Genomic DNA, 55,131 nt, shown 5'->3' with positions numbered 1-55,131 from the left:
CGCGTGTGCGCTCGGCGGGCATACGCCGCATATCCTGCGTGATGCCCTGAGCTGGCACATAAACCTGGAAGAAACCGGGCGGATGCTGTCGGTGTAATTGGTACAGATAGCAGCTGACGCAAACACAGTTTCGTCAGCTTGCTGTTGCCAGACCAAATCCTGAATAAAACTGTACTGCTGTACCGGTCTTTTCCTACCGTAATTGCCTACCTTTCCGAGTCAATCAACCAATAACGCACGATATTAGTGCAGACAAGTACAGTTGCCTCAATTTCGACCAGTACACCATCCTTTAACAGTTAACTGGTCCCTCACAATACAGGTGAACTGTATCTAGAGAGACTGGCCAAACGAGAGGATCATTGGCATCAGTTAAACCACTACCTAATCCCGCCATAAGCGGAAGGATGTCAACCATGGAACGTACACTCAGTTCCGAGCTGTTTTTCGAAGACAACGCTGTAAAAACCCAGGCTTCCACGCCCCTTCGCGTTCTCGCCAACCTGATGCTGTGGCAGCGCCGCATCTCCAGCCGCCATCAACTGGCTCGTCTGGATTCGCGTCTGCTGGCTGACGCAGGGATTAGCGAAGCACAACGCTACGAAGAGCTGAGCAAGCCGTTCTGGCGCTAAGTTAGCGTCGCTGGCTCTGACCCACCGGGTCCACCGCCAGCACTCCAAATTGAAAAAACAAAGCCCGTCGTGGGAAACCACGACGGGCTTTGTCGTTTTGGACCCTCAACATGGGTCATACAGTAGAGACCCAGTCTAACAATTACAGTTTGGATAATTTAACAACTGAACCAGTACAATTTAAGTTCAGTGTGTCTGTTGCGAAAGTGGGGGCGGGATCACCATGAAATCCCGAACTGCCCGCAAAAGGACCGCGCCATGAATCACTTACTGGATGTTTCCGTTTCCACGCCTCAATCAACGCCTCGCTCCCACTGGGTTAGGAGATTGCTGAGAGGCCTCGCCAACAGCCTTGAAAGGGCTCGAACCCGGCGTTTGTTGGGCCAACTCAATGACCGGCAACTCTCAGACCTGAACATCAGCCACGCGGATCGTCTCAACGAATTGGATAAACCGTTCTGGCGCTAAATTCCTGCTTGATCTGACGAGACTGTGCGAACCGATACTCATAGGCCTATATTCAGATGGAACGTGGCGAACGCTGCACGACTGGCGTCTGAATCAACAGACACTGCGCCACCTCTCAATCAGTTTTCCCAAAGGAGTTTCACCATGTCCCGTCTTCGTCTGCTCAGCGCTGCAGCCCTGCTTGCCGTGGCTGCCAATTCCCACGCCACCAGCTTTATCGTGACCACCGATGCCGTCGTCGGCGCGCTCAAGGCCACGTCCGATGCGACCTCCGATGTCACTTCTTCCTTTCGCGATGACAAAATCGTACGCGCCGCCCGTGACGACGCCGCCAGCTTCGTTGCCAGCGAAGGCGCCATTCGTGGCGTGAAACTGGAAAGTGCACTCGACCATATTCGCCACCAGGCACCTCAGCTGAACGCGACTGACGCACAACTGGCGCAAGCCATACTGACTATCTAAGCGACATGACTGACGTGGGACACGCCCGCCGTGTCCCAATGTTTCGGCGCTGGCTCTAGACCGGGCGTTGCGCTAGCCTTGCGACTCGCCTTCAGCTATCGAGTCTCATGCGTTTTCTTTCAAATCTGTTGATCTCTCCGCTTTTCATGGCTGCCTGCTGGGTGGGCTCCGTCCATGCCTACGACGCCTTCAATCTGTCTACACAAGGCATCGTGGCTACCGGCTACGCCACAAGCATGGTGACCTCCGCCCCCTTCGACCGTAAGCTGCTAATCGCGGCACACGATGACGCTGCGGCGTTCATCGCCAGTGACGGCCAAGTGCGAGGAGCACAACTGGAGTCCGCCCTGATTTATCTGCGCAGGGCCCAGCCAAAACTTCATGCCAGTGACCTTGAACTGGCGCGGACAATTCTCGTCCAATAGTTATCCTTGTTCTTGCGGAGTCGTTCCATGCGTAGCCCTCTGATTGTTGCCGCCCTTGGCCTTCTGTTATTGGCCGATGTGGCCCAGGCGCACACTCTGGTCGCCACCAGTAACATCATCATCAATGCCACCCAACGCACGCTTGATTTCACTTCCGATACAACGACGTCCATCCGTGACTCGAAGATCGTTCGTGAAGCCCACGACGATGCGGCCAGCTTCGTCGCCAGCGATGGCGAGATTCGTGGCGCGCACCTGGAAGCGGCCTTCACCACGTTGCGCACCCGCGTGCCGGAAGCCCGCGACGCCAGTGATCAGGTGCTCGCCGAAGCCATCCTCGCACTGTGAGGTCGCCAGGCGCCTGGCTGTTGGCCGGGGTCATGTTGCTGCTCGGCAACACGGCCCAGGCTGACTTGCAATTAAGGCTCAAGACCGACGGCCTCAGCCCCGCTCAACAACAGGCCAGTCAGGCGTTGCTCGATGAAGCCATGCAGGCGCTGCCGCCGCGGTTCATCGAGCAGCTCGACCGACGCATCGACGTCGGTTGGACCGATGACATGCCGAGCAACGCTTACGGCCAGGCATCGCTGGTGTCCGAGCTCGATCTGAACCGCAACCTGCTTGCCAGCCTCACTGACGGCAACGCCGCGACCAAAAAGACTTATCGTCCCCATGGCACCGTGCGCCGCGAAATGCTTGCCACGGTGTTACACGAACTCACCCACATCTATGATCGCTCGCGCCTGTGGCCAGACGCGGAGCGCACGCTGATTCAGCGCTGCACCCGGCGCAACAGCAGCACAGGGCTAATTGGCATTCCCGATCAATGCCGCGGCCAGTCCGACCGACGCTTTACGCTCAGCGACGACCCGCACCTGCTCGACCTCGCCGGCTGGCCACAGTATGTCGGCCGTCGTGGCGAGCGCGAACAGCACAACCGGCAAATTGCCCGCAGCCCCGACATTTACGAGACGAGCAGCCCCAAGGAGTTCGTCGCGGTCAACATGGAGTATTTCCTTCTCGACCCGGCCTACGCCTGTCGCCGTCCTGCGTTATACCGCTACTACAAAGAACATTTCGGCTGGGCGCCCGCCGCTAAAGACACCTGCGGCAAATCCTTTTCCTTCCTCAATGCCGGCAATGATTTCGCCAAAACGCCACTGGGCCAGGTCGATCCGGAACGGGTCTACGCCGTCGACTATCTGCTGGCTGAAGCCAACCAGAACTGGGTCAGCCGCTGGGGTCACAGCATGTTGCGGTTGGTGATCTGTGCACCCGGCCGCCCCCGTGGGCCGGATTGTCGACTGGATCTCGATCAGCATCTGGTGTTGTCCTACCGCGCCTTCGTCGGTGACGTGCAGCTGTCGAGCTGGGACGGATTGGTGGGCAAATATCCGTCACGCCTGTTTGTCCTGCCACTGGCCCAGGTGATCGACGAATACACCAAAACCGAACTGCGCAGCCTGGCTTCGGTGCCGCTGAACCTGTCGCGCAACGAGATCGAAGACGTGGTGGAACACGCCGCCGAAATGCACTGGAGTTACGACGGCAACTACTTCTTCCTGTCCAATAACTGCGCTGTAGAGGGCCTGAAGCTACTGCGTAGCAGCACCAACAATTCAAAACTGGTCGGATTGGACAGCATCATGCCCAACGGTTTGCTGGAAGTGCTCAAGGGCCGCGGACTGGCGGACACCAGCGTGCTGGACGATCCCCGCGAAGCGCTGCGCCTGGGCTACCGATTCGACTCCTTCCGCGATCGTTATCAAGCGATGTTCGAAGTGCTGAAGAAGCACTTGCCGATCAAGCAGGAAAAGGTCGAAGACTGGCTCTCCCTGAAAGCTGAAGAGCGCCGGCAATGGATCGACCAAGCCGATTTGCGCACCAGCGCAGCCTTGCTGTTATTGGAGCAGGCAGCCTTCCGCCAACAATTGGTGCTGGCCCAGGACGAAGTAAAGCAACGTTATCTGGGCGCTCGGGAATTGAAGAACGGCGGCATGGACAAGGCCAACGCAACTTTGCAGCAAATTCTTGCCAACAGCGGCTTCCTCAGCCGCCCGGCGGAGCTGCTTGGCACCGGTGGTTATGGATTGCCGCAGCCGAGTGAGTGGCAGCGTCTGGAATCGGAAAGCAGCCTGCGGCAGAAGCAGCTTCAGGCGCTGACAGGCGATCTGGACAAAGAAGTGAGAGCGCTGCTCGAACCGAGCCGTGCGGCCGAAATGGCCGCCAATGAAGCCAACCTGAAGCAGGTTGGCGAGCATCTGAGGAAGTTGCACAAGGCTGCGGGCGGGTTGGAGCTGCCGTAAACAGCAGGCTTCGCGGCTAATCCGCGAAGCCTTCAACACCTACCTGCTATTCAAAGCACCCCTTCGAGAGTTTCATAAACGATCCCGGTTCCTACGGCTGATCAGCACTCGCACTCAGCAACGGGGTGACACTGAGCATCAGCACACCCAGGCTGGCAATCAGACGTTTCGGCATTTTCATCGGGTCTTTCCTCACTGCACATACAGCAAAAAGGGCTTCAGAACGTAGTCCTGAAGCCTTCGCTCTTGCTGTTTAGTCTGTACCGCGAGGCTCTCATTCCTCTGTATCAGGAACTTTACCTTCAGCTGGCGCGGGCTTTACGCACACCGTCTGCCAGAGCCGAGCAAAGGCTCAACACACCATCAACCGCCTGATCCGGCGTCGCGGCATTGGCGATGTGATCAATCAACGCTGAACCCACCACCACGCCATCAGCCAGACGCGCGATGGACGCCGCCTGCTCTGGGGTACGAATACCGAAACCGATGCTGATCGGCAGATCAGTATGGCGACGCAGACGCGCAACGGCTTCTTCAACATGCTCCAGCGTCGCCGCACCCGCACCGGTCACACCGGCAACAGACACATAGTAAACGAAGCCTGAGCTGCCGTTCAGGACGGTCGGCAGACGTACATCATCAGTCGTCGGGGTGGTCAGACGGATGAAATCCAAACCTGCTGCCTGGGCCGGGTCGCACAGTTCGCCGTTATGCTCGGGCGGCAAGTCGACCACGATCAGACCGTCAACACCGGCCTCTTTCGCATCGGCGATGAAGCGCGGAACGCCGTACATGTGGATCGGGTTGAAGTAACCCATCAGCACCAGCGGCGTCTCGGTATTGCCTTCACGGAACTCGCGAACCATTTGCAGGGTTTTCGCCAGGTTCTGCTTGGCGCCGAGGGCGCGGATGTTGGCCAGCTGGATTGCCGGGCCATCGGCCATTGGATCGGTGAAGGGCATGCCCAACTCGATCACGTCGGCACCCGCGCCGGGCAAGCCTTTGAGGATCGCCAGCGAGGTGTCATAGCTCGGGTCGCCAGCGGTCACGAAGGTCACCAGGGCGGCACGATTCTGTTCCTTGAGTTCGGCAAAACGCGTTTGCAGGCGGCTCATCAGTGTTTCTCCTGCTTGGACTGCTCTTGCTGAGAGTGTTCCATGTGGTGCATCACGGTTTGCATGTCTTTGTCGCCACGGCCGGACAGGTTGACCACCATCAGGTGATCCTTCGGCAGGTTCGGTGCGCGCTTGAACACTTCGGCCAGGGCATGGGCGCTTTCCAGTGCAGGAATAATCCCTTCCAGACGGCAGCATTTGTGGAACGCGTCGAGGGCTTCGTCGTCGGTTACCGAGGTGTACTGGACGCGGCCGATGTCATGCAACCAGGCGTGTTCCGGGCCGATGCCTGGATAGTCGAGGCCGGCAGAGATCGAGTGAGCGTCGATGATCTGACCATCGTCGTCCTGCAGCAGGAAGGTACGGTTGCCGTGCAGTACGCCGGGTACGCCGCCGTTCAGGCTGGCTGCGTGTTTGCCGGTTTCGATGCCGTAACCTGCCGCTTCAACGCCGATGATCTCGACGCTCTTGTCGTCGAGGAACGGGTGGAACAGGCCCATGGCGTTGGAGCCGCCACCGATGCACGCCACCAGGCTGTCCGGCAGACGACCTTCCTGGGCTTGCAGTTGAGTACGGGTTTCTTTGCCGATAACGGCCTGGAAGTCGCGAACCATTGCAGGATAAGGGTGCGGACCGGCCACCGTGCCAATCAGGTAGAAGGTGCTGTCGACGTTGGTCACCCAGTCACGCAGGGCTTCGTTCATCGCATCTTTCAGGGTGCCGGTACCGGCCACGACCGGGATCACTTCGGCGCCCAGCAGCTTCATGCGAAATACGTTGGCCTGCTGACGTTCGATGTCAGTGGTGCCCATGTAGATCACGCAATCGAGGCCAAAACGTGCAGCCACGGTGGCGGTCGCCACGCCGTGCATGCCAGCGCCGGTCTCGGCGATGATGCGTTTCTTGCCCATGCGCCGCGCCAGCAGGATCTGGCCGATGCAGTTGTTGATCTTGTGCGCGCCGGTGTGGTTGAGCTCTTCGCGCTTGAGGTAAATCTTTGCGCCGCCGCAAAACTCTGTCAGACGTTCGGCAAAGTACAGTGGGCTTGGACGACCCACGTAGTCGCGCTGGAAGTAGGCCAATTCCTCTTTGAATGCAGGATCATCCTTGGCCAATTCATACTCACGGGCCAGATCGAGGATCAACGGCATCAGGGTTTCGGCGACGTAACGGCCGCCGAACGCGCCAAACAGGCCGTTGGCGTCGGGGCCGTTGCGCAGATTAGTCTGGGTCATGGGTCGCTCCAGTTGAATGCGTGGGATGACAATGGCTTTAACTCTACCCCTGACGCCTTGAGCTGAAAACCGATAAGATCGCTGCAACCTGTCAGGAAAACTCACATATCTCATGAGCCATGACCTTCCTCCGCTGAACGCCCTTCGGGCCTTCGAAGCGACTGCCCGCCTGAACAGTGTCAGCAAGGCGGCCGAACAGCTGCACGTCACCCATGGTGCGGTTAGCCGGCAACTCAAGGTGCTTGAAGAACACTTGGGCGTGAGCCTGTTCATCAAGGATGGACGCGGCCTTAAACTCACAGATGCCGGCGTTCGTTTGCGCGATGCCAGCAGCGAGGCGTTCGAGCGTTTACGGACTGTTTGTGCAGAGCTGACCCAAAGCACCGTCGATGCACCGTTCGTACTAGGTTGCTCGGGCAGCTTGTTGGCACGCTGGTTTATTCCCAGGTTGGGACGGCTGAATACCGACCTGCCGGACCTGCGCCTGCACCTGTCGGCTGGCGAGGGTGATCTCGATCCACGCCGCCCGGGACTGGACGCCTTGCTGGTGTTTGCCGAACCACCGTGGCCAGCGGACATGCAAGTCTATGAGTTGGCGAGCGAACGGATCGGCCCGGTCATGAGCCCGCGATTCGCGGGCTACGAACGACTGCAAAACGCACTGCCCACAGCGCTGCTGAACGAGCCATTGCTGCACACCACCTCACGCCCTCAGGCCTGGCCAAGCTGGGCACAGCAAAGCGACCTCGACGCCAAAGCGTTGAAGTACGGACAGGGTTTCGAGCATTTGTATTATCTGCTGGAGGCCGCAGTGGCCGGCCTGGGTGTGGCGATTGCGCCCGAGCCGCTGGTGGCCGAGGACTTGAAGGCCGGTCGCCTGGTTGCGCCATGGGGCTTCAGTGAAACCCCGGCGCAACTGGCGTTGTGGCTACCCAAGCGCGCCGCGGACGGGCGCGCTCGGCAACTGGCGCAGTGGCTCAAAAACGAGCTGCGCCAGACGGATTAGTCACCGCGTTTGCACAGCAGATAAGCCGCGAGCAGACCTAATGCACCGACGGCGACACCCGCTGTCGTCCAAGGGTGTTCCTGGGCGTAGTCCCGCGTGGCAATCCCGGTTTCACGGGTTTTGACTTTGACTTCTTCGTACGCATCGCTGAGCAGATGGCGCGAATGCTTCAGCGCGTTCTCGGCGTTGCTTTTCAAGGCCTTCAGCGTTTTACGCGACTCGTCCGAGGCGTCGTCCTTCAGGTTTTCCAAAGACTTCAGCAGACTCTCGATCTCGGCTTCCATGCTTTGCAATGAGGCTTTACGTAAAGAGGTGTTGGCCATGGTGGCTCTCCTGCATTGATTGAGTTGCGTGTGTTGGTTGGGACTTCAGGGGTTCGAGAAAGTGCAGTAAATCTGAACTTCCACTTCGGATTGGCCGACAGAAGTAATACGAAAAATCACTGCTAGGCTGTATTTCACACCCTGAGGAGAACGCCATGACTGACCATCACACCTACAAGAAAGTCGAACTCGTCGGCTCGTCCACCAGCAGCATTGAAGACGCCATCAACAACGCACTGGCCGAGGCCAGCAAAAGCCTCAAATATATGGAATGGTTTGAAGTGACCGAAACCCGCGGGCACATCAAGGACGGTAAGGCAGCGCACTTTCAGGTGACGCTCAAAGTCGGGTTCCGGATTGCCAGTAGCTGAGTTTGAGCTAATCTTCTGAGCTTGCGCGCTGGCCGAGCGCCATAGGGAATGGCAAAGCGCTACATATGTAAATCCGGCTGCTTGCTGGGTGCCCCTATTGATCCGACCAGGGAATGCGACCGATGAAGAATTTTATTTTGGCACTAGGCTTGTTGAGTCTCGCGGGAACAGCCCTGGCTCAGGGCAAGTCGTGCGAAGAGCTGAAAGCCGAAATCACAGCGAAACTTGACGCCAAGGGCATTTCTAATTATTCACTGGAGATCGTCGATAAAGGCGCTGCCGCTGACGGCAAAGTCGTCGGCACCTGTGAAAAGGGTTCCAAGCAAATCGTCTACAAGCAGGGCTGAACTCCCTCGAAATTAAAAAAACCGACGCAATGACGTCGGCTTTTTTGTGCTCGCTATTTGAGTGTCAGCCCTTCATGACCTGCGCCAGCAGCTCATAGGAGTGCACGCGATCGGCATGTTCGTACAGGTCGCAGGTAAAAATCAGCTCGTCCGCCTGGGTCTGCTCGATCAGCACTTCCAGTTTGGCGCGGATTTTCTGCGGACTGCCAACCATCGCCAGACCAAGGAAATCGCCGACGGCCTCTTTTTCATGAGGCAGCCACAGGCCGTCCATGGTTTTTACCGGCGGACGTTGCACCAGGCTCTGGCCACGCATCAGGGCGAGAATCCGCTGATAGACCGAGGTCGCGAGATAATCGGCCTGCTCGTCGGTGTCGGCAGCCACCAACGGCACACCGAGCATCACGTAGGGCTTATCCAATACGGTTGAAGGCTTGAAGTGATTGCGGTAGACGCGAATGGCCTCATGCATGAAGCGCGGTGCGAAATGTGAAGCGAAGGCGTAGGGCAAACCGCGTTCACCAGCCAGTTGTGCACTGAACAGGCTGGAGCCCAGCAGCCAGACCGGGACATTGGTGCCGGTGCCTGGCATTGCGATGATCCGCTGGTCCGGGGTGCGCGGGCCGAGGTAGCGCATCAGCTCCGTCACATCTTCCGGGAACTCGTCGGCACTGCCGGAGCGTTCACGACGCAAGGCGCGAGCGGTCATCTGATCGGAACCGGGTGCACGGCCCAGGCCCAGGTCGATCCGGCCCGGGTACAGACTTTCGAGCGTGCCGAACTGCTCGGCGATCACCAGCGGCGCGTGGTTTGGCAGCATCACACCGCCGGAGCCAACACGAATGGTCGAGGTGCCGCCAGCCAGGTAGCCAAGCAGTACCGAGGTCGCCGAACTGGCAATGCCGTCCATGTTGTGGTGTTCGGCAACCCAGAAACGGTTGTAGCCGAATTTTTCGACGTGCTGAGCCAGGTCCAGGGAATTGCGCAGCGACTGGGCCGCGCTGCCGTTCTCCCGCACGGGCACCAGATCGAGGGTCGAGAACTTGATATCGGACAGTCGTTTCATAAGCCTGCTTCTCCAATTGAGGGCGCAGGTTTTTTCTTACAAACGAAAACCTGCCGAATCTATACGCGTGATTCATGCAATGAGGGCATATACCCGAGTTTCAATGGCAGAGCCAAAATTCCTACGAAATAAGAGGACCTATCAGATCAAGTGAACTTTGCACCACGGTCTATCCTCAGAACCCTAGCAACCGAAAACCATAAAGGCGCGACGCTTCGCGCCGGATCTTGAGGAGGCATTCATGGCTATCACAAAGAAAGCATCGGCTCATTGGGAAGGTGACCTGAAAACCGGCATCGGCTCGATTTCCACGGAAACCGGTGTCCTCAGAGAAGCACCTTACGGCTTCAAGGCACGTTTCGAAGGCGGCAAGGGCACCAATCCGGAAGAGCTGATCGGCGCGGCGCACGCGGGCTGCTTCTCCATGGCGTTTTCGATGATTCTCGGCGATGCCGGTCTCAAGGCTGACAGCATCGATACCAATGCCGAAGTCACCTTGGACCAGGTGGACGGTGGTTTTGCGATCACGGCGGTGAAACTGATCCTCAAGGCGAAAATCCCCGGGGCGACTCAAGCGCAGTTCGAAGAACTGAGCAATAAAGCCAAAGAAGGCTGCCCGGTTTCCAAAGTGCTGAATGCGAAAATCAGTCTGGATGCAACGTTGGTCAGCTGATAGTGGGTTGTCGCGTTCCCCTATAAAAGATCGCTGCCTCGGCGGCTGCGATCTTTTTTGCGCTGAAACAAAACCTGGCTGGCGAGATTGTGGTCGAATAAATGACAGCAGCTAAAGCGCATTACCTTGCGCGCTGCCTCAAAGGAGCTTCAACCATGAAACGTTTTGCCTTGGCGATTATCTGTTGCGCGCTGGCCACATCGGCCCTGGCGGCAACAAAATCCTGTGAAGAACTCAAGGCCGAGATTGAAGCCAAGATCCAGGCCAATAACGTCTCGTCCTACACGCTGGAAATCGTCACCAACGACGAAGTACACGATCAGAATATGGTCGTTGGCTCGTGCGAAGGGGGCACGAAGAAAATCATCTACCAGAAGAACGACCGCTGATTCACCTCACATGAGGCAATAGGACTCTCGATCCTCCGCGACGATTTCGCGCTTGGCGTTGTACAACCGGGCGCCGGGGGTGAACGCTATAGAACGGCCTTCGAGCACATAACGCTGGCCGGCTTCGAAATGATCGTAGTTGATGGTCAGGTAGCATAAACGTTCCGAGGGGCCGTTCATCATGCCCAGGCCCCCACCACCGGGCACTTCAAAGTCGAATCGAACGATCAGCTCATGGCTACCGGGGGTGACCTGAAAAAAACGCCCGTCACGCAATCGCTGATTGTCCAGTCGTTCGGCCATCAGCAATTTATCGTTGGGGAATGGCGTAGAAAACTCGACCCAGGCCATCTGCGGATTAACCGCTGGCAACGGGCTCTGACAGCCAGCAACGATGCTTGCAGCAAGTAACAGCGTTAACCTGCGCATGATGATTTTCTCAAGGACTAGTCCTTTAGAATAACGCCGATCAGGTGCGTTGGCAGCCTGCCGGTACACCCTGGCCAATCACTTTTCGCTGCTGATCATAGAGCTTTGCCCACGGCCGAAAACCGATATTCCCCGCTTTCAGCTGATACCGCTCGCCGGCATTGAAGTCGTTGAATTTCACGTTTAGCCGGCAGTCACGCCATAGCGGCTCGGCGTCTGGTCCGATGTTGGTGGGTGCGACCGGGAATTGGTAACGAACCGTCAACTCATGGCTACCCGGCTGAACCTCGAAATAGCGCTTGTCGGTGGCGGCCTTGTCATCGACTTCCACCGCTTGCAGCGCGGTGTCTTCCTGCTTCGAATCCAGGTCGATCCACGCTTGAGCCGGATCATGGGGGGGTAATCCGAATCCAGCACAACCTGCCAGCATCAGCAGGATTCCTGTCAGCATCAACGTGCGCATAGCGGAGCTCCAGTCAGGCGGGATAGTCTTGCGGGCAGACTCTCCAAGGATGATTCATTTTGATCAGGCCGCTTCCAAGCCTTGGGTTACTTGATCGCGTTTTACGCATTTTGTTTCCGGGTGTGTTGCTTTTGTTTCTCAACGGTTGCGCCGGCGTCAGCTATTACGGCCAATTGGCCAGTGGTCAGCTGCAATTGCTGCGGGCACGCGAGCCGGTTTCCAGAGTGATTGCCGATCCCGGTCGCGATCAACTATTGCGTGCGCACCTGACTCAATCGCAAAAGGCCCGCACGTTCGCCAGCCAACAGCTGCGGCTACCGCATAACCAGAGTTACCGTTTGTACGCCGACATTGGCCGGCCGTTCGTAGTCTGGAACGTGTTTGCCACGCCGGAATTTTCCCTGACACCACAGAACCATTGCTTCCCGATCGCCGGATGCGTCGCCTACCGCGGTTATTACAGTCAGAGCGCGGCCCGCGGTGAGGCTGCGTTGCAACGATTGCAAGGTATGGACGTGTCGATCGGTGGCGTCGAGGCTTATTCGACGCTCGGCTGGTTCAACGATCCGATTATCAGTTCAATGATGGCCTGGGGTGACGAACGATTGGCCACGCTGATCTTCCATGAGCTGGCGCATCAACGTTTTTATGTGAAGGACGACACCGAGTTCAATGAGTCTTTCGCCACCTTCGTCGAACAGGAAGGCACCCGCCAATGGCGTGCATTCCGCGGCTTGGCGCCAGACAGCGGCGCGCAGGTGCAGCAACGGGACCAGTTCATTCAATTGGTTCTGGATACCCGCACGCGACTCGAACGGCTGTACACCCTGCCACTGCCCGCCGACCAGATGCGCCAGCGCAAAGCCGACGAGTTCGAGCGATTGCGGAGTGAATACCGACAGCTGCGCGACAGCCAATGGGCTGGGGACAAACGCTATGACGCGTGGATCAATGCGCCGATGAACAATGCCCGGCTGTTGCCATTTGGGCTGTACGACCAATGGGTGCCGGTGTTTGCGGCGTTGTTCAGACAGGTGGCTGGGGATTGGGTGAAGTTTTATGCGGCAGTCGAGCAGCTTGGTGCGTTGTCGGTTGTGGAGCGCAAGGCGGCGTTGAAGGACTTGGCTGGACCATAAAACTTCTTGGCTGAGCGGGCCTCTTCGCGGACAAGTCGGATCGACACATTGCTCGCTCCTACAGAAATTTACGCGCCCCCTGTAGGAGCGAGGCTTGCCCGCGAAGGCATTCTTGAACTGCTCAAAACCAAATAGCATCCCACAACGGATAATCGCCTACTTTCTCCACCAACCCCGCGCGAAATGGATTGGCGACGATGTATCGCGCAACCGCCTGCGCCTGTAGATCTTCTTCCTTACGAATGGCGCGATCGTGATAGGCATGTTGCCAAACCGAACCTTGGCGTCCTACAGAGCGATTTAGCGTTACTGCGATGCGTGATTTGGTTCGCGCCATCAACTTGGGTAACTGAGTATTCTGTAACTCGATCAGCCAATGGAAATGATCGGGCATGACGACCCAGGCTAGAGACGTCGCAAACCCTTCTCGCTCTGCCGTTATAAAGGCATCTACCACCAATCGACCATTCTTGAAGTCGCGAAACAACGGCTCTCGATTCAAAACCACGGCCGTTAATAGATAAACCTGTCCGGCCTCCGAATATCGCCCGGTACGTAATCGATGAGCATGTTTTAACTCCGACATTGATGATCTTCCTTGATCGTGGCCTCAGCCTTTGAGGCTAGGACGATTAGAAGGAATTGGGGTGATGACTTTTGCGCAGGATGTGTCCGGGCGGACGCCTTCGCGGGCAAGCCTCGCTCCTACGGGGAGCCGCGTAAATTCCGTAGGAGCGAGCGATGCGGCGATCCGACTTGCTCGCGATGGCGGTTTAATTAACGCTGCAAAAACGCCTGATGCATCTCTTCCAGCGTCTCGAAGTGCCAGGTCGGTGCTTCAGCGCTCAACTCTTCCCGGCTGCCAAAACCATAACCAACAGCCGCTGCATCCAGCCCGTTACTGCGCGCACCGATCAGGTCGTGTTTACGGTCACCGATCATCAGGGTGCTGGCCGGGTCCAGGCCTTCTTCGGCCATCAAGTGGGCGATCAGCTCGACTTTGTTGGTCCGGGTTCCATCCAGTTCGCTGCCATAGATCACTTTGAAGTGTTTGGCGAAGTCGAAGTGCCGAGCGATTTCCCGAGCGAAGATCCACGGTTTTGAGGTCGCGATATACAGCTGTCGCCCTTGCCCGCTGAGTGTTTCCAGCAGCGGCGTGACGCCATCAAATACACGATTCTCGTACAGGCCGGTGACTTTGAAGCGTTCGCGATAGAAGTTCACCGCCTCCCAGGCCTTGGGTTCGTTGAAGTCGTAGAACTGCATGAACGCCTGCAACAACGGCGGGCCGATGAAGTGTTCAAGTTTGGTCAGGTCAGGTTCATCGATGCCCAGTTTGCTCAAGGCGAACTGGATCGAACGGGTGATGCCCTCGCGCGGGTCGGTCAGGGTGCCATCGAGGTCGAACAATACGGTTTGGTAATGCATGTTGAATCCTGAATAAGGGCGCAGGGTCAGAGCTGGTCGTAGCCTTCGGCCAGATGCAAATTCTTGAGCTTCACGTAGTTCGCCGCGCTGTAGGTGAAAAAGGCTTTTTCCTTGTCAATCAGCGGCCGAATCTGCTTCACCGGGCTGCCCACATAAAGGAAGCCGCTTTCAAGGCGTTTGCCCGGCGGCACCAGACTGCCAGCGCCAATGATCACATCGTCGTCGACCACCGCACCGTCCATGACGATGCTGCCCATGCCGATCAGAATCCGATTGCCCACGGTGCAGCCGTGGAGCATGACCTTATGCGCGATGGTCACATCGTCGCCAATCAACAACGGAAAGCCATCGGGATTGAACGGCCCGGCGTGGGTGATGTGCAGCACACAGCCGTCCTGCACGCTGGTGCGCGCGCCAACACGGATGCGGTGCATGTCGCCACGAATCACCGTCAGCGGCCAGACCGAGCTGTCTTCGCCGATTTCAACGTCGCCGATCACCACCGCCGAACCGTCGACAAAGGCGCCTTTGCCCAGTAGCGGCGTGTGGTTCTGATACTTGCGAAGGGTCACGATAGGCTCTCTCTCTTTTGCTGATAGCTGCGGTGAGCGTCGATTGTAATTAAGATGGCGCAATGTTTCTTCCAGCCAAGGTGCCAACCGTGAGCGTGAACAACCCTCTTTTGCAGTCCTACGACCTGCCGCCGTTCTCGGCGATCCGTGCCGAACACGTACAACCGGCCATCGAACAGATCCTGGCTGATAACCGCGCCGCCATTATCGAGATCCTCAAAACCCAGGGCAAACAACCGACCTGGGCTGGCCTGGTGCTGGCGATGGACGAGCTGAATGATCGACTGGGCGCCGCCTGGAGCCCGGTCAGCCACCTGAATGCCGTATGCAACAGCGCCGAACTGCGCGAAGCCTACGAGTCCTGCCTGCCGGCCTTGAGCGCCTACTCCACCGAATTGGGCCAAAATCGCGAGTTGTTCGAGGCGTTCGAAGCGCTGGCTAACAGTCCCGAAGCTGCCGGTTTCGAGGTGGCGCAGAAAACTATCCTGGAACACTCCCTGCGTGACTTCCGTCTGTCGGGTATCGACCTGCCGGAAGCCGAACAAAAGCGTTACGCCGAAGTGCAGAGCAAACTCTCGGAGCTGGGCAGCCGCTTCTCCAACCAACTGCTCGATGCCACTCAGGCCTGGACCAAACACGTCACTGACGAAGCTACCCTCGCCGGCCTGACCGAATCAGCCAAGGCGCAAATGGCCGCGGCTGCACAGGCCAAAGGTCTGGAAGGCTTCCTGATCACCCTGGAATTCCCGAGCTACTACGCGGTGATGACCTACGCCCAGGACCGCGCCCTGCGTGAAGAAGTCTACGCAGCCTACTGCACCCGTGCGTCGGACCAAGGCCCGAATGCCGGTCAGAACGATAACGGCCCGGTCATGGAAGAAATCCTCGACCTGCGTCAGGAACTGGCCAGGCTGCTGGGTTTCGCCAGCTTCTCGGAGCTGAGCCTGGCCACCAAAATGGCCGAATCCAGCGATCAGGTGCTGAGTTTCCTGCGCGATCTGGCCAAGCGCAGCAAGCCGTTCGCCGCCCTGGATCTGGAACAGCTCAAGGCGTACGCCGCCGAACAAGGCTGCCCGGACCTGCAAAGCTGGGACAGCGGTTTCTACGGTGAAAAGCTTCGCGAGCAGCGCTACAGCGTCGCCCAGGAAACCCTTCGCGCTTACTTCCCGATCGACAAAGTGCTGGGCGGTCTGTTCGCTATCGTCCAGCGTCTGTACGGCATCGAAATCGCCGAACTGAAAGGTTTCGACACCTGGCACCCGGATGTTCGCCTGTTCGAAATCAAGGAAAACGGCCAGCACGTCGGCCGTTTCTTCTTCGACCTCTACGCCCGCGCCAACAAGCGTGGCGGTGCCTGGATGGACGGCGCCCGCGACCGTCGCCGCACGATCAGCGGCGTATTGCAAAGTCCAGTGGCGAACCTGGTGTGCAACTTCACCCCGGCCGACAGCGGCAAGCCAGCCCTGCTGACCCACGATGAAGTGACCACCCTGTTCCACGAATTCGGTCACGGCCTGCATCACCTGTTGACCCGCGTTGAACACGCCGGCGTATCCGGCATCAACGGCGTGGCCTGGGATGCGGTCGAGCTGCCAAGCCAGTTCATGGAGAACTGGTGCTGGGAGCCGGAAGGTCTGGCGCTGATCTCCGGTCACTACGAAACCGGCGAACCGCTGCCTCAGGACCTGCTGGAGAAAATGCTCGCCGCGAAGAACTTCCAGTCCGGTCTGATGATGGTCCGTCAGTTGGAGTTCTCGCTGTTCGACTTCGACCTGCACGCCACCCACGGTGATGGCCGTAGCGTGGCGCAGGTACTTGAAGGTGTGCGCGCCGAGGTGTCGGTCATGCGTCCACCCGCCTACAACCGTTTCCCGAACAGCTTTGCGCACATCTTCGCCGGCGGTTATGCGGCGGGCTACTACAGCTACAAATGGGCCGAAGTGCTGTCGGCGGATGCCTTCTCGAAATTCGAAGAAGAAGGCGTACTCAACGCCGAGACCGGCCGCGCCTTCCGCGAAGCGATCCTGGCGCGCGGTGGCTCCCAGGAACCGATGGTGCTGTTCGTCGACTTCCGCGGACGCCCGCCGTCGATTGACGCACTCTTGCGCCACAGCGGCCTGAGTGAGGTCGCGGCAGCATGAGCGAGGGGCCTGTGAAGACGAAAAAACGCTTTATCGCCGGGGCGGTTTGCCCGGCGTGCAGCGAGCCGGACAAGTTGATGATGTGGAACGAAGACGAAGTCCCGCACCGCGAGTGCGTGGCCTGCGGTTATTCCGACACGTTGAATGAACAAGGCCTGTCGGTACCCAAGGAATTGGGCACGCGGGTCAACACTTCGGCGCTGAAGGTGCCGGACGCCAAGGTTCAGGCCGTGCAGTTTTTCCCGAACCCTAAGCTGAAGAAAAAGCCTGACGAGCAACACTGAGTCAACACCACCTTCCACTCTTGAACGGATTGGAAGGTGGTATCTATCTACCACCTTTCCCCTGCGCTTCCTTTATAGGCTGACCACATTCAGCCTCTACTCAAGGAAGACGCCATGCCCGATACCAATCCGCTTTTGCAGGCCTGGGATCTGCCGCCCTGGTCGGAGGTCCGCACCGAACACCTCGTGCCGGCAATCACAGCCATCATTACCGACAACCGGCAGATCATTGCCGAAACCATCATCAGCCAATCCGTATTTCCCAATTGGGATGACCTGGTTCTGGCCATCGATGAAATCGATGCGCGCCTGGACGAGGCTTTGGGCATCATCCAGATCCTGTCGATGGCGAAGCACAACGATATCGCCTGGAACACGGCAACTGCCGCATGCAACGACGCTGGGGCGCAGTACCGATCCGAAAGAATGCGCAATCGTCCGTTGTTTAATGCATACCAGCGGTTGGCGAACAGTTCGATCGCCCTCAACTTCGATGTACCGCGCAAGGCCGCACTGGCCAAGATTCTGCGCAAATTTCAATTGTCGGGAATTGACTTGCCACTGGCGCAACGGGAAGAGCTGGCCCGGTTGAACCTCGACATCGATCAGCTCGAAGAGCTGTTTCTCATCCATCTGAAAAGCGCCAACGCTGCATGGACCAAGCACGTCGATGACGTTGCGGTACTGGAAGGTTTATACCCCACCGTAAAAGATCGTCTGATGCGCCTGGCCAAAGAGGCAGGACATGACGGCTGGCTGATTCCCCTGGACCACAACACCTACCAGCAAATCATGAGGTATGCCGAAAATCGGGCATTGCGAGAGGAGTATTTCGTGGCGTACTCCACGCGCGCGTCCGATCAAGGCCCGCATGCCGACGAGTTCGATAATGATCCTGTACTGACGTTGCTGCTTTCGCTGCGCCACCAGAAAGCCGAACTGCTAGGTTTCGATAATTTCGCGCAACTGCGTCTGGCCACCGCAGCGGCCGAGTCCACCGATCAAGTTCGTAGTTTCCTGCGTCGGCAAGTGACATTGAACACACCGCCCCTTGCACGGGATTCAAAGGAGCTACAAGAGTTTGCGCTCGAACGGGGCATCTCGGAAGTACACGCCTGGGACCACGAATTTCTCGCTGAACAACTGCGCCACCATCGTTTCCCTGAAGCCCTGAAGAATCTGCGCGACTATTTTCCCCTGGACGGCACCTTGCGACGACTCTGCCTGTTCTGCGAACGGCTGTTCGGGATCCGGATCCTCGAGCAGGCTGAATTCAGTCGCTGGCATAACGACGTGCGCCTGTTTGAGATCAGCGAGCATGGTCAGACCATCGGGCATATTTATCTTGATCCGTTCCACCGCAAAGAAGCTCCGGATTACGCCTGGACCGGCACGCTGCGAAACCGACGAAGAAACGCCGAAGGCCGGATAGCGCTACCGATTGCCGATCTTCACTGCAACTTCACGCCTGGGGTCGACGGCCATCCGTGCCTGCTTGAGCACAAGGACCTGCGGGTGCTTTTTCATGAATTCGGTCATTGTCTGCAACACGTGCTGACGAGTTCGCCGCATCACAACCTTTCCGGCATTTCCCAACTGGGGCGCGATACGGTGGAGTTCGCAGGGCAAGTATTCGAGCAGTGGTGCCTGTCACGGGAGTTTCTATTATGGCTGGGTGCCCACCACCAAAGCGGTGAACGCTTGACCGAGGCGCGGGTAGACGCGGCACTGGCAGCCCTCGAAACCCAGACCAGCCGACAAGCCGCACTCTTGCTGACGGGTGCAATGTTCGATTTCGACGTGCACCACAGCCAAGGCGATGGTCGTAGCACCCAGCAAGTATTCGAAGACGTTCAGCGGGAGGTTCCCCGCGTGCAACTGCCGTCTTATTGTCGGTTCGCAAACAGCTTTGACTACATGGTGACCGGTTACGCAGCCTCCGTTTACGCCTACACGTGGTCAGGCGTACTGGCCATCGAAGCCTTCAAGCGATTCCGTCAGGATTGGGTCTTCAATGCGCAAACAGGGCGAGCCTTTCGCGAGGCGTTTTTTTCTCCGGGCGATTCGCGCTCCTTGCTGACCGCCCTGGAAGCGTTTCTTGAACGGCCGATCGCCGAAGATCTGCTCGCGCTTTCGTCAGAGGCCGTTGCCGGCTGACGTAACGGTTTACTCGACATGGGCCGATTTGAACCAGCTCTTCATCGAACAACTGGCGAACGGGCTCGTACTGCAGTCGCCAATAGCCAACGCGGTGCGGAGCTTGTCGACATCGGCCTGCATCATGTAACGGATGCCGTCCTTGAAATGAGTGCTGTCACCAAAGCCGCCCTGGGTCATTTCGTTCAGGGCGTCTTCCTTGCTCCAGCCTTGCAACACGACCCGGTACATGGCCGCCATCAGGCCCGTGCGGTCCGAACCATGTTTGCAGTGCATCAGCACCGGTCCCATGGCTTCGGCAGTCTGGATCGTACGAAGGGCGTTGAGTACATCCGCGTCATCCACATGGTTGGTGCGGTAGGGCAGCTGTATTTGCGCAATTTCTGGCGTCGATAACCAGCTTGAATCCGACTCGGGCAGGAACGTGATAACCGTCCCGACCTTGAGTTTTTCCAGTAACGGCACAGCGCCTCTGTCGGGCAATGCACTGCGATAGAGCGTCGGGGACATTTTGAAAAGGTTGTATTGCACCCCGACCGATTGAGCCCACTCCGCAGGTCGGGGCAACGCACTGTCGTCGGCAAGGGCCAGCGTCAGGTTTAAAAGTGCGGCCAGCGACAGGCAAATCGCTGGGATACAACGCGGTAGAGACATGCTCGAGGTGACCGTTCAGGAAGAGTCGGGAAGATGACGCCGAGCTTCAACCCCGAGCGGTCAAAGGCCTGTGACCCCTCTGTCAAAGAATCGTGAATCAGCCGATCGCTTTCGTCGCAAAACCGAGGTTTTTTAGCTGAATCGGTTCATCTTTATGCTTAGCCTGCTACCATTTGTTTCTCCATATTACCGATGCGCCCTATTACTCCCCGCTTGCTGGCGATCTGCATCGGGGCCAAAACGAAAAGTCGTCCTTCGAGACGGCTGAAAAACCGCTATGCCTGATGAGGTGCCACCCTATGTCTGATCAAGATCGAGACAACCCGCGGCGTGAGTTTTTGCGCAAATCCCTGACCTTGATCCCGGTGGTCACCGTTGCCAGCACCGGTCTGGGCAGCACGGTCCTGATGGCCGCGCCCGAAGCCCCCCCGGCCAGTTCCGGCAAAGCGCCGGTCAGCACCAGCACCTATGAACCAAGCTACTTCACCGCAGAAGAATGGACGTTCATCCAGGCCGCTGTCGCCCAGCTGATTCCGAGCGATGCCCAAGGGCCAGGCGCTCTGGAAGCCGGTGTGCCCGAATACATCGACCGCCAGATGAATACGCCTTACGCGGCCGGCGCGCTGTGGTTCATGCAGGGACCGTTCAACGCAGACGCCGCTCCGGAAATGGGCTGGCAGAGCAAACTGGTGCCCAAAGAGATTTATCGCCTGGGCATCGCCGCCACGGATGCTTGGTCGAAAACGTTCAACGGTAAATTATTTGCTGATCAAGACAGCGCTACCCGAGACGATTTGCTCAAGCAACTCGAGACCGGAACACCTCAGTTCGACAGTGTTCCAGCGAAGATTTTCTTCAATTTGTTGCTGCAAAACACCAAAGAAGGGTTCTTCTGCGACCCGATTCATGGCGGCAATAAAGGCATGGTCGGCTGGACCATGATCGGCTTCCCCGGCGCCCGCGCCGATTTCATGGATTGGGTGGAACGCAACGAGCAATACCCCTTCCCGGCAGTTTCGATTCGCGGCGAGAGGGCGTAAGCATGGCAACGGTAATGAAGAAGGTCGACGCAGTGATCGTCGGTTTTGGCTGGACGGGCGCGATAATGGCCAAGGAGCTGACAGAAGCCGGCCTGAATGTGCTGGCGCTGGAGCGCGGGCCGATGCAGGACACTTACCCCGATGGCAACTACCCACAGGTGATCGACGAACTCACCTACAGCGTGCGTAAAAAACTCTTCCAGGACATTTCCAAGGAGACCGTGACCATTCGCCATAGCGTGAATGACATCGCGCTGCCGAATCGCCAATTGGGCGCCTTCCTGCCCGGCAATGGTGTCGGCGGCGCCGGTTTGCACTGGTCCGGCGTGCACTTTCGGGTCGACCCGATCGAGTTGCGCATGCGCAGCCACTACGAAGAACGCTACGGCAAAAGCTTCATCCCCAAGGACATGACCATCCAGGACTTCGGCGTCAGCTATGAAGAGCTGGAACCGTTTTTCGATTACGCCGAGAAGGTCTTCGGTACGTCGGGTCAAGCCTGGACGGTGAAGGGTCAGTTGGTCGGCGAAGGCAAGGGCGGCAACCCGTACGCGCCGGATCGTTCGAATCATTTCCCGCTGGAATCGCAGAAGAACACTGTTTCCGCACAGCTGTTTCAGAAAGCGGCCACCGCAGTGGGTTACAAACCCTACAACCTGCCCTCGGCCAATACGTCAGGCCCCTACACCAACCCCTACGGCGCACAGATGGGCCCGTGCAACTTCTGCGGTTTTTGCAGTGGTTACGTCTGCTACATGTATTCCAAGGCATCGCCGAACGTAAACATTCTGCCGGCGCTCAAACCGCTGCCCAATTTCGAGCTGCGGCCCAACTCCCACGTACTGCGGGTCAATCTCGACAGCACCAAGAGCAAGGCGACAGGCGTGACCTACATCGACGGCCAGGGCCGGGAGATCGAGCAGCCCGCAGACCTGGTGATCCTCGGTGCCTTCCAGTTCCACAATGTGCGGCTGATGTTGCTTTCGGGTATCGGCAAACCGTACGACCCGATCAGCGGCGAAGGCGTGGTCGGCAAAAACTTCGCCTACCAGAACATGGCCACTATCAAGGCCTACTTCGATAAAGACACCCACACCAATAACTTTATTGGTGCCGGCGGTAACGGCGTGGCGGTGGACGACTTCAACGCCGACAACTTCGATCACGGACCCCATGGCTTCGTCGGTGGTTCGCCGATGTGGGTCAACCAGGCAGGCAGCCGACCGATCGCAGGCACATCCAACCCGCCGGGCACCCCGGCCTGGGGCAGTGCCTGGAAACGTGCCACCGCCGATTACTACACCCATCAAGTGTCGATGGATGCCCACGGCGCGCATCAATCCTACCGTGGCAACTACCTCGATCTGGACCCGGTGTACCGCGATGCCTACGGCTTGCCGCTGTTGCGGATGACCTTCGACTGGCAGGAAAACGACATCAAGATGAACCGCTTCATGGTCGAGAAAATGGGCAAGATCGCCGAAGCGATGAGCCCCAAGGCCATCGCCGTACTGGGCAAGAAGGTTGGCGATCACTTCAACACCGCGTCTTACCAGACCACCCACCTCAACGGTGGCGCGATCATGGGCACCCATCCGAAAACCAGCGCCCTGAACCGTTACTTGCAGAGCTGGGACGTACACAACGTTTTCGTCCCCGGAGCGTCAGCTTTCCCACAAGGTCTGGGCTACAACCCTACCGGCCTGGTGGCAGCTTTGACCTACTGGTCGGCCCGGGCTATCCGCGAGCAGTACCTGAAAAACCCCGGCCCGCTGGTTCAGGATTAAGGAGCGATGACCATGAAAGCACTTGTTATCGCGACCCTGGCGCTGCTCGGTTGTGGCTCGATCAACGCCGCTGAAATCGATCAAAACCTGATCAAACAAGGCGAGTACCTCGCCCGAGCGGGTGACTGCGTGGCCTGCCACACCGCCAAGGATGGCAAGCCGTTCGCCGGTGGTCTGCCGATGGAAACGCCGATCGGGACGATCTACTCCACCAATATCACGCCGGATAAAACCGGCCTGGGCGACTACGGCTTCGAAGACTTCGACAAAGCCGTGCGCCATGGTGTCGCCAAAAACGGTAGTACCTTGTACCCGGCGATGCCCTATCCGTCCTACGCCAGCGTCAACGAAATCGACATGAAAGCCTTGTACGCCTACTTCATGCACGGCGTGGCGCCTGTCGCTCAGGAGAACAAGGCCAGCGATATTCCCTGGCCTTTGAGCATGCGCTGGCCGCTTGCGGGCTGGCGCTGGATGTTTGCCCCGGCTGTGGCGGACTACAAAGCAGCACCCGGCGAAGATGCGGTGGTCAGTCGTGGGGCTTATCTGGTGGAAGGACTCGGACATTGCGGCGCGTGCCATACGCCGCGTGCCCTGACCATGCAGGAAAAAGCCCTGAATGCAGGCGAAGGCAGCGCATTTCTGTCAGGCAGTGCGCCGCTTGAAGGCTGGATCGCGAAAAGTCTGCGGGGCGATCACAAAGACGGCCTCGGCAGCTGGAGCGAAGAACAACTGGTGCAGTTCCTCAAAACCGGTCGCAGTGATCGCAGCGCAGTGTTTGGTGGCATGAGTGATGTGGTGACGCACAGCATGCAGTACATGACCGACAACGATCTGACCGCGATTACCCGTTACCTCAAGTCTTTGCCGGCGAATGATCCCAATGATCAGCCGCACCAGTACGACAGACAGGTCGCACAAGCGCTGTGGAACGGGGACGACAGCAAGCCAGGCGCTTCGGTGTACATCGACAACTGCGCGGCCTGCCACCGTACCGATGGTCATGGCTACACCAAAGTGTTCCCGGCGCTGGCAGGCAACCCGGTGTTGCAGTCGCAGGATCCGACGTCGCTGATTCACATCGTGCTCAAGGGCGGTACGCTGCCCGCGACTCACACGGCGCCTTCGACCTTTACCATGCCGGGATTCGCCTGGCGCTTGTCGGATCAGGAAGTGGCGGATGTGGTGAGTTTCATTGCCACTAGTTGGGGAAATAAAGGTGCCACTGTTAAAGCCAGTGATGTAATGGCGTTAAGGGAAGACGATATGAAAACGACTGCGAATGATGACATTGGCCAAGCGACGACTCATTAAAGCAACATGAAAAAGCGGTCCGGAAACTCCGTACCGCTTTTTAAGTGTCAGTTACAACCTACCGCGCACTCAATACTTACCTACTGGCTGCGCTCAATCGCGATTACGGATTGACGATCTTCGAATAGGCACTCGCCAAGGCCAGCAGAACGGCCTTGTCTTGTGCGTCGATGTCACCATCACCGTCCACATCAGCATGGGCGGCCCCCATGGTGAAAGTCATGCCGCCGTCGTTCGATACGGCCTCGCGAGTGCTCGAGTCCAGCAGAGCGTAAGTGACCGCACGGTTTTCCGGATCGTAACCCTCTTCCTTTAGTGCAAACTGCATGGAAACCCGAACTTCTTTTGGACTAACAATAGACGCCCGCATCAGTTGCAGAAAAATACCACGACGATTGTAATTCGACATTAATTAATTCCATTTAATAGTTAAACACGACAACTTCGTGTGAGACGGATATTACTAATATCCCTCACAAACACGCTACTCGTTATATGTATCTCGTAATGACGAATATTTAACCTGACCGTAAAACACAAAGAGCGAAGTTGTTTTTCGAATGATCGAGCGCCGAACGGCACTGGCCGATTCCGCCGAGCCCCTGTACTGTACGAACATACAGCTAAAGGACCTTGTCGATGCCTACTCCCCTGCCACCTCGCGGCCGCGGCACCGCCACCAACCCGCACAACCGCTTCGCGCCGAATCGCTCGGTGGCCGAGGATGACGGCTGGTATCAGGAAGCGCCGATTACCCAAGGCACCGAGGTGCGCATCGAAACGGCGAAAACCATCATCACTCGCAACAACTCGCCGGACTTGCCCTTCGATCGTTCGATCAATCCCTATCGCGGCTGCGAGCACGGTTGCATCTATTGCTACGCGCGGCCCAGCCACGCTTATTGGGACATGTCGCCAGGGCTGGATTTCGAAACCAAACTGATCGCCAAGACCAACGCCGCCGATGTGCTGGAAGAACAACTGTCCAAGCGCGGCTATCAATGCGCGCCGATCAATCTGGGCTCCAATACGGACCCTTATCAACCGATCGAACGCGAACACAAAATCACCCGCAAAACCCTCGAAGTGCTGCTTCGCTATCGCCATCCCGTGACCATCATAACCAAGGGCTCGCTGATTCTTCGGGATCTGGACCTGCTGGTCGAACTCGCCGAGCAAAGGCTGGTGGCGGTGATGATCAGCCTCACCACCCTGGACGATGAGCTCAAACGCATCCTCGAACCGCGCGCCGCTGCACCCAAGGCTCGGTTGCGGGCGATCCGCGTGATGCGTGAAGCGGGAATTCCGGTTGGTGTTCTGTGCTCGCCGATGATTCCGATGATCAACGACAGCGAACTCGAAAGCCTGCTCACCGAGGCTCATGCCGCAGGGGCGCAAAGTGCGGCCTATATGATGCTGCGCCTGCCGCTGGAAGTTGCGCCGCTGTTCGAAGAATGGCTGGCAGCCCACTATCCTCAGCGTGCCGCTCATGTGTTGAGCCTGATTCGTCAGAGCCGTGGTGGCGAGCTCTACGACAGTCGCTTCGGTGCCAGGATGCGTGGCGAAGGGCCGTTTGCCGATCTGCTGGCGCAACGCTTTGCCAAAACCATCAAACGTCTGGGGCTCAATCGTCGGGAAGGTTTCAATCTGGACTGCGAAGCCTTCTGTCCGCCGGGTCGCCAGATGTCGTTGATTTGAGGACATTTGGCCTATGATTGAGTAGTGTGAAATGCACTTTGCCACTACACCGGTCACGTTTTTTGTGACCTGGAACACACGTTCTAGAGCGTTTTATTCAGTTTGAGTTAAGTTTCGACCGCTACCTTGTTCATCGAGTGACTGACGGGTCGATATTCTCGGCCTGGATGTTTTTTAAACAGCCACTGGCTTTACACCGGACAAAACGGGAAAATTCCCTGACTCCGCCAAAGAGGATGAATCATGAGTGACAAGGATAAACAGCCGTTGGCTGCGTCGGCTTCAGCCCAACCGGAGGCGGAAACCGCCGATGCAGCGCTGCAGCATATCGTTGACGGCTTTTTGCATTTTCATCACGAGGTTTTTCCACAGCAGGAAGAACTCTTCAAAAAACTCGCCACGGCCCAGAGCCCCAGAGCGATGTTCATCGCCTGCGCCGATTCGCGCATCGTTCCTGAGCTGATCACCCAAAGCTCCCCTGGCGACCTGTTCGTGACCCGTAACGTCGGCAACGTTGTGCCGCCATATGGGCAAATGAACGGCGGTGTTTCCACGGCAATCGAATACGCCGTTCTGGCCCTCGGCGTGCAACACATCATCATCTGCGGGCACTCTGACTGTGGCGCGATGCGCGCAGTGCTCAACCCACAAAGCCTGGAAAAAATGCCGACGGTCAAAGCCTGGTTGCGTCATGCCGAAGTGGCAAAAACCATGGTCCAGGAAAACTGCCATTGCGCTGACGAAAACGAAAGCATGCACGTCCTCACCGAGGAGAATGTGATCGCTCAGCTGCAACATTTGCGCACGCACCCGTCGGTAGCCTCGCGCATGGCCAATGGTCAGCTGTTTATCCATGGTTGGATCTACAACATCGAAACCAGCGAAATCAGAGCTTACGACGCGGACAAGGGTTGTTTCCTGCCGCTCGATGGCAGCCATCCGATTCCGGTGGCGACGCCCAAAGCGCGCTTCTAAATCCTCCTAAATCCCTGTGTGGTTTAGCCAAGGCTGCCGATCAGGCAGCCTGGCTTCGCCACGCCTGAAGAAAACTTCGGGAGAGTCACCATGCGTGCTGCTCAACTTAAAGCTGTTCTGCCACGGGAGCTGCTGGCGTCCGTGGTTGTGTTTCTCGTCGCCCTGCCCTTGTGCATGGGCATCGCTATCGCCTCGGGGCTGCCGCCGTCCAAGGGTTTGATCACCGGGATCATCGGTGGCTTGGTGGTGGGCTGGATTGCCGGTTCGCCACTGCAAGTCAGCGGCCCGGCGGCCGGTTTGGCGGTTCTGGTGTTCGAACTGGTGCGCCAGCACGGTATCGCCATGCTCGGGCCAATCCTGCTGCTGGCCGGTTTTCTGCAACTGGTGGCTGGGCGTTTAAAGCTGGGCTGCTGGTTTCGGGTCACGGCGCCTGCGGTGGTGTACGGCATGCTCGCCGGAATTGGCGTGCTGATCGTGTTGTCACAGGTGCATGTGATGCTCGACGCCGTGCCCAAGCCTTCCGGGCTGGATAACCTGGCAGCCTTCCCGGCTGCCGTCGTGCAGGCCTTGCCCTCCTTGGGTTGGCAAGCCGGTTTGCTCGGACTGTCGACGATTGCGGTGATGTGGTTGTGGGAGAAATTCCGCCCCCATTCCCTGCGCTTCATTCCCGGCGCACTGCTTGGCGTAGGCCTGGCGACTGTCGCCAGCCTGGTGCTCGCCTTGCAGGTCAAACGAGTGGAAGTCCCAGCCAACCTGGCAGAAGCCATCGACTGGTTGAAACCTGCGGATCTGCTCAATCTGGCTGACCCGACGCTGCTCATTGCCGCATTTGCCGTGGCGTTTATCGCCAGCGCCGAAACCCTGCTCTCGGCCGCCGCGGTCGACCGCATGCACAGCGGCCAGCGTTCCGACTTCGACCGGGAATTGTCGGCTCAAGGCGTCGGCAACATGCTCTGTGGTCTGCTTGGCGCGCTACCAATGACCGGCGTGATCGTGCGCAGTTCGGCCAACGTCCAGGCGGGCGCCACCACGCGTCTGTCGGCGATCTTCCATGGCCTGTGGCTGCTGGCTTTCGTGTTGCTGCTGTCCAGCGTGCTGCAAAGCATTCCGGTAGCGAGCCTGGCGGGCGTTCTGGTTTATACCGGTTTTAAACTGGTCGACCTCAAGGCCTTCCGCGGTCTGGGCCGATATGGCCGGATGCCGATGTTCACCTACGCGGCGACCGCCCTGGCAATCATCTTCACCGACCTGCTGACCGGCGTGCTGATCGGCTTCGGCCTGACCTTGGCCAAACTGGCCTGGAAGGCTTCGCGTCTGAAAATCAGCCTGATCGATCTGCCCAAGGACGGCGAAATGGAACTGCGATTGATAGGTGCAGCGACCTTTCTCAAAGTGCCGGCGCTGACCCAGGTGCTGGGGACCATTCCGGCAGGCGCGACGGTCCATGTGCCGCTCAATAACCTGAGCTACATCGATCACTCGTGTCTGGAATTGCTGGAGGAATGGGGGCGGGCCAATGCGGCCAAGGGATCAAAACTGTTGATTGAAGCGCGGGGGTTGAAGCGCAGGTTGGAAGGGCGATTGCGGACCACGACGGGCGTCGGCTCCGCAGCCGCTTAAAAAAATCGCAGCCAATAGGCTGCGATTTCTTTAGGGGCAACTTATCAAGCCGCTGGCTGATCCAGCTCAAGGCCTACGCCCAATTGGCGCGACAGGCACGGCCAGCGCTTCCATGCAGCGCCGGTGTCCGGGCTGTTGAGTTTCTCGCGGTAGGCCTCGACGGAGTCCAGCGCGAAACTGTCTTCATTGAGCATCTCGTCCACGGCGTGATGCACCGCCTCATCCAGTTGATTGGCGAACTCCTCGCCGATCAGTTGGTGGGCAATCAGGTTGGCAACAGTCATGTCCAAGGGGATCAGTGGCTGGCCAAAATACTTGATGTACAGGTCATTGACCTCTTCGACCAGGCGGTGCGCCAGATAGGCTTCGTCCAGCAGGCTGTCCAGACCGACGTGACCGGCCATGATCGCCGGCGGCTGGAGGAAGAACTGCTCGGCGATTTTCAGCACCGGTTTGATCTGTGATTCGATACCCGCTTCCCTGGCGACTTCATTGGCTGCGTCCAGCAGGTCCGGCACTTGCTCTATATACGCGGCCACAAAACGCGTCATCACGCCGTTGGCGTCGACATCCGGCAATTGGATGGCGGAGTGAAGGTGTGGCAGTTGGGTTTCCAGCTGACGAGTCAGCAGGCCGGTTTCGGCTTCGTGTTGTTGGGCTTTTTGGATCTGCTCGCGCAATGCGGCGGTGTTCATGAAAACTCCAGGAAACAAAGGCAATGAAATAGGGAGGACATAACTTAGCTGGCATACGAAAAATGCTAAGACGCATTTGTCATAATTATTTCATCCTTGAGACATCAAAGTTATATCGGTTTGCCACCACTCGTCTGCATCCTTCTCCATTCGTGCCCTGGAACGCAAGTCCCAGCTGTTTCAGATGATTTACGCCATCACGTTGCGAGGTGGCGGTCGCTGTCTATACTCGGGTGGGAATGGAGTTAGCTGATGACGCCCGACTGCACACGCAGCAAGGCTCGGCGATTCAAGTTCGTAGTCTGAAAAAGCCGCTCCCTTGCCGCAGGTGAAAGCCGGCGGGATAACAAGAACGATAAGGGGAACCCGCAATGATGCGACATCCACATGTCTGGATGGGCCTCCTGTTGTGGTCGATTTTCAGTCCGGCACACGCCGAATGGGCTGTGAATATGGCGCCGGGAGCGACTGAAATCAGTCACGCAGTATTTGACCTGCACATGACCATTTTCTGGATCTGTGTAGTGATCGGCATCATCGTCTTCGGCGCCATGTTCTGGTCGATGATTCTCCACCGCCGCTCGACCGGGCAGGTGGCTGCAAAATTTCATGAAAGCACCACCGTTGAAATCCTCTGGACCATCGTGCCCTTCCTGATTCTGGTGGCCATGGCGGTTCCCGCGACTGCAACCCTGATCAAGATGTACGACGCCAGTGAGCCGGATATCGATATCCAGGTCACCGGTTATCAATGGAAGTGGCATTACAAATACCTGGGCCAGGACGTTGATTTCTTCAGCAACCTGAACACGCCCGCCGATCAGATCAACAACAAGGAAACCAAGGGCGAGCATTACCTGCTTGAGGTCGACAAGCCATTGGTGCTGCCGATCGGCGCCAAGGTGCGCTTCCTGGTGACCTCCGCCGACGTCATCCACTCCTGGTGGGTGCCGGCCTTTGCGGTCAAGCGCGATGCGATCCCGGGGTTCGTCAACGAAGCCTGGACCCGCGTTGACAAGCCCGGCATCTACCGCGGTCAATGCGCCGAATTATGCGGCAAGGACCACGGCTTCATGCCGATCGTGGTCGAGGTCAAGGAAAAGGCCGATTACGAAAAATGGCTGGCCGAGCGCAAGGCTGAAGCCCTGCAGCTTAAAGAGCTGACCAGCAAGGAATGGACCCTCGACGAACTCAAGGAGCGCGGCGACAAGGTTTATCACACCACCTGCGTGGCCTGTCACCAGGCCGAAGGTCAGGGCTTGCCGCCGATGTTCCCGGCGCTCAAGGGCTCGAAAATCGCTACCGGACCGATCAAGGATCACTTGGGCATTGTCTTCCACGGCAAGCCCGGCACCTCCATGGCGGCGTTCGGCAAGCAACTCTCGGAAGTCGATATCGCAGCGGTCGTGACCTACGAACGTAACGCCTGGGGCAACAACAAGGGCGACATGGTCACCCCTAAAGAAGTGCTGGAGCTGAAACAGGCGGAAAGCAAATGACCCGGTCTATTGCGCACGTAAGGAACCAGTCGGGGCATCGCGTCCCGGCCTGCCCAGCCCATCTGTTTGCAGGAGACAGGACATGACTGCTGTCGTCGATGACCATGTTCATACCGGCACCGCCCACGCCCACGGCCCCGCCAAAGGCCTGATGCGCTGGGTGCTGACCACCAACCACAAGGATATCGGCACGCTATACCTGTGGTTCGCGTTCTCCATGTTCTTGCTCGGTGGCTCGTTCGCGATGGTGATTCGTGCCGAGTTGTTCCAACCGGGACTGCAAATCGTCCAGCCGGAGTTCTTCAACCAGATGACCACCATGCACGGTCTGGTGATGGTCTTCGGTGCGGTGATGCCAGCGTTCGTCGGCCTCGCCAACTGGATGATTCCGTTGATGATCGGCGCGCCGGACATGGCCCTGCCACGGATGAACAACTTCAGCTTCTGGCTGTTGCCGGCAGCATTCATCCTGCTGGTATCGACCCTGTTCACCCCCGGCGGTGGACCGAACTTCGGCTGGACGTTCTACGCCCCGCTGTCGACGACCTACGCACCGGAAAGCGTGACCTTCTTCATCTTCGCCATCCACTTGATGGGGATCAGTTCGATCATGGGCGCGATCAACGTGATCGCCACCATCCTCAACCTGCGCGCCCCCGGCATGACGTTGATGAAAATGCCGCTGTTCGTCTGGACCTGGCTGATTACCGCGTTCCTGCTGATCGCGGTGATGCCGGTACTGGCCGGCTGCGTGACGATGATGCTGATGGACATCCACTTCGGCACCAGCTTCTTCAGTGCCGCCGGTGGCGGTGACCCGGTGTTGTTCCAGCACGTGTTCTGGTTCTTCGGTCACCCCGAGGTGTACATCATGATCCTGCCGGCCTTCGGTGCCGTCAGCTCGATCATTCCGGCCTTCTCACGCAAACCGCTGTTTGGCTACACCTCGATGGTCTATGCGACGGCGAGTATCGCGTTCCTGTCGTTCATCGTCTGGGCGCACCACATGTTCGTGGTTGGCATTCCATTGGTGGGCGAGTTGTTCTTCATGTACGCCACGTTGCTGATCGCCGTACCCACCGGGGTCAAGGTGTTCAACTGGGCCAGCACCATGTGGCAAGGCTCGCTGACCTTCGAGACACCGATGCTGTTTGCGGTGGCGTTCGTGATCCTGTTTTCCATCGGAGGTTTCTCCGGGTTGATGCTGGCCATCGCACCGGCGGACTTCCAGTACCAGGACACCTACTTCGTGGTCGCGCACTTCCACTATGTACTGGTACCGGGGGCGATCTTCGGGATCTTCGCCTCGGCCTACTACTGGCTGCCGAAATGGACCGGTCACATGTACGACGAAACCCTCGGCAAGCTGCACTTCTGGCTGTCGTTCATCGGCATGAACATGGCGTTCTTCCCGATGCACTTCGTGGGGCTGGCGGGCATGCCGCGGCGGATTCCCGACTACAACCTGCAATTCGCCGACTTCAACATGGTGTCGTCGATCGGTGCGTTCATGTTCGGCGCCACGCAGATCTTCTTCCTGTTCATCGTGATCAAGACCATCCGTGGCGGCGAGCCGGCACCGGCCAAACCGTGGGATGGGGCCGAAGGCCTGGAATGGAGTATTCCGTCACCGGCGCCGTATCACACCTTCACCACGCCGCCGGAAGTGAAATGACTGTGGGAGCGGCGGTGCGGCGCTCCCACATGGGTTTTTGTGGAGGGCTTGTATCGTGGCTGACTCTATTTCTTTGAAGAAGCTGGTCACGCGCCTGCTGCTGGTGGTGGTGGCGATGTTTGTCTTCGGGTTTGCCCTGGTGCCGATCTACGACGTGATGTGCAAAGCGTTCGGCATCAACGGCAAGACCGGCGGGCAGTATGAGGGCGAACAAACGGTCGACACCTCGCGGCAAGTCCGCGTGCAGTTTCTGTCGACCAATTCCGCCGACATGTCTTGGGACTTCTATCCCAAGGGCGACGAACTGGTGGCGAATCCGGGAGCGGTGAACGAGATGATTTTCATCGCCCATAACCCGACCGATCGCCCGATGAGCGCCCAGGCGGTTCCGAGCATCGCGCCCAGCGCGGCGGCGGCGTACTTCCACAAGACCGAATGTTTCTGCTTTACCCAGCAAGTGCTGCAGCCCGGTCAACGGATCGAGATGCCGGTACGTTTCATCGTTGACCGTGACATGCCCAAGGATGTGAAGCACCTGACGCTTTCCTACACGCTGTTCGATATCACCGCACGTCATCCACCCGCGGCTGTTGCTGCAAATACCGGTGGCTAGGCGTTAAAGCGTGCCCGATAAGGAGAACAATAAATGGCAATTCATGAACATTATTACGTACCGGCCCAGAGCAAATGGCCGATCATTGCCACGGTCGGTATGTTCGTCACCGTGCTCGGCCTGGCCACCTGGTTCAACGACCTGAAGGCGGCGCGGCCGGAATCCCACGGCCCACTGATCTTTTTCGTCGGCAGCCTGCTGCTCGCCTACATGCTGTTCGGCTGGTTCGGCACGGTGATCAAGGAAAGTCGCCAGGGGTTGTACAGTGCGCAGATGGATCGCTCGTTCCGCTGGGGCATGAGCTGGTTCATCTTCTCGGAGGTGATGTTCTTCATCGCCTTCTTCGGGGCACTGTTTTATGTACGCAACATCACTGGCCCGTCACTGGGCGGTGAAGGCGCCAAAGGCCTCGCCCACATGCTCTGGCCGACGTTCGAATTCACCTGGCCGTTGCTGAATAACCCGGACCCGAAACTCTTTCCCGCCCCCAAGGATGTCATCAGCCCGTGGGGCCTGCCGCTGCTCAATACCGTGCTGCTGGTGAGTTCCAGCGTCACCGTGACCATCGCCCACCACGCCTTGAAAAAGGGCCATCGCGGCGCACTGAAAATCTGGCTGGCGCTGACCGTATTGCTCGGTTGCGCGTTCCTCGGCTTCCAGGCCGAAGAGTACATCCACGCTTACAAGGAACTGGGCCTGACCCTGGGTTCCGGGATCTACGGCGCGACCTTCTTCATGCTCACCGGCTTCCACGGCGCCCACGTGACCATGGGCACCATCATCCTGTTTGTAATGCTGATGCGGATCATGCGCGGGCATTTCGATGCCGATCACCAATTCGGATTTGAGGCCGCGAGCTGGTACTGGCACTTCGTAGACGTGGTGTGGATCGGACTATTCGTTTTCGTCTACGTGCTCTGAGGCTTACCAAGGCACGTTTGAAACCAGCTGGCCGCTGAGAAACCCCCAGGCAATCAAGCCGACGGTGATGGCGGCCAGCGCGACACGAACACTCAAGGCAATGACGAGGCGGTTCGAGCTGCTGTCGTCCTTGACCAGAAAAAACAGGCCGCTGAACAGGCTGACAACCGTGGCAATCAGCATCAGGACGATGGCTGCTTTGAGCATGGTGAGACTCCAGGGGAAAGGCGATGCACTTGAGTATAGCTATCGCGACTACCGACTTTCTGGCGACGCCATGAAGCGTTTCCGGCCGGGCATCGTGCCGACCCTGGTGGTCGCGGTGTTGTTGCCCATGCTGGTGTCACTCGGGTTCTGGCAATTGAGCCGGGGCGCAGAGAAAAGCGCGCTGTTGCAAAGCTACACCGAGCGCCGTGCCGCCGAACCAATGGCCAGCACCGAGCTGCAATCCACCGCAGATCCGGCCTTCCGCCGGGTTCACCTGCACGGCCAGTTCGATGCCGCACACAGCCTGTTGCTGGATAACCGTCAGCGCGACGGCAAGGTTGGCGTCGAACTGCTGCAACCGTTTCAGGATCAGGCGACCGGGCTCTGGCTGCTGGTCAATCGCGGCTGGCTGCCGTGGCCGGATCGCCGCACCCCACCGCAATTCACTACACCGACTCAGGCCTTGAGCCTCGTTGCCTGGGTCTACGTCTCCCCCGGCGCCACTTTCCAGTTGCACGCCGACCCGAACACCACGACCTGGCCACAACTGATCACCGCGGTCGAACCGGCCAGGCTCTGGACGGCGCTGGATCGCGAAGGTTTTGCCTACGAATTACGCGCAGAAAGCGGTCCCGCGACTTACCAGGCTGACTGGCCAGTAATCGCCATGGGACCGGAAAAACACCTGGCTTATGCCGTGCAGTGGTTCGCCATGTCGATCGCCCTGTTCGGCCTCTATCTCTATCTCGGCTGGCACAACGCAAAGGAGAAACACCATGGGAGCGGCCATGAATCCACCCAGCATGTCTGAAGCGAAAACGCCGGCGAGTCGGCGTAAAGGTCGCTTGCAGTTACTGCTGATCCTGCTCGGGGTGATCGGTCCGATGATCCTCGCCACCGGCATGTACAAATTGCAGTTCTGGGTGCCGGAAGGTCGCAGCTATCACGGCGAACTGATCGGCAACGGCCAGACCCGCGCCGATCTCGGCGTGCAGGCGCAGGAGGATCGTTGGCAGATACTGGTGACCGCGCCCAAGGATTGCTCGGTGGACTGCCAGCAACTGGTGTACCTGGCGCGGCAGATCCAGATCGGCCTCGGCCGTGATGCCGGGCGCGCCAGTCACGCCTTGGCCGCGGCACAACCGCTGAGCAGTGAATACGACGCCAAGCTGACGCGCGAGTATCCTCAATTACAGCGTTATCCCCTGAATTTGACCGACTTCCATAAGACCGCCGGCGACCAGTCAGTGCCACAGCTGTGGATCATCGATCCGCATGGCAATCTGGTGCTGCGCTACGACCCGACGGTGAAGGGTAAGGATCTGCTCAACGACCTGCGCCATTTGCTGAAACTGTCGAACATCGGATAAGGGCATCGTCATGGCCAAACCTGGATTTCGCCTCGCGCTGTTTGCCACCTTGCTGGCACTGATTGTGGTGTTGCTCGGCGCCTACACCCGCCTGACCCACGCCGGCCTCGGCTGCCCGGACTGGCCGGGTTGCTATGGCTTTATCAGCGTGCCGAAAAGCGAAGTTCAATTGGCCCATGCCGAACTGCATTTTCCCGACGCTCCCGTCGAAGCCCATAAGGGCTGGAACGAGATGGTTCACCGCTACTTCGCCGGCGCGCTGGGGCTGCTGATCTCGGTATTGGCCGGCCGCGCCTGGGTTCATCGTCGTCACCCGGGGCAGCCAGTGAAGTTGCCGTTGTTCCTGCTGGCGGTGGTGATTGCCCAAGCGGCATTCGGCATGTGGACGGTAACGCTCAAGCTCTGGCCGCAAGTGGTCACCGGGCATTTGCTCGGCGGCTTTGCGACGTTGAGCCTGCTGTTTTTGCTGACGTTGCGATTGTCCGGCGTGTTGCCGGCGCTGACCGTACCACGGCGTTTGCAGTACTGGGCGACCGCCGGGTTGCTGCTGGTGATTCTGCAAATTGCCTTGGGTGGATGGGTCAGTTCCAACTACGCGGCGGTGGCCTGTATCGACTTCCCGACCTGTCATGGGCAATGGCTGCCGCCTGCGGACTTCGCCAACGGTTTTCACCTGACCCAACACATCGGCCCCAATTACCTCGGCGGGCAACTGGACAGCGATGCCCGCACCGCCATTCACCTGACTCACCGCATAGGCGCATTGTTAGTGACGCTGGTGCTGCTCGGGTTGGCGTGGCAACTGAAGGTGGTCGGCATGACGCGGCTGGCCGGGTTGGTGCTGATCGCCCTCGCCGCACAAATCACCCTCGGCATCAGCAATGTGCTGTTTCACCTGCCACTGCCAGTGGCCGTCGCGCACAACGCGGGCGGCGCGGCACTGTTGCTGACGATGGTGCTGGTCAATTATCACGCGCGAACCAGTCTGGTTCGGGTCAAGCAGCAACCCCCTGCACGCTGGCGGTTCAGCCCGCGTAAACACTCAGCCGGGCCCATAACAATAAAAGGAGAGATGCCATGGCGACTCTGATCGGCGCACGTCACAGTCAGGCGATCTGGCGTGACTACCTGGAGCTGACCAAGCCGAAAGTGGTGGTGCTGATGCTCATCACCTCGCTGGTCGGCATGTTCCTCGCGACCCGCGCCGGGGTGCCGTGGACGGTGCTGGTGTTCGGCAATCTGGGGATCGCCTTGTGTGCCGGTGGTGCGGCAGCCGTCAATCATGTGGTAGACCGGCGCATCGATGCGGTCATGGCCCGCACGCACAAACGTCCCTTGGCCGAAGGTCGAGTGTCACCGGCGGCCGCGCTGACGTTTGCCTTGGTGTTGGCGGTACTTGGGCAAGCCATACTGCTGGCCTTCACCAATCCACTGACGGCGTGGCTGACCCTGGCCTCGCTGCTCGGCTACGCGGTGGTCTACACCGGCTTCCTGAAACGCGCGACACCGCAAAACATCGTCATCGGCGGATTGGCCGGCGCCGCCCCGCCGCTGCTCGGCTGGACCGCCGCCACTGGGCATGTCAGCGCCGAACCCTTGCTATTGGTGCTGATTATCTTCGCCTGGACCCCACCGCACTTCTGGGCCCTGGCCATTCACCGCAAAGAGGAATACGCCAAGGCTGACATCCCGATGCTGCCGGTGACCCATGGCGAGCACTACACCAAGGTCCACATCCTGCTTTATACCTTCGCGCTGCTGGCCGTGAGCTTGATGCCGTACGTGATCCACATGAGCGGTGTGCTTTACCTGATTTGCGCGCTGGGACTTGGCGCGAGGTTTCTGCAATGGGCCGTGGTGCTGTACCGTGGCACTCGGCCGCACGCGGCGATCAACACCTTCAAGTACTCTATTTACTACTTGTTCCTGCTGTTTATCGCGCTGCTCGTAGATCACTACTTACTGTTGAACCTATGACTCGAACCCAGAAAACCGTCTTCATCCTCGTCGCCCTGATCGCGCTGGTCCTGGGCCTGACCATTAACAAAGTGCTGTCCGGAAAAGGCCAGGGCGACCCGACGGCTCTGATCGATGCCGGGATCATTCTGCTGCCGCAAAGCCGCAACCTGCCGAACGTGACGATGACCGATCAGGACGGCAAACCAGTGGCGGTCAACGAGCTGAAAGACAAATGGTCGCTGCTGTTCTTCGGCTACACCTTCTGCCCGGACATCTGCCCGACCACCCTCGCCCAGTTGCGTCAGATCAAGAGCGAACTGCCGCCAGAGGCTGTGGATAAGTTGCAGATCATTCTGGTCAGCGTCGACCCGAATCGCGATACGCCCCAGCAGCTCAAGCAGTACTTGGGCTACTTCGATCCTCAGTTCAAAGGGCTGACGGCTTCGTCGGTTGAAGACATCCAGAAACTGGCCAACGCGGTGAGTATTCCGTTCATTCCAGCGGACACCAGCAAACCGAATTACACCGTTGACCACAGCGGCAACCTGGCGGTGATCGGGCCGGACGGGACGCAGCGTGGGTTCATTCGGGCGCCGTTGAACAACGTGAAATTGGTGGCACAGTTGCCGGTGATGCTAAACCGTAACTAAGCACCACGCCCCCTGTAGGAGCCAGGCTTGCCGGCGAAGGCGCCCGTAAGACCGCCTTCGCCGGCAAGCCTGGCTCCTACAGGTTGGTGTTTCAGGCATAAAAAATGGGGCGCATTCGATGCGCCCCATTTTTCGTTAACGCTTCAGATCAAAACGCTGGCAATACCGCGCCTTTGTACTTCTCGAGGATGAAGGCTTTCACTTCCGGGCTGTGCAGGGCAGCAATCAGCTTCTTCATCGCTTCGCTGTCCTTGTCGTCTGGACGGGCAACGAGGATGTTCACGTAAGGCGAGTCGTTGCCTTCGATGACCAGCGCGTCCTTGGACGGATCAAGCTTGGCTTCCAGCGCGTAGTTGGTGTTGATCAGTGCCAGGTCGACCTGGGTCAGCACGCGCGGGATGGTCGCGGCTTCCAGTTCACGGAATTTCAGGTCCTTGGAGTTCTCGGTGATGTCCTTGACGGTCGCGAGGATGTTGTTCGAATCCTTCAACTTGATCAGGCCAGCCTTCGCCAGCAGCAACAGCGCACGGCCGCCGTTGGTGGCGTCGTTCGGGATCACCACGTTGGCGCCGCCTGGCAGCTCGGTCAGCGCTTTGTACTTGCTGGAGTAAGCGCCCAGCGGTTCCAGGTGCACGCCGGCAACGGCCACCAGATTGGTGCCCTTGGCCTTGTTGAATTCGTCGAGGTACGGCTGGTGCTGGAAGAAATTGGCGTCCAGACGTTTTTCGGCCACCTGCACGTTCGGCTGGATGTAGTCGGTGAAGACTTTGACCCTCAGGTCCACGCCTTCTTTGGCCAGGGCCGGTTTAACGAATTCGAGGATTTCTGCGTGCGGAACCGGGGTAGCCGCGACGGTCAGGGTTTCATCGGCCTGAGCAGAGAACGCTGCAACTGTTGCGAGCGCTACGAGTAGTTTTTTCATTCAGCTAACTCCTTGTGGGCGCCCGCTTGCGGTGCCCGTTTGAGGCGCCTGAATTCGGCGCCTGCCAGCGAATGGCCGGCTCAATTGTCATTTACGAGAACTGTTTATTTCCTGGAGAAATGGACAACCAGTTTGTCGCCAACGGTTTGCAGAACCTGAACGATCACCAGCAGCAACATCACCGTCACGACCATCACATCAGGCTGGAAACGCTGGTAACCGAAACGGATCGCTAGGTCGCCCAAACCACCCGCGCCGACCACACCCGCCATCGCCGTGTAGGACACCAGTGTAATGGCTGTCACTGTAATCGCCGCGAAGATGCCCGGGCGGGCTTCCGGCAGCAAGGCATTGGTGATGATCTGCCGCGTGGTCGCGCCCATGGCCTGGGTTGCCTCGATGATGCCGCGATCCACTTCACGCAGGGCGGTTTCCACCAGTCGCGCAAAGAATGGCGTAGCGCCCACCACCAGCGGCGGAATCGCACCGGCGACACCGAGGGACGTACCGGTGATCAACACCGTGAACGGAATCATCACAATCAGCAGAATGATGAACGGCAGCGAACGCAGGATGTTCACCGCCAGCGACAGCATCGCGTAGACGCCTTTGGCTTCCAGCAACTGACGCGGGCTGCAGAGGAACAACAGCACGCCCAGGGGCAGGCCGAGCAAAACGGTGAACAACAGCGAACCGAAGAGCATCAGAAAGGTATCGCCGGTGGCCAGCCAGATTTCGAACCAGTCGATGTTGACGAAGAAACTTGCCAGGACTTCCATCAGCGCAGCACCTCCATGTGGACGTCAGCTGCGGTGAAGTGGGCGAACGCCGCTTCCATGTCGCCACCGGTAACGGCCAGGGTCAACTGCCCGTAGGGCACGTCTTTGATGCGGTCGATACGACCGGCCAGGATGCTGTAGTCCACACCCGTTTCACGAGCGACAGTGCCCAGTAGCGGTGCGTAGGTCGCTTCGCCCTGAAAGGTCAGACGCACGATGCGGCCCGGCACGTGAGCGAAGTCGTCGCGCTGTTCGCTTTCGTCGATCTGCTCGTCTTCTTGCACGAAGCGCTTGGTGGTCGGGTGCTTCGGATGCAGGAACACCTCGGCTACCGAACCTTGCTCGACGATCACGCCAGCGTCCATCACCGCGACCTGGTCGCAGACCCGGCGGATCACGTCCATCTCGTGGGTAATCAACACGATGGTCAGCTTCAGTTCGCGATTGATCTCGGCCAGCAATTGCAGGACCGACGCAGTGGTCTGCGGGTCCAGTGCGCTGGTGGCTTCGTCGCACAGCAGGATTTTCGGCTTGGTTGCCAGGGCGCGGGCGATGCCGACGCGCTGCTTCTGGCCACCGGACAACTGCGCCGGGTACTTCTTGGCGTGGTCAGACAGGCCGACCCGCTTCAGCAACTCGGCCACACGCCGGTCAATCTCACTGCGGGACAGCTCACCGGCCAGGGTCAATGGCAGCGCGACGTTGTCGGCCACGGTCTTGGACGCCAGCAAGTTGAAGTGCTGGAAAATCATCCCGACTTGCTGACGGAAGCGTCGCAGGCTGTTGGCGTCGAGCGCAGTGACTTCTTCGCCGTCGACGAATATCTTGCCGCCACTGGACTCTTCAAGGCGATTGATCAGACGCAGCAGGGTACTTTTTCCCGCACCGGAATGGCCGATCAAACCGAAGACCTGACCGTTCTCAATCGTCAGACTGGTCGGATGCAGGGCGGGAATATCCTTACCGGCGACGCGGTAGGTTTTGTGGACGTTTTGAAACTCGATCACGTAGCGAACCTTGTGGGGCGCGTTGGAAAAGGATCAGCGGTTAGCCGGGCGCGCATTTTAGCCTGTCCGTATAGAGGTTATTAGCATTTATTCCGCATTCAACCTTCCATTTGGCAATAACGCGATCAAAGGTTAGAAAAAAGGAACGGCGCAAAACGTCATCAGTCACTAATTAGGCAACTCGAAAACGCCCCCGGTCCGTGCCTGGGGTATTTGCTCAAGAGTCCTGGCTACGGCGGGAATCGCAACGAGGAGTTTTGTCTGATGAGTACTAAAAAACCTGCCGCAACCAAAAGCGCACTGGCCGGGACCGATACCCCGGACCGCGGTAACACCAATGCCAAGCTCGACAGCCTGGAGCAATTTCGCTCCGACGCCACTGAACAGGCCCTGCGCACCAACCAGGGCGTGAAAGTCTCGGACAACCAGAACACGTTGAAAGCCGGCGCCCGCGGGCCATCGTTGCTGGAAGATTTCATCATGCGTGAAAAGATCACGCACTTTGACCATGAACGCATTCCCGAGCGCATCGTCCACGCCCGCGGCACCGGTGCTCACGGCTACTTCCAGAGCTATGAAACCCATTCCGTGCTGACCAAGGCCGGGTTCCTACAAGACCCAAGCCAAAAAACCCCGGTCTTCGTCCGCTTCTCCACGGTGCAGGGCCCTCGTGGGTCGGGCGATACCGTGCGGGACGTACGAGGTTTCGCGGTGAAGTTTTTCACCGACGAAGGCAACTTCGACTTAGTGGGCAACAACATGCCGGTGTTTTTCATTCAGGATGCGATCAAATTTCCTGACTTCGTGCACGCGGTGAAACCCGAGCCGCACAATGAGATACCCACCGGTGGCTCAGCTCACGATACCTTTTGGGATTTTGTCTCTCTGGTACCAGAGTCGGCGCACATGGTGATCTGGACCATGTCCGACCGGGCGATCCCGAAAAGCCTGCGCAGCATGCAAGGCTTCGGCGTGCACACCTTCCGCCTGATCAATGCCGAAGGTAAATCGCGCTTCGTCAAATTCCACTGGCGCCCCACGGCCGGGACCTGTTCGCTGGTGTGGGATGAAGCGCAGAAACTCGCCGGTAAAGACACGGATTACCACCGTCGCGATCTCTGGGAGTCGATCGAGATGGGCGACTACCCACAATGGGAACTGGGCGTACAGATCATCGAGGAGGAGAACGAACATAAATTCGACTTCGACATCCTCGACCCGACCAAGCTGATTCCGGAAGAACTGGTGCCGATCACCCCACTGGGCAAAATGACCCTCAACCGCAACCCCGACAACTTCTTCGCCGAAACCGAACAGGTTGCCTTCTGCCCTGGGCATATCGTGCCGGGGATCGACTTTTCCAACGATCCATTGCTGCAAGGTCGACTGTTTTCCTACACCGATACGCAAATCAGCCGACTTGGCGGGCCGAACTTTCACGAGATCCCGATCAACCGCCCGGTCGCACCGTTCCACAATGGTCAACGGGATGCGCTGCATCGCACCACCATCGACAAGGGCCGCGCGTCCTACGAGCCAAACTCCATTGATAGCGGTTGGCCAAAAGAAACGCCGCCGGCAGCCCAGGATGGCGGCTTCGAAAGTTATCCAGAGCGCATTGACGCCAACAAGATCCGTCAGCGCAGCGAATCATTCAGCGACCATTTCTCCCAGGCGCGGCTGTTTTACCACAGCATGAGCAAGCACGAGCAGGAGCACATCATCTCGGCTTACAGCTTCGAGCTGGGCAAGGTTGAGCGGGAGTTCATCCGCGCGCGCCAGGTGAATGAGATTCTGGCCAACATCGATCTGGAACTGGCTAAACGCGTGGCGCAGAACCTGGGGTTGCCAGCGCCCAAAGCCGGGACGATCGAAGTACGCAAAACCTCACTGGATCGCTCGCCGGCCCTGAGCCAGGCCAACTTGCTGCCGGCGGATATCAAAACCCGCAAAGTGGCAATCCTGGCAGCCAATGGCGTCGATGGTGCAGCGATTGATGCCATGAAGAAAGCGCTGAAGGCCGAAGGTGCGCACGCCAAACTGCTCGGTCCGACTTCTGCTCCTGTGACCACCGCCGATGGCAAAGCATTGCCGGTCGATGCGTCGATGGAAGGCTTGCCTTCGGTGGCGTTCGATGCGGTGTTTGTGCCCGGTGGCGCGGCGTCGATCAAGGCGTTGAGCACTGACGGGGTGGCGCTGCATTATCTGTTGGAGGCATACAAGCACTTGAAGGCGATTGCGCTGCAGGGCGAGGCCAAACAGTTGCTGGATGTGTTGAAACTCGAGGCTGATGCGGGGTTGATCGTGGGTACGGATGCGAAGTTGATCAAACCGTTTTTTGCCGCGATCGGGCAGCATCGGGTGTGGGACAGGGAGCCTAAGGCCAAGGCGATTCCGGCTTAAAGATTTGTATTGATAGGGAGGACGCTATCGCGAGCAAGCTCGCTCCCACAGGATTCGGAGCTGATCACAGAAGTGTGAACACCCCGATTCACTGTGGGAGCGAGCTTGCTCCGGGCGGCGATCCGACGATGCTTTTAGGGCTTACGCGGACTCAGAACCATCTGCGCCGGAACGTTGCGCAGAATCTGCTTCTCCAGATTCAGGTCAAAATCCGCATCGAGTTTCTTCACGCGCTTGGTCAGCAACGTGGTCAACCAAGGGAAGTCCTGGGTGCGTGGCGCCTGAATACTCACGTCGCACTGGTAATTCACCACATCGGCGGCGATCGCATCCAGTTGACGACGAAGCTTGGTCATATCAGTCAGGTTCAATGCAACTGTGGTGCTTTCAGCCGTCGGATCAATGACCTTGGCCTGTGGCTTGGCTTCGGCAGCCATGAGCGCAGCTTCGGCTCTATCCAGCTCGGCTTTGCGGGCATTGACGATGGCGTTGTTGACCCCGCCAGTCAGCGCCGGAGCCTTGGGCATCAACGCCCGGGCACGGCTCAGCGCCGTGGCAGCCGCATTCACATCACCTTTTTGCAGCACGATCTGGCTGCGGCGCAGATAGGCTTCGGCCAGTTGCCGCTGGTATTGCTCAAGGGATTGATCGTTGGGCGACTCGGCCTGCAAGGCAGCGAGTTGATCTTCAGCAGTCGCCAGTTCGCTGCTGGCTAGGCTTTGTTGCAGCTGCGCGATGGCCGTGGCCCGTGCACCGGTAGCCTCGGTGGCCGCCGGTGGCGTGCTTTGGCAAGCGCCCAGTAGCAGCGAAAATGCGACAAGGAGCAGATAACGGGAGGCGAACGGCTTCATTCCTGCGACTCTCTATTTGCGCAAAAAACGAGCAAGTCTACACCCCTCGACGGGGCAGGACAAAACTCAGCAGAAACAGTGCGGCGGCTGTCACAACAATCGATGGGCCCGCCGGGGTGTCCTTGAACCACGACAACGCCAACCCACCACAGACCGCGAGCATGCCCAGCAGGCTCGCGCCCAGTGCCATCTGCTCCGGTGACCGGGCGTGACGTTGTGCCGCAGCCGCCGGGATGATCAGCAAGGACGTAATCAGCAACACACCGACGATTTTCATCGCCACCGCGATCACCACAGCGATCAGCAACATCAGGGTCAAGCGCAACGCCGCCACCGGCAGGCCTTCAACCCTGGCCAGTTCTTCATGCACCGTGATTGCCAGCAATGGCCGCCACAACGTCACCAGCAAGGCCAGAACGGCCGCGCTGCCACCGAGTATCCAGGCCAGATCGGTCGGGCTGATCGCCAGCAAGTCGCCGAAAAGATAAGCCATCAGGTCGATCCGCACTTCGTGCATGAAGCTTAGTACGACCAAACCCAAAGAGAGCGTGCTCGGTGCGAGAATTCCCAAAAGCGTGTCGGACGCCAGCGGTTGGCGCTGTTGCAACGTCACCAGCAACACCGCCAACAGCAGACAGCCTACGGTGACCGCAACGGTAGGGCTGACATCCAGCAGAAAACCCAGCGCCACGCCGAGCAGCGCGGCATGGGAAAGGGTGTCGCCGAAATAGGCCATGCGCCGCCAGACCACGAACGAACCCAACGGGCCCGCGACCAACGCCAGGGCCAGGCCTGCAAGCAGGGCGTAGAGCAGAAAATCAGCCATGCTTGCAGCTATCTCCGTGAACGTGGGTAGGGGCCGACGGGGCGGCGCTGACCACCGAGCCATGCAGGTCATGGGCGTGGTCGTGATGGTGGTGATAAATCGCCAGGCTTTGTGCGTTCTTTCCGAACAGCTCGACGAAAGCCGGATCACCGCTGACCTGCTCGGGATGCCCGGAGCAGCAAACGTGACGGTTGAGGCAGACCACCTGGTCGGTGGTGCTCATCACCAGATGCAGGTCGTGCGACACCATCAACACGCCGCAGCCGTGGCGGTCGCGCAATCGTGTGATCAGGCTGTAGAGCTCGGCCTGACCGGCCACATCGACGCCTTGCACAGGTTCATCGAGTACCAGCAGTTCCGGCTCACGCAGCAATGCCCGGGCCAGCAGCACCCGCTGCATTTCGCCACCGGAAACACTTTGCACCGGGCTGTCGATCACCTGTTCGGCGCCGACTTCCTTGAGTGCCGCCAAGGCCATGGCGCGGTCCACGCCCGGTACCAGACGCAAGAAGCGCAGCACCGACAGCGGCAGCGTCGGATCGACGTGAAGTTTTTGCGGCATGTAACCGACCCGCAGTTTCGGCTTGCGCCACACGCTGCCGCTGTCCGGTTTCAACAGACCGAGTACAGCGCGCACCAGCGTGGTCTTGCCGGCGCCGTTAGGGCCGATCAGGGTGACGATCTGCCCGGGCTCGACGCTCAGCTCGATGTTATCCAGCACGATTTGCCCGGCAAAGGTGACGGCAACCTGCTCGAGGCGGATCAGCGCGTTGCTCATCAAACCCCCTGGCAACCTGAGCAGAGGCCGACCACTTCAACGGTCTGGCCTTCGACGACAAATCCGACATCCTTGGCGCTACTGATGATCGCGTCGCTGATGGATTTCTGTTCGAGCTCGATGGCGGCGTGGCATTCGCGGCAAATCAGGAACTGGCCCTGGTGGGCGTGTCCCGGGTGATTGCAGCCGACGAAGGCGTTCAGGGAGGAGATGCGGTGTACCAGGCCGTTTTCCAGCAGGAAGTCCAGCGCACGGTACACGGTCGGCGGCGCGGCGCGGCGGCCGTCCTGCTCGCTGAGCACCGCGAGAATGTCGTAGGCACCCAACGGTTTGTGGCTTTGCCAGACCAGTTCCAGCACCCGCCGGCGCAAGGCGGTCAGGCGCAAGCCTTGACGTGCGCACAGAGCATCGGCCTCAGACAATGCGCTATGGACGCAATGAGAGTGGTCGTGGGGACGGCTGGCAATCGGTGTTTTAGGCATGAGCGGCGACGAGTTTTGTGAGAGACGTTATTATGTTACCCGTTCTCACCTCTTCGAGTGGTCATCGTGTCCCGACTTTTTTCTATCTTTGTCGCATTTGTCGCAAGTTTTCTGCTGATCAGTTCAGCGCACGCCGAAGTCAAAGTTCTCGCCAGTATCAAGCCTCTACAGCTGATCGCCGCGGCGGTGCAGGACGGCGTGACGATTCCGGAAGTCTTGCTGCCGCCTGGTGCCTCGCCTCATAACTATGCCTTGCGCCCATCCGATGTACGGAAGGTGCAATCGGTGGATCTGGTTTACTGGATCGGTCCGGGCATGGAAGGTTTCCTGCCCCGCGTGCTGAATGGTCGTACGCTGCCCAGTGTCGCCGTGCAGGATTTACCGGGCTTGAAACTGCGACATTTCGCCGAAGATAGCCAGTCCCATGAAGAAGCCGACGAACATGATCACGACCACCGTCCCGGCAGTCTGGACTCGCACTTGTGGCTTTCGCCGGTCAACGCCCGTGTTATCGCCACAAAAATGGCTGCTGACTTGAGTGCAGCCGATCCGGCCAATGCCGCGCGTTATCAGAGCAACCTCAAGGCGTTCGATGAGCGTCTGGATGCCATGGATCTTCGCTTGAAGGCGCGCCTGGCCGGCATCGCGGGCAAACCGTACTTCGTATTCCACGAGGCCTTCGACTACTTTGAAGACGCCTACGGCCTCAAGCACGCCGGCGTATTCAGCGTCGCCGCTGAGGTCCAGCCCGGCGCCCAGCACGTCGCGGCGATGCGCACTCGATTGCAGGAAGTCGGCAAAACCTGCGTGTTCAGCGAACCGCCTCTGCGTCCGCGCCTGGCGGAAACCCTGGTGGCGGGTCTACCGGTGAAGCTGGCGGAACTGGACGCGCTGGGCGGGTACACGCCGGCGACCGCTCAGGGGTATGAGCAGGTGTTGGAGAAGTTGGGGAATGATTTGGCGGGGTGTCTGGAGTCGTTGTAACCCAGACATTTGTGTCGCTCCATTCGCGAGCAGGCTCGCTCCCACATTGATCGATGCGAACACAGATTTTGTGTCCACTAAAGATCCCCTGTGGGAGCGAGCCTGCTCGCGAAGCTTTTAGAGCGCGAAAGGCAAATGAGTACTGACGTGCTGCCGCTGCGCCAGACGCTGCTGAAACTCCATCGGATCGTGAATCAGCACGTCCTGCCCGGCAAACGACTCGGCGGCGATCAACCGCGACAACCAGAACCGCACACACGCCACCCGCAGCATGGTCGGCCACAACTCCGCCTCGGCCGCCGTGAACGGTCGCAGCGCTGCATAAGCGCCAAGCAACGCCCTCGCCCGCGGCCCGTCGATCAACCCGCTCTCGCCCGAACACCAGTCGTTCAAGGCAATCGCCACGTCGTAGAGCATCGGCCCCGAACACGCGTTGTAGAAGTCGATCAACCCAGTCAGGTGAGTGCCTTCGAACATCGCGTTATCGCGGAACAGGTCGGCGTGGATATTGGCTCGCGGCAGCGCCAGAATTTTTGTCTTCTGCTGTGTGATTTCGTCCAGCGCCCGTTGCAGCAGATCGCTTTGCTCGGCATTGAGGTGCGACAGCAACTGCGTGCCCTCTTCCAGCATCCAGTCCAGGCCGCGATCGGTCTTGCGCTTGATCATGTTGGCCTGGGTTGCAAGGTGCAGATGGCCGAGCAACTCGCCCACCTGAGCGCAATGCTGCGCATTGGCCTCCTTGATGTGCTTGCCAGCCAGACGTGGCTGCAACAGCGCAGGTTTACCGGCCAGTTCGCGCAACGCGACGCCGTCGGTGGTGCGCAAGGCATAAGGCACTGGCAGGTCGGCGTTGTGTAGCACGTCGAGCAGTTCTATGAAGAACGGCATCTCCTGAACCGGACCACGCTCAACCAGGGTCAGGACAAATTCGCCCTGCTCCAGGCTGATGAAGAAATTGGTGTTTTCGCTACCAGCGGCAATCCCCTGGAAATCAAGCAGGCGGCCGAGCCCGTAAGGGGCGAGAAAGGTTTCCAGCTCGGGCCGAGCCAGTGGGGTGAACACAGACATGTTTGAACTGCCAGTACGGGCGCCGCTGCTTGAGCCAGCGCCGATTGAAATTAAGAAACTACTTCCACTCAAAAATCTTCCACGAAGGAATCAGCATATCCGGCTGATCCGAGCGGATGAAGTTTGCATCCGTTCCGTCCGCACGCACCAGAAAGTAAGGCGGTGCGCCCTTCGGTGTGACCTTGATCGCGTACAGGAAACCGTTTTGGCGGTACTCCTGGATGGTTTTATCCCCTTCCGTGCGGATAGTGACTTCCGGCTCCGGTGTCGGTGCATCGTCCGCCGCCATGACGGCCAACGGAACGGATGCAAACAACCCAGCCAGCAACAGGCGATTTAGTGTGCGCATGATAACCTTGTCCCTTTGTCGTCAACGGTCCCGCTATTCTAGCGCCGGACCCGCCGAAAAGGTTGATCCTGCTCATGAGCCAAGCCCCCCTCGTCCTGGTGGACGGTTCTTCTTACCTGTACCGCGCCTTTCACGCCCTTCCGCCGCTGACCACCTCCAAAGGTTTGCCGACCGGTGCGGTCAAAGGCGTGCTGAACATGCTCAAGAGTCTGCGCAAGCAGTACCCGGACAGTCCGTTCGCCGTGGTGTTCGACGCCAAGGGTGGGACATTTCGCGATGACATGTACGCCGAATACAAGGCCAACCGTCCGAGCATGCCCGACGACATGCGTGTTCAGATCGAGCCACTGCACCAGAGCGTGATCGCCTTGGGCTTCCCGCTCCTTTGCGTCGAAGGCGTCGAAGCCGATGACGTGATCGGCACCCTGGCCCGCAGCAGTGCGGCGGCCGACCGTCCGGTGGTGATCTCCACCGGCGACAAGGACATGGCGCAGTTGGTCGACGGCCACATTACCTTGGTCAATACCATGACCGGTAGCGCGCTGGACGTGGAGGGCGTGAAGGAGAAATTCGGCGTCGCTCCCGAGCAGATCATCGATTACCTGGCACTCATGGGCGATTCTTCCGACAACATTCCGGGCGTTCCGGGCATTGGCCCGAAGACCGCTTCCGGCCTGTTGGTCGGCGTGAACGGCGGCCTGACCGACCTCTATGCTCAGCTCGACATCGTCCCGACACTGCCGATTCGCGGGGCCAAAACCCTGCCGGCCAAGCTCGAAGAGCACAAGGAGATGGCGTTTCTCTCCTATCAATTGGCAACCATCAAGATCGACGTGCCGCTGGATATCGGCCTCGACGACCTGCAAATGGGCAAGCCGGATCACGACAAGCTCGCTGAGCTCTACACCCTGCTTGAGTTCAAGAGCTGGTTCGAAGAGAACCAGCGCGACGCCAAGCGTTCCGGCCAGGAAGTCGTCGCTCCGGTGGCTGAAGAAGCGGCCGTCGACACCGAACTCAAGTACACCACCATCCTCACCCAGGCTGATTTCGACCTGTGGCTGAAAAAGCTCAACGACGCCAAGCTGATTGCCTTCGACACCGAAACCACTGGCATCGATGCACAGCAGGCACAACTGGTGGGCCTGTCTTTCGCTGTACAAGCCAACGAAGCGGCCTACATCCCGCTGACCCATTCCTACATGGGCGTGCCAGATCAACTCGATCGCGATACCGTGCTGCGCGCGCTGAAGCCGATTTTGGAAGACCCGAGCAAACTCAAGGTTGGCCAGCACGCCAAGTTCGACATGAACATCCTGGCCAACTGCGCCATCGGTGGCGATCAGAGCTGCGGCATCACCGTCCAAGGCGTCGCCTTCGACACGATGCTCGAATCCTACGTGCTGGACTCCACCGCGACCCGCCACGACATGGACAGCCTGGCGCTCAAGTACCTGAATCACACCACCACCAGTTTTCAGGACATCGCCGGCAAGGGTGCCAAACAGCTGACATTTGATCAGATCTCCCTGGAACTGGCCGGACCTTACGCCGCCGAAGACGCCGACGTCACGCTGCGCCTGCATCAAACCCTGCTGGAAAAGCTCAATGCCATCCCGAGCCTGAGCAAGGTCCTGAGCGAAATCGAAATGCCGCTGGTGCCGGTTCTGGCACGGATCGAACGTCAAGGCGCGCTGGTCGATGCCAACCTGCTGGGCATTCAGAGCGTTGAGCTGGGCGAGAAAATGGTCGCCCTCGAGCGTGAGGCATTTGCCATCGCCGGGGAAGAATTCAACCTTGGCTCGCCGAAGCAATTAGGCGTGATCCTGTACGAAAAACTCGGCCTGCCGATCCTCAGCAAAACCGCCAAGGGCCAGGCGTCCACCGCCGAAGCCGTGCTGGCGGAACTGGCCGAACAGGATTTCCCGCTGCCCAAAGTGCTGATGCAGTACCGCTCGATGAGCAAGCTGAAAAGTACCTACACCGATCGATTGCCAGAACAGATCAACCCGCGCACCGGGCGAATTCATACCTCTTATCATCAGGCCGTCGCGGCGACCGGGCGCTTGTCGTCCAGCGACCCGAACCTGCAGAACATTCCGATCCGCACCGCTGAAGGGCGTCGGATTCGTCAGGCGTTCGTCGCGCCAAAAGGCTACAAGCTGCTGGCAGCGGACTATTCGCAAATCGAACTGCGAATCATGGCTCACCTGGCCAAGGACGAAGGTTTGCTGCACGCGTTCCGCAACGATCTGGACGTGCACAAAGCCACCGCAGCTGAAGTCTTTGGGGTTGAACTGGTAGATGTCACCACCGACCAACGGCGCAGCGCCAAGGCGATCAACTTCGGCTTGATCTACGGAATGAGCGCGTTTGGCCTGGCCAAGCAGATTGGTGTTGATCGCAAGCAATCCCAGGCCTACATCGACCGTTACTTCGCCCGTTACCCAGGCGTGCTGGAATATATGGAGCGCACCCGCGCCCAAGCCGCCGAACAAGGTTTCGTCGAAACCATCTTCGGTCGTCGCTTGTACCTGCCAGAAATCAACGCGAAAAACCCGGCCCTGCGCAAAGGTGCCGAACGCACGGCGATCAACGCCCCGATGCAAGGCACTGCGGCGGACATCATCAAGAAAGCCATGATTGCCGTGGATAGCTGGCTGACAGCGTCAGGCCTCGACGCCAAAGTCATCCTGCAGGTGCACGATGAATTGGTTTTGGAAGTGCGTGAAGATTTGGTCGACCAGGTCCGCGATGAAATTCGCGCACACATGAGCGACGCAGCGAAGCTTGATGTGCCGCTGTTGGTAGAGGTTGGTGTAGGAAATAACTGGGATGAGGCTCACTGAACCGTCTGAAAAGGCGTTTTCCGCTGCGGCATAGTGCCGCGGCAGAAAGACCGAAGGGCTCTTAGTTCGGAAAATTCGATGGCCTATTCCAAAGGCTTGTTAAAAAATTCTGAACTAATCACCTGAATCGCCACTCAGAGTTACTGAATGGGTGGTGAAGCCCTTCGATGCTCCTAATGTTGTGTTAAGTGTTGGCAGATATCTGGACTCCGCCCTAGCGGTCCGGAACTTGAACCCCGGAACTTCCCCCTCCCCATAAGAAGTCCGGGGTTTTTTTTGCCCGCGGTTTTTGTAAATGAGCTTACTCCGCGAGCTCGGTGCCCTTGTCCGCCAGTTCCATCCAACCCGCCAGTACAGTGTAGGCGTCTTCCAGGCCCATGCGTTTTGGCGCCGAGAACAGCTGGATGCTGATCGCATCTCCCCAACCCTTGCGGATGTCTGCCTGAACCTTGAGCAGGACGTTTTTCGCCGCGCCGTAGGTCAGCTTGTCGGCTTTGGTCAGCAAAATGTGCATCGGCATGCCGCTGGCGACAGCCCAGTCGAGCATCAGCAGGTCGAAGTCGGTCATTGGATGACGGATGTCCATCATCAAAATCAGGCCTTTCAAACTCTCACGACCACCCAGATAGGCTTCCAGGTGACGCTGCCAGTGCAGCTTCAACGGGATAGGCACTTTCGCGTAACCGTACCCCGGCAGGTCGACCAGACGACGATCATCGTCTAGCTTGAAGAAGTTCAAGAGCTGCGTGCGACCCGGAGTTTTTGAGGTCCGCGCAAGGCTGGCGTGCGTCAAGGTATTTAGCGCACTGGACTTGCCGGCGTTGGAACGCCCGGCGAAGGCCACTTCAAAGCCTTCGTCGTCGGGACATTGATCGACTTTGGCAGCGCTGAGCATGAAGGTGGACTGTTGGCACAGGCCGAGGATGGGGTTCTTGAGTTGCATGGGATTTCCGATGTGGGCGGCGCCGGGAATGGACGCGGCGAGCAGTGTCGTTTCCGTTTCAGTGACGCCAGTATATAATGCCGCAGATTTTGTGTGCGCTTTGTCCCAGCGTAGGATGAAGTTCACGAGAGCGATTGACCTTGATTGCGCACTAGAACGCAGAACGCTCTCAACCCTGAAAAGGTCGTTTTATGACGAAATGGCTGCTAGCTGCCGGTGTCTTGATGCCGCTTTACAGCGCTCAGGCTACACAGGATCCGGAAGCTGTGTACAACCGTGTTTGTGGTGCCTGTCATTCCGGCCAACTACCCATGGCGCCCAAAAAGGGTGATCAGGAAGCTTGGACGCCGAGGTTGGCGAAAGGTATGGAGACGCTGGTGCAACACGTGACCCAGGGTTTCAAGGCGATGCCGCCGCGTGGTTTGTGCATGGACTGCAGTGCCGAGGATTACCAAGCAATCATCCAGTGGATGAGCGAGTGATCCCGGTCCATAACTCTTTAACCCTTAGCCGTAGTTGGATTAGCTGATGAACAAATTGATCGTGAGTCTGCTGTTGACCGTGGGGATCTCCGGCATTGCCCATGCTGCAGGTGATGCGACTGCTGGTCAGGCGAAAGCCGCAGTATGTGGCGCCTGTCATGGCCCGGATGGCAACAGTATGGCGCCTAACTTTCCGAAACTGGCAGGCCAGGGCGAGCGTTATCTGAACAAGCAGCTACACGACATCAAGTCCGGCAAACGCACGGTACTGGAAATGACCGGCCTGCTGACCAACCTGAGTGATCAGGATCTGGCCGATATCTCCGCCTACTTCGCCAGTCAGAAAGGCAGTGTTGGCGCCGCCGACCCGAAAGTCGTTTCTCGCGGTGAAGCATTGTTTCGCGGCGGCGATCTGGCCAAGGGCCTGCCAGCCTGCACCGGCTGCCACTCGCCGAATGGTACAGGCAACGCAGCTGCCGGCTTCCCGCACCTGGGCGGCCAGCACGCTCAATACATCGCCAAGCAACTGACCGACTTCCGCAAGGAAGAAGCCGGCCGCACCAACGATGGCGACACCAAGCCGATGCAGAGCATCTCCAAAAAGCTGAGCGACGAAGATATCGCAGCGGTGTCCAGCTACATTCAAGGCCTGCACTAAGGCCGGCGAATCGGGCGTTGCGCGAGGTGTACATCTCCCGCAACGTTAACGCTCGATTAATCCGTCGATGCAAGCATAAAAAGGGTGGCTTTGGCCGCCCTTTTTTGTGGCTGCTGCCGTTACACTACAGAACTCAAGCCCGCCAGGACCTGTCTGAAAACAGGTCGCGCGTGGCGACCAAAATTGTCCAGGAGTAAAGCATGCGTAATCTGATCATCAGCGCCGCACTCGTCGCTGCCAGCCTGTTTGGCATGACCGCCCAAGCTGCTGAAGCACCCGCAGCGCCATATGTCGAACTGACCAATCCCGTCCCGGTAGCTGTGCCTGGCAAGATCGAAGTGGTGGAGTTGTTCTGGTACGGCTGCCCGCACTGCTACGCTTTCGAACCCGTGATCAATCCATGGGTTGAGAAACTGCCTTCCGACGTGAACTTCGTCCGCATTCCGGCCATGTTCGGCGGCCCGTGGAACGCACACGGCCAGATGTTCCTGACCCTTGAAGCCATGGGCGTCGAAAACAAGGTTCACGCTGCGGTGTTCAACGCAATTCAGAAAGAGCACAAGAAGCTGGTCGACAAAAATGAAATGGCAGATTTCCTGGCCACTCAGGGCGTAGACAAGGACAAGTTCCTGGCCACCTTCGACTCCTTCGCCATCAAGGGCCAGATCGTCAAGGCCACTGACCTGGCCAAAAAGTACGAAATCTCCGGCGTTCCGACCATGATCGTCAACGGCAAGTATCGCTTCGATGTGGGCTCTGCCGGCGGCGCCGAGCAAGCATTGCAACTGGCCGACAAGCTGATCGACAAAGAGCGAGCGGCTAACAAGGCTGCTGCCAACTAAGCGCCGCGACTGCCATGCGCCGCTGGGGCACTGAACGCGTCGTTGGCCTGCATAATCCGCGGGTCAACGAACATCATCTGGAATCAACGGGCCTGCCCGCAGACAGTCGTCTGCGCTTGCTCAGCTTCAATATCCAGGTCGGCATCAGTACCGAGCGCTATCGGCATTACCTGACCCGAGGCTGGCAGCATCTGTTGCCGCACACCGGGCGTGCCGACAATCTGCAAAAAATCGGCAATCTGCTGGGCGACTTCGACCTGGTCGCCTTGCAGGAAGCCGATGGCGGCAGCTTGCGATCAGGCTACGTCAACCAGGTCGAACACCTGGCACAGCTCGGCGCATTCCCCTACTGGTATCAACAACTCAATCGCAATCTCGGACGCCTCGGCCAGCACAGCAATGGTGTGCTCAGCCGCCTGCGCCCGTGGGCGATTGAAGATCATCCGCTTCCGGGACCCAAGGGTCGCGGGGCGATTCTGGTGCGCTTTGGCGAAGGTCCTGAGGCGCTGGTGGTGGTCATGATGCACCTGGCTCTGGGCGCTCGCGCCCGCAGCATGCAACTGGCTTACATCCGCGAGTTGATCGGCGGCTATAAACACCAGGTGCTGATGGGCGACATGAATACCCATGCCAGTGACTTGCTGCAAAACTCCCCGTTGCGTGACCTCGGCCTGCTCGCGCCGCAACTGGAAGCGACGTTCCCTAGCTGGCGCCCGCAACGCTGTCTGGACCATATTCTGCTGAGCCCCACCCTGACCCTTGAAAAGGTCGAGGTGCTGGCACAACCCATTTCCGATCACCTGCCG

61 protein-coding genes and 1 pseudogene (2 of these 62 only partly in view) are annotated in these 55,131 nt (G+C 58.6%); 38 read left to right on the top strand and 24 right to left on the bottom strand.

Going from position 1 to position 55,131, the window contains the following annotated elements; translation table 11 throughout:
• The 7 genes from scpC to QFX16_RS00535 form a co-directional block, all read left to right on the top strand.
• Positions 1-97 carry the 3' end of a succinyl-CoA:acetate CoA-transferase ScpC gene (gene scpC, locus QFX16_RS00565; protein WP_283182416.1) on the top strand. The gene continues 1,397 nt to the left of window position 1, outside the view, so 97 of the gene's 1,494 nt are visible here — the last part of the coding sequence; its start codon lies beyond the left edge, outside the window; its stop codon occupies positions 95-97.
• Between the two features lie 319 nt (positions 98-416).
• Positions 417-632, top strand: a complete 216-nt coding sequence (locus tag QFX16_RS00560; RefSeq protein ID WP_008154465.1) for a DUF1127 domain-containing protein — start codon at positions 417-419, stop codon at positions 630-632.
• A 258-nt stretch (positions 633-890) separates the two neighbouring features.
• Positions 891-1,100: a DUF1127 domain-containing protein gene (locus QFX16_RS00555; RefSeq protein ID WP_283182415.1), complete on the top strand. Its 210-nt coding sequence runs from the start codon at positions 891-893 to the stop codon at positions 1,098-1,100.
• 144 nt (positions 1,101-1,244) lie between these two features.
• Positions 1,245-1,562, top strand: coding sequence for a DUF2388 domain-containing protein (locus tag QFX16_RS00550; protein WP_008044656.1), 318 nt, complete (start codon positions 1,245-1,247; stop codon positions 1,560-1,562).
• 107 nt (positions 1,563-1,669) lie between these two features.
• Positions 1,670-1,987: a DUF2388 domain-containing protein gene (locus QFX16_RS00545; protein ID WP_283182414.1), complete on the top strand. Its 318-nt coding sequence runs from the start codon at positions 1,670-1,672 to the stop codon at positions 1,985-1,987.
• A gap of 27 nt (positions 1,988-2,014) precedes the next feature.
• Complete coding sequence (locus tag QFX16_RS00540; protein ID WP_283182413.1) at positions 2,015-2,335, top strand: DUF2388 domain-containing protein; 321 nt, start codon at positions 2,015-2,017, stop codon at positions 2,333-2,335.
• Entirely contained in the window at positions 2,332-4,293 is a 1,962-nt protein-coding gene (locus tag QFX16_RS00535; RefSeq protein WP_283182412.1) for a DUF7844 domain-containing protein, read from the top strand. Before QFX16_RS00540 ends, QFX16_RS00535 begins: the two co-directional genes overlap by 4 nt.
• A 97-nt stretch (positions 4,294-4,390) precedes the next feature.
• Here the strand turns inward: QFX16_RS00535 and QFX16_RS29615 are convergent.
• From QFX16_RS29615 to trpB, 3 genes and pseudogenes are all read right to left on the bottom strand, one after another.
• A pseudogene (locus tag QFX16_RS29615) lies at positions 4,391-4,474 on the bottom strand (anti-virulence regulator CigR family protein); the annotation flags it as partial.
• Positions 4,475-4,595: 121 nt separating this feature from the next.
• Positions 4,596-5,408 carry a tryptophan synthase subunit alpha gene (trpA, locus tag QFX16_RS00530; protein WP_283182411.1) on the bottom strand — a complete coding sequence of 271 codons (813 nt, stop codon included), beginning with the start codon at positions 5,406-5,408 and terminating at the stop codon, positions 4,596-4,598.
• Positions 5,408-6,643 (bottom strand): tryptophan synthase subunit beta, encoded by a 1,236-nt coding sequence (trpB, locus tag QFX16_RS00525; RefSeq protein WP_283182410.1) that lies wholly within the window; start codon positions 6,641-6,643, stop codon positions 5,408-5,410. The genes trpA and trpB overlap by 1 nt, the downstream gene beginning before the upstream one ends.
• Before the next feature lie 112 nt (positions 6,644-6,755).
• Between trpB and QFX16_RS00520 the strand changes: the two genes are divergently transcribed.
• The gene (locus QFX16_RS00520) at positions 6,756-7,649 is read left to right on the top strand and encodes a LysR family transcriptional regulator (RefSeq protein WP_283182409.1); all 894 of its coding nucleotides are present in this window, start codon (positions 6,756-6,758) and stop codon (positions 7,647-7,649) included.
• Here QFX16_RS00520 and QFX16_RS00515 read toward each other — a convergent pair.
• Complete coding sequence (locus QFX16_RS00515) at positions 7,646-7,972, bottom strand: ElaB/YgaM/YqjD family protein (RefSeq protein ID WP_054047930.1); 327 nt, start codon at positions 7,970-7,972, stop codon at positions 7,646-7,648. The two genes, QFX16_RS00520 and QFX16_RS00515, sit on opposite strands and share 4 nt — an antisense overlap.
• A gap of 155 nt (positions 7,973-8,127) precedes the next feature.
• Here QFX16_RS00515 and QFX16_RS00510 point away from each other — a divergent pair, with 155 nt between their 5' ends.
• Both QFX16_RS00510 and QFX16_RS00505 read left to right on the top strand, forming a co-directional pair.
• Complete coding sequence (locus tag QFX16_RS00510) at positions 8,128-8,343, top strand: dodecin (protein WP_008027736.1); 216 nt, start codon at positions 8,128-8,130, stop codon at positions 8,341-8,343.
• Positions 8,344-8,465: 122 nt separating this feature from the next.
• On the top strand, positions 8,466-8,690 hold the full coding sequence (locus QFX16_RS00505; RefSeq protein WP_283182408.1) for a DUF1161 domain-containing protein: 225 nt from the start codon (positions 8,466-8,468) through the stop codon (positions 8,688-8,690).
• A 64-nt stretch (positions 8,691-8,754) separates the two neighbouring features.
• On the opposite strand, the gene QFX16_RS00500 is transcribed toward QFX16_RS00505, so the two are convergent.
• Complete coding sequence (locus tag QFX16_RS00500) at positions 8,755-9,756, bottom strand: LLM class flavin-dependent oxidoreductase (protein ID WP_283182407.1); 1,002 nt, start codon at positions 9,754-9,756, stop codon at positions 8,755-8,757.
• A gap of 241 nt (positions 9,757-9,997) precedes the next feature.
• Between QFX16_RS00500 and QFX16_RS00495 the strand changes: the two genes are divergently transcribed.
• Positions 9,998-10,429, top strand: a complete 432-nt coding sequence (locus QFX16_RS00495) for an OsmC family protein (protein ID WP_008152515.1) — start codon at positions 9,998-10,000, stop codon at positions 10,427-10,429.
• A 155-nt stretch (positions 10,430-10,584) separates the two neighbouring features.
• Complete coding sequence (locus QFX16_RS00490; protein ID WP_074872359.1) at positions 10,585-10,818, top strand: DUF1161 domain-containing protein; 234 nt, start codon at positions 10,585-10,587, stop codon at positions 10,816-10,818.
• A gap of 6 nt (positions 10,819-10,824) precedes the next feature.
• Here QFX16_RS00490 and QFX16_RS00485 read toward each other — a convergent pair whose 3' ends face one another.
• Positions 10,825-11,247 (bottom strand): PA0061/PA0062 family lipoprotein, encoded by a 423-nt coding sequence (locus QFX16_RS00485; protein ID WP_283182406.1) that lies wholly within the window; start codon positions 11,245-11,247, stop codon positions 10,825-10,827.
• Between the two features lie 40 nt (positions 11,248-11,287).
• A complete protein-coding gene (locus tag QFX16_RS00480; protein ID WP_283182405.1) occupies positions 11,288-11,710 on the bottom strand; it encodes a PA0061/PA0062 family lipoprotein in 423 nt (140 codons plus the stop codon).
• 59 nt (positions 11,711-11,769) lie between these two features.
• Here QFX16_RS00480 and QFX16_RS00475 point away from each other — a divergent pair, with 59 nt between their 5' ends.
• Positions 11,770-12,846 (top strand): aminopeptidase, encoded by a 1,077-nt coding sequence (locus QFX16_RS00475; protein WP_283182404.1) that lies wholly within the window; start codon positions 11,770-11,772, stop codon positions 12,844-12,846.
• A gap of 121 nt (positions 12,847-12,967) precedes the next feature.
• Here QFX16_RS00475 and QFX16_RS00470 read toward each other — a convergent pair whose 3' ends face one another.
• The 3 genes from QFX16_RS00470 to QFX16_RS00460 form a co-directional block, all read right to left on the bottom strand.
• Positions 12,968-13,432 (bottom strand): REP-associated tyrosine transposase, encoded by a 465-nt coding sequence (locus QFX16_RS00470; RefSeq protein ID WP_283182403.1) that lies wholly within the window; start codon positions 13,430-13,432, stop codon positions 12,968-12,970.
• Positions 13,433-13,623: 191 nt separating this feature from the next.
• On the bottom strand, positions 13,624-14,274 hold the full coding sequence (locus QFX16_RS00465; RefSeq protein WP_283182402.1) for an HAD family hydrolase: 651 nt from the start codon (positions 14,272-14,274) through the stop codon (positions 13,624-13,626).
• Positions 14,275-14,300: 26 nt separating this feature from the next.
• Positions 14,301-14,846, bottom strand: a complete 546-nt coding sequence (locus QFX16_RS00460) for a gamma carbonic anhydrase family protein (protein ID WP_283182401.1) — start codon at positions 14,844-14,846, stop codon at positions 14,301-14,303.
• Between the two features lie 89 nt (positions 14,847-14,935).
• On the opposite strand from QFX16_RS00460, the gene prlC reads away from it, so the two are divergent.
• The 3 genes from prlC (at position 14,936) to QFX16_RS00445 (ending at position 19,428) form a co-directional block, all read left to right on the top strand.
• Entirely contained in the window at positions 14,936-16,987 is a 2,052-nt protein-coding gene (prlC, locus tag QFX16_RS00455; RefSeq protein ID WP_283182400.1) for an oligopeptidase A, read from the top strand.
• A complete protein-coding gene (locus QFX16_RS00450) occupies positions 16,984-17,271 on the top strand; it encodes a YheV family putative zinc ribbon protein (protein WP_129439613.1) in 288 nt (95 codons plus the stop codon). Before prlC ends, QFX16_RS00450 begins: the two co-directional genes overlap by 4 nt.
• Before the next feature lie 114 nt (positions 17,272-17,385).
• Positions 17,386-19,428: a M3 family metallopeptidase gene (locus QFX16_RS00445; protein ID WP_283182399.1), complete on the top strand. Its 2,043-nt coding sequence runs from the start codon at positions 17,386-17,388 to the stop codon at positions 19,426-19,428.
• Between the two features lie 9 nt (positions 19,429-19,437).
• Here QFX16_RS00445 and QFX16_RS00440 read toward each other — a convergent pair whose 3' ends face one another.
• Positions 19,438-20,082 (bottom strand): phosphatase domain-containing protein, encoded by a 645-nt coding sequence (locus QFX16_RS00440; protein WP_283182398.1) that lies wholly within the window; start codon positions 20,080-20,082, stop codon positions 19,438-19,440.
• A gap of 299 nt (positions 20,083-20,381) precedes the next feature.
• Here QFX16_RS00440 and QFX16_RS00435 point away from each other — a divergent pair, with 299 nt between their 5' ends.
• The 3 genes from QFX16_RS00435 to QFX16_RS00425 are packed head-to-tail and all read left to right on the top strand — an operon-like array spanning position 20,382 to position 24,223.
• A complete protein-coding gene (locus tag QFX16_RS00435; protein ID WP_283182397.1) occupies positions 20,382-21,122 on the top strand; it encodes a gluconate 2-dehydrogenase subunit 3 family protein in 741 nt (246 codons plus the stop codon).
• Between the two features lie 2 nt (positions 21,123-21,124).
• On the top strand, positions 21,125-22,909 hold the full coding sequence (locus QFX16_RS00430) for a GMC family oxidoreductase (protein WP_283182396.1): 1,785 nt from the start codon (positions 21,125-21,127) through the stop codon (positions 22,907-22,909).
• Positions 22,910-22,921: 12 nt separating this feature from the next.
• Positions 22,922-24,223: a c-type cytochrome gene (locus QFX16_RS00425; RefSeq protein ID WP_283182395.1), complete on the top strand. Its 1,302-nt coding sequence runs from the start codon at positions 22,922-22,924 to the stop codon at positions 24,221-24,223.
• Positions 24,224-24,326: 103 nt separating this feature from the next.
• Here QFX16_RS00425 and QFX16_RS00420 read toward each other — a convergent pair whose 3' ends face one another.
• Positions 24,327-24,632, bottom strand: coding sequence for a hypothetical protein (locus tag QFX16_RS00420; RefSeq protein WP_283182394.1), 306 nt, complete (start codon positions 24,630-24,632; stop codon positions 24,327-24,329).
• A 230-nt stretch (positions 24,633-24,862) separates the two neighbouring features.
• On the opposite strand from QFX16_RS00420, the gene QFX16_RS00415 reads away from it, so the two are divergent.
• The 3 genes from QFX16_RS00415 (at position 24,863) to QFX16_RS00405 (ending at position 28,516) form a co-directional block, all read left to right on the top strand.
• Positions 24,863-25,921 (top strand): PA0069 family radical SAM protein, encoded by a 1,059-nt coding sequence (locus tag QFX16_RS00415; protein ID WP_123367399.1) that lies wholly within the window; start codon positions 24,863-24,865, stop codon positions 25,919-25,921.
• 243 nt (positions 25,922-26,164) lie between these two features.
• Positions 26,165-26,896, top strand: a complete 732-nt coding sequence (locus QFX16_RS00410; protein WP_056738405.1) for a carbonic anhydrase — start codon at positions 26,165-26,167, stop codon at positions 26,894-26,896.
• Positions 26,897-26,986: 90 nt separating this feature from the next.
• Positions 26,987-28,516 (top strand): SulP family inorganic anion transporter, encoded by a 1,530-nt coding sequence (locus QFX16_RS00405; RefSeq protein ID WP_283182393.1) that lies wholly within the window; start codon positions 26,987-26,989, stop codon positions 28,514-28,516.
• 44 nt (positions 28,517-28,560) lie between these two features.
• On the opposite strand, the gene QFX16_RS00400 is transcribed toward QFX16_RS00405, so the two are convergent.
• Positions 28,561-29,211, bottom strand: a complete 651-nt coding sequence (locus QFX16_RS00400) for a hypothetical protein (RefSeq protein WP_283182392.1) — start codon at positions 29,209-29,211, stop codon at positions 28,561-28,563.
• Positions 29,212-29,582: 371 nt separating this feature from the next.
• Between QFX16_RS00400 and coxB the strand changes: the two genes are divergently transcribed.
• The 4 genes from coxB to QFX16_RS00380 all read left to right on the top strand — a co-directional run bounded on the left by coxB (position 29,583) and on the right by QFX16_RS00380 (position 33,919).
• Entirely contained in the window at positions 29,583-30,710 is a 1,128-nt protein-coding gene (coxB, locus tag QFX16_RS00395) for a cytochrome c oxidase subunit II (protein ID WP_283182391.1), read from the top strand.
• An 82-nt stretch (positions 30,711-30,792) separates the two neighbouring features.
• Positions 30,793-32,385, top strand: coding sequence for a cytochrome c oxidase subunit I (ctaD, locus tag QFX16_RS00390; protein ID WP_283182390.1), 1,593 nt, complete (start codon positions 30,793-30,795; stop codon positions 32,383-32,385).
• A gap of 55 nt (positions 32,386-32,440) precedes the next feature.
• Entirely contained in the window at positions 32,441-32,998 is a 558-nt protein-coding gene (locus tag QFX16_RS00385; RefSeq protein ID WP_150657828.1) for a cytochrome c oxidase assembly protein, read from the top strand.
• 33 nt (positions 32,999-33,031) lie between these two features.
• Positions 33,032-33,919 (top strand): cytochrome c oxidase subunit 3, encoded by an 888-nt coding sequence (locus tag QFX16_RS00380; protein WP_283182389.1) that lies wholly within the window; start codon positions 33,032-33,034, stop codon positions 33,917-33,919.
• A 3-nt stretch (positions 33,920-33,922) separates the two neighbouring features.
• On the opposite strand, the gene QFX16_RS00375 is transcribed toward QFX16_RS00380, so the two are convergent.
• Complete coding sequence (locus tag QFX16_RS00375; RefSeq protein ID WP_283182388.1) at positions 33,923-34,126, bottom strand: twin transmembrane helix small protein; 204 nt, start codon at positions 34,124-34,126, stop codon at positions 33,923-33,925.
• A 70-nt stretch (positions 34,127-34,196) separates the two neighbouring features.
• On the opposite strand from QFX16_RS00375, the gene QFX16_RS00370 reads away from it, so the two are divergent.
• The 5 genes from QFX16_RS00370 to QFX16_RS00350 are packed head-to-tail and all read left to right on the top strand — an operon-like array spanning position 34,197 to position 38,105.
• The gene (locus QFX16_RS00370; protein ID WP_283182387.1) at positions 34,197-34,937 is read left to right on the top strand and encodes an SURF1 family protein; all 741 of its coding nucleotides are present in this window, start codon (positions 34,197-34,199) and stop codon (positions 34,935-34,937) included.
• Complete coding sequence (locus tag QFX16_RS00365) at positions 34,903-35,496, top strand: PA_0111/PP_0108 family redox-active disulfide protein (protein WP_095127244.1); 594 nt, start codon at positions 34,903-34,905, stop codon at positions 35,494-35,496. Before QFX16_RS00370 ends, QFX16_RS00365 begins: the two co-directional genes overlap by 35 nt.
• Before the next feature lie 10 nt (positions 35,497-35,506).
• Positions 35,507-36,586 carry a COX15/CtaA family protein gene (locus tag QFX16_RS00360; protein ID WP_283182386.1) on the top strand — a complete coding sequence of 360 codons (1,080 nt, stop codon included), beginning with the start codon at positions 35,507-35,509 and terminating at the stop codon, positions 36,584-36,586.
• Positions 36,574-37,473: a heme o synthase gene (gene cyoE, locus QFX16_RS00355; protein WP_008152463.1), complete on the top strand. Its 900-nt coding sequence runs from the start codon at positions 36,574-36,576 to the stop codon at positions 37,471-37,473. Before QFX16_RS00360 ends, cyoE begins: the two co-directional genes overlap by 13 nt.
• The gene (locus tag QFX16_RS00350; RefSeq protein WP_283182385.1) at positions 37,470-38,105 is read left to right on the top strand and encodes an SCO family protein; all 636 of its coding nucleotides are present in this window, start codon (positions 37,470-37,472) and stop codon (positions 38,103-38,105) included. Before cyoE ends, QFX16_RS00350 begins: the two co-directional genes overlap by 4 nt.
• Positions 38,106-38,253: 148 nt before the next feature.
• Here the strand turns inward: QFX16_RS00350 and QFX16_RS00345 are convergent, their stop codons facing one another.
• The 3 genes from QFX16_RS00345 to QFX16_RS00335 all read right to left on the bottom strand — a co-directional run bounded on the left by QFX16_RS00345 (position 38,254) and on the right by QFX16_RS00335 (position 40,813).
• Entirely contained in the window at positions 38,254-39,027 is a 774-nt protein-coding gene (locus QFX16_RS00345; RefSeq protein ID WP_283182384.1) for a MetQ/NlpA family ABC transporter substrate-binding protein, read from the bottom strand.
• A 104-nt stretch (positions 39,028-39,131) separates the two neighbouring features.
• Positions 39,132-39,806 (bottom strand): methionine ABC transporter permease, encoded by a 675-nt coding sequence (locus tag QFX16_RS00340; protein WP_149628620.1) that lies wholly within the window; start codon positions 39,804-39,806, stop codon positions 39,132-39,134.
• On the bottom strand, positions 39,806-40,813 hold the full coding sequence (locus tag QFX16_RS00335; RefSeq protein WP_056738424.1) for a methionine ABC transporter ATP-binding protein: 1,008 nt from the start codon (positions 40,811-40,813) through the stop codon (positions 39,806-39,808). Before QFX16_RS00335 ends, QFX16_RS00340 begins: the two co-directional genes overlap by 1 nt.
• Before the next feature lie 264 nt (positions 40,814-41,077).
• Between QFX16_RS00335 and katE the strand changes: the two genes are divergently transcribed.
• Positions 41,078-43,216, top strand: a complete 2,139-nt coding sequence (gene katE / locus QFX16_RS00330; protein WP_283182383.1) for a catalase HPII — start codon at positions 41,078-41,080, stop codon at positions 43,214-43,216.
• A 134-nt stretch (positions 43,217-43,350) separates the two neighbouring features.
• Here the strand turns inward: katE and QFX16_RS00325 are convergent, their stop codons facing one another.
• The 4 genes from QFX16_RS00325 to zur are packed head-to-tail and all read right to left on the bottom strand — an operon-like array spanning position 43,351 to position 46,153.
• A complete protein-coding gene (locus QFX16_RS00325; protein ID WP_283182382.1) occupies positions 43,351-44,067 on the bottom strand; it encodes a PA5502 family lipoprotein in 717 nt (238 codons plus the stop codon).
• A 37-nt stretch (positions 44,068-44,104) separates the two neighbouring features.
• A complete protein-coding gene (gene znuB, locus QFX16_RS00320; protein WP_046044875.1) occupies positions 44,105-44,893 on the bottom strand; it encodes a zinc ABC transporter permease subunit ZnuB in 789 nt (262 codons plus the stop codon).
• Complete coding sequence (gene znuC / locus QFX16_RS00315) at positions 44,886-45,671, bottom strand: zinc ABC transporter ATP-binding protein ZnuC (protein WP_283182381.1); 786 nt, start codon at positions 45,669-45,671, stop codon at positions 44,886-44,888. Before znuC ends, znuB begins: the two co-directional genes overlap by 8 nt.
• A complete protein-coding gene (gene zur / locus QFX16_RS00310; RefSeq protein ID WP_033059798.1) occupies positions 45,671-46,153 on the bottom strand; it encodes a zinc uptake transcriptional repressor Zur in 483 nt (160 codons plus the stop codon). The genes znuC and zur overlap by 1 nt, the downstream gene beginning before the upstream one ends.
• Before the next feature lie 66 nt (positions 46,154-46,219).
• Between zur and QFX16_RS00305 the strand changes: the two genes are divergently transcribed.
• The gene (locus tag QFX16_RS00305) at positions 46,220-47,137 is read left to right on the top strand and encodes a zinc ABC transporter substrate-binding protein (protein WP_283182380.1); all 918 of its coding nucleotides are present in this window, start codon (positions 46,220-46,222) and stop codon (positions 47,135-47,137) included.
• 117 nt (positions 47,138-47,254) lie between these two features.
• Here QFX16_RS00305 and QFX16_RS00300 read toward each other — a convergent pair whose 3' ends face one another.
• On the bottom strand, positions 47,255-48,205 hold the full coding sequence (locus tag QFX16_RS00300) for a homoserine kinase (RefSeq protein WP_283182379.1): 951 nt from the start codon (positions 48,203-48,205) through the stop codon (positions 47,255-47,257).
• 58 nt (positions 48,206-48,263) lie between these two features.
• Positions 48,264-48,554: a DUF2782 domain-containing protein gene (locus QFX16_RS00295; RefSeq protein ID WP_046055305.1), complete on the bottom strand. Its 291-nt coding sequence runs from the start codon at positions 48,552-48,554 to the stop codon at positions 48,264-48,266.
• Positions 48,555-48,628: 74 nt separating this feature from the next.
• Here QFX16_RS00295 and polA point away from each other — a divergent pair, with 74 nt between their 5' ends.
• Entirely contained in the window at positions 48,629-51,400 is a 2,772-nt protein-coding gene (gene polA, locus QFX16_RS00290; protein ID WP_283182378.1) for a DNA polymerase I, read from the top strand.
• Between the two features lie 301 nt (positions 51,401-51,701).
• On the opposite strand, the gene yihA is transcribed toward polA, so the two are convergent.
• Positions 51,702-52,343, bottom strand: coding sequence for a ribosome biogenesis GTP-binding protein YihA/YsxC (gene yihA, locus QFX16_RS00285; RefSeq protein WP_283182377.1), 642 nt, complete (start codon positions 52,341-52,343; stop codon positions 51,702-51,704).
• 191 nt (positions 52,344-52,534) lie between these two features.
• Between yihA and QFX16_RS00280 the strand changes: the two genes are divergently transcribed.
• From QFX16_RS00280 to QFX16_RS00265, 4 genes are all read left to right on the top strand, one after another.
• Positions 52,535-52,825 carry a c-type cytochrome gene (locus QFX16_RS00280; RefSeq protein WP_008156007.1) on the top strand — a complete coding sequence of 97 codons (291 nt, stop codon included), beginning with the start codon at positions 52,535-52,537 and terminating at the stop codon, positions 52,823-52,825.
• Positions 52,826-52,871: 46 nt separating this feature from the next.
• Positions 52,872-53,483 carry a c-type cytochrome gene (locus QFX16_RS00275; protein WP_283182376.1) on the top strand — a complete coding sequence of 204 codons (612 nt, stop codon included), beginning with the start codon at positions 52,872-52,874 and terminating at the stop codon, positions 53,481-53,483.
• Between the two features lie 200 nt (positions 53,484-53,683).
• Positions 53,684-54,325, top strand: a complete 642-nt coding sequence (locus QFX16_RS00270; RefSeq protein WP_008156010.1) for a thiol:disulfide interchange protein DsbA/DsbL — start codon at positions 53,684-53,686, stop codon at positions 54,323-54,325.
• 14 nt (positions 54,326-54,339) lie between these two features.
• Positions 54,340-55,131, top strand: partial view of an endonuclease/exonuclease/phosphatase family protein gene (locus tag QFX16_RS00265; RefSeq protein WP_283182375.1) — the 5' portion only. Its footprint extends 87 nt past the window's final position; 792 of the gene's 879 nt are visible here — the first part of the coding sequence; its start codon is at positions 54,340-54,342; the stop codon falls past the right edge of the window.

Origin of the sequence: Pseudomonas svalbardensis (assembly GCF_030053115.1) — a bacterium.
GTDB classification, from domain to species: Bacteria; Pseudomonadota; Gammaproteobacteria; order Pseudomonadales; family Pseudomonadaceae; genus Aquipseudomonas; species Aquipseudomonas svalbardensis.
Note: the sequence above shows the minus strand (reverse complement) of the source record. Positions and strands in the feature narration are given on the sequence as shown.

Coding starts and splice junctions, on each gene's coding strand:
- QFX16_RS00415 (WP_123367399.1), top strand. CDS start 24,863: ATGCCTACTCCCCTGCCACCTCGCGGCCGCGGCACCGCCACCAACCCG.
- QFX16_RS00515 (WP_054047930.1), bottom strand. CDS start 7,972: ATGGCCAACACCTCTTTACGTAAAGCCTCATTGCAAAGCATGGAAGCC.
- cyoE (WP_008152463.1), top strand. CDS start 36,574: ATGGCGACTCTGATCGGCGCACGTCACAGTCAGGCGATCTGGCGTGAC.
- QFX16_RS00555 (WP_283182415.1), top strand. CDS start 891: ATGAATCACTTACTGGATGTTTCCGTTTCCACGCCTCAATCAACGCCT.
- QFX16_RS00270 (WP_008156010.1), top strand. CDS start 53,684: ATGCGTAATCTGATCATCAGCGCCGCACTCGTCGCTGCCAGCCTGTTT.
- trpB (WP_283182410.1), bottom strand. CDS start 6,643: ATGACCCAGACTAATCTGCGCAACGGCCCCGACGCCAACGGCCTGTTT.
- QFX16_RS00280 (WP_008156007.1), top strand. CDS start 52,535: ATGACGAAATGGCTGCTAGCTGCCGGTGTCTTGATGCCGCTTTACAGC.
- QFX16_RS00550 (WP_008044656.1), top strand. CDS start 1,245: ATGTCCCGTCTTCGTCTGCTCAGCGCTGCAGCCCTGCTTGCCGTGGCT.
- QFX16_RS00490 (WP_074872359.1), top strand. CDS start 10,585: ATGAAACGTTTTGCCTTGGCGATTATCTGTTGCGCGCTGGCCACATCG.
- QFX16_RS00370 (WP_283182387.1), top strand. CDS start 34,197: ATGAAGCGTTTCCGGCCGGGCATCGTGCCGACCCTGGTGGTCGCGGTG.
- polA (WP_283182378.1), top strand. CDS start 48,629: ATGAGCCAAGCCCCCCTCGTCCTGGTGGACGGTTCTTCTTACCTGTAC.
- QFX16_RS00505 (WP_283182408.1), top strand. CDS start 8,466: ATGAAGAATTTTATTTTGGCACTAGGCTTGTTGAGTCTCGCGGGAACA.
- QFX16_RS00430 (WP_283182396.1), top strand. CDS start 21,125: ATGGCAACGGTAATGAAGAAGGTCGACGCAGTGATCGTCGGTTTTGGC.
- QFX16_RS00360 (WP_283182386.1), top strand. CDS start 35,507: ATGGCCAAACCTGGATTTCGCCTCGCGCTGTTTGCCACCTTGCTGGCA.
- QFX16_RS00510 (WP_008027736.1), top strand. CDS start 8,128: ATGACTGACCATCACACCTACAAGAAAGTCGAACTCGTCGGCTCGTCC.
- QFX16_RS00545 (WP_283182414.1), top strand. CDS start 1,670: ATGCGTTTTCTTTCAAATCTGTTGATCTCTCCGCTTTTCATGGCTGCC.
- QFX16_RS00440 (WP_283182398.1), bottom strand. CDS start 20,082: ATGTCTCTACCGCGTTGTATCCCAGCGATTTGCCTGTCGCTGGCCGCA.
- QFX16_RS00485 (WP_283182406.1), bottom strand. CDS start 11,247: ATGCGCAGGTTAACGCTGTTACTTGCTGCAAGCATCGTTGCTGGCTGT.
- QFX16_RS00380 (WP_283182389.1), top strand. CDS start 33,032: ATGGCAATTCATGAACATTATTACGTACCGGCCCAGAGCAAATGGCCG.
- QFX16_RS00560 (WP_008154465.1), top strand. CDS start 417: ATGGAACGTACACTCAGTTCCGAGCTGTTTTTCGAAGACAACGCTGTA.
- yihA (WP_283182377.1), bottom strand. CDS start 52,343: ATGCAACTCAAGAACCCCATCCTCGGCCTGTGCCAACAGTCCACCTTC.
- QFX16_RS00340 (WP_149628620.1), bottom strand. CDS start 39,806: ATGGAAGTCCTGGCAAGTTTCTTCGTCAACATCGACTGGTTCGAAATC.
- QFX16_RS00540 (WP_283182413.1), top strand. CDS start 2,015: ATGCGTAGCCCTCTGATTGTTGCCGCCCTTGGCCTTCTGTTATTGGCC.
- QFX16_RS00480 (WP_283182405.1), bottom strand. CDS start 11,710: ATGCGCACGTTGATGCTGACAGGAATCCTGCTGATGCTGGCAGGTTGT.
- QFX16_RS00500 (WP_283182407.1), bottom strand. CDS start 9,756: ATGAAACGACTGTCCGATATCAAGTTCTCGACCCTCGATCTGGTGCCC.
- znuB (WP_046044875.1), bottom strand. CDS start 44,893: ATGGCTGATTTTCTGCTCTACGCCCTGCTTGCAGGCCTGGCCCTGGCG.
- katE (WP_283182383.1), top strand. CDS start 41,078: ATGAGTACTAAAAAACCTGCCGCAACCAAAAGCGCACTGGCCGGGACC.
- QFX16_RS00495 (WP_008152515.1), top strand. CDS start 9,998: ATGGCTATCACAAAGAAAGCATCGGCTCATTGGGAAGGTGACCTGAAA.
- QFX16_RS00465 (WP_283182402.1), bottom strand. CDS start 14,274: ATGCATTACCAAACCGTATTGTTCGACCTCGATGGCACCCTGACCGAC.
- QFX16_RS00325 (WP_283182382.1), bottom strand. CDS start 44,067: ATGAAGCCGTTCGCCTCCCGTTATCTGCTCCTTGTCGCATTTTCGCTG.
- QFX16_RS00295 (WP_046055305.1), bottom strand. CDS start 48,554: ATGCGCACACTAAATCGCCTGTTGCTGGCTGGGTTGTTTGCATCCGTT.
- QFX16_RS00375 (WP_283182388.1), bottom strand. CDS start 34,126: ATGCTCAAAGCAGCCATCGTCCTGATGCTGATTGCCACGGTTGTCAGC.
- znuC (WP_283182381.1), bottom strand. CDS start 45,671: ATGAGCAACGCGCTGATCCGCCTCGAGCAGGTTGCCGTCACCTTTGCC.
- QFX16_RS00345 (WP_283182384.1), bottom strand. CDS start 39,027: ATGAAAAAACTACTCGTAGCGCTCGCAACAGTTGCAGCGTTCTCTGCT.
- QFX16_RS00445 (WP_283182399.1), top strand. CDS start 17,386: ATGCCCGATACCAATCCGCTTTTGCAGGCCTGGGATCTGCCGCCCTGG.
- QFX16_RS00350 (WP_283182385.1), top strand. CDS start 37,470: ATGACTCGAACCCAGAAAACCGTCTTCATCCTCGTCGCCCTGATCGCG.
- QFX16_RS00400 (WP_283182392.1), bottom strand. CDS start 29,211: ATGAACACCGCCGCATTGCGCGAGCAGATCCAAAAAGCCCAACAACAC.
- QFX16_RS00425 (WP_283182395.1), top strand. CDS start 22,922: ATGAAAGCACTTGTTATCGCGACCCTGGCGCTGCTCGGTTGTGGCTCG.
- QFX16_RS00470 (WP_283182403.1), bottom strand. CDS start 13,432: ATGTCGGAGTTAAAACATGCTCATCGATTACGTACCGGGCGATATTCG.
- QFX16_RS00450 (WP_129439613.1), top strand. CDS start 16,984: ATGAGCGAGGGGCCTGTGAAGACGAAAAAACGCTTTATCGCCGGGGCG.
- QFX16_RS00365 (WP_095127244.1), top strand. CDS start 34,903: ATGGGAGCGGCCATGAATCCACCCAGCATGTCTGAAGCGAAAACGCCG.
- QFX16_RS00300 (WP_283182379.1), bottom strand. CDS start 48,205: ATGTCTGTGTTCACCCCACTGGCTCGGCCCGAGCTGGAAACCTTTCTC.
- QFX16_RS00410 (WP_056738405.1), top strand. CDS start 26,165: ATGAGTGACAAGGATAAACAGCCGTTGGCTGCGTCGGCTTCAGCCCAA.
- ctaD (WP_283182390.1), top strand. CDS start 30,793: ATGACTGCTGTCGTCGATGACCATGTTCATACCGGCACCGCCCACGCC.
- coxB (WP_283182391.1), top strand. CDS start 29,583: ATGATGCGACATCCACATGTCTGGATGGGCCTCCTGTTGTGGTCGATT.
- QFX16_RS00420 (WP_283182394.1), bottom strand. CDS start 24,632: ATGTCGAATTACAATCGTCGTGGTATTTTTCTGCAACTGATGCGGGCG.
- zur (WP_033059798.1), bottom strand. CDS start 46,153: ATGCCTAAAACACCGATTGCCAGCCGTCCCCACGACCACTCTCATTGC.
- QFX16_RS00520 (WP_283182409.1), top strand. CDS start 6,756: ATGAGCCATGACCTTCCTCCGCTGAACGCCCTTCGGGCCTTCGAAGCG.
- QFX16_RS00435 (WP_283182397.1), top strand. CDS start 20,382: ATGTCTGATCAAGATCGAGACAACCCGCGGCGTGAGTTTTTGCGCAAA.
- QFX16_RS00405 (WP_283182393.1), top strand. CDS start 26,987: ATGCGTGCTGCTCAACTTAAAGCTGTTCTGCCACGGGAGCTGCTGGCG.
- trpA (WP_283182411.1), bottom strand. CDS start 5,408: ATGAGCCGCCTGCAAACGCGTTTTGCCGAACTCAAGGAACAGAATCGT.
- QFX16_RS00275 (WP_283182376.1), top strand. CDS start 52,872: ATGAACAAATTGATCGTGAGTCTGCTGTTGACCGTGGGGATCTCCGGC.